The 57,671-nt window shown below is 65.0% G+C and carries 45 protein-coding genes; 22 read left to right on the top strand and 23 right to left on the bottom strand.

Features of this window, described 5'->3' with window-relative positions:
• Positions 1-35: 35 nt before the first annotated feature.
• The gene (topA, locus tag K1X74_11315) at positions 36-2,774 is read left to right on the top strand and encodes a type I DNA topoisomerase (protein MBX7166909.1); all 2,739 of its coding nucleotides are present in this window, start codon (positions 36-38) and stop codon (positions 2,772-2,774) included.
• A gap of 19 nt (positions 2,775-2,793) precedes the next feature.
• Here the strand turns inward: topA and acpS are convergent, their stop codons facing one another.
• The 13 genes from acpS to K1X74_11250 all read right to left on the bottom strand — a co-directional run bounded on the left by acpS (position 2,794) and on the right by K1X74_11250 (position 14,892).
• Positions 2,794-3,180 carry a holo-ACP synthase gene (gene acpS / locus K1X74_11310; GenBank protein ID MBX7166908.1) on the bottom strand — a complete coding sequence of 129 codons (387 nt, stop codon included), beginning with the start codon at positions 3,178-3,180 and terminating at the stop codon, positions 2,794-2,796.
• Positions 3,181-3,224: 44 nt separating this feature from the next.
• The gene (trpS, locus tag K1X74_11305; GenBank protein ID MBX7166907.1) at positions 3,225-4,193 is read right to left on the bottom strand and encodes a tryptophan--tRNA ligase; all 969 of its coding nucleotides are present in this window, start codon (positions 4,191-4,193) and stop codon (positions 3,225-3,227) included.
• Positions 4,194-4,228: 35 nt separating this feature from the next.
• Positions 4,229-5,206, bottom strand: a complete 978-nt coding sequence (locus K1X74_11300) for a dihydroorotate dehydrogenase (protein MBX7166906.1) — start codon at positions 5,204-5,206, stop codon at positions 4,229-4,231.
• Between the two features lie 221 nt (positions 5,207-5,427).
• Positions 5,428-5,646, bottom strand: a complete 219-nt coding sequence (locus K1X74_11295; protein MBX7166905.1) for a hypothetical protein — start codon at positions 5,644-5,646, stop codon at positions 5,428-5,430.
• Between the two features lie 344 nt (positions 5,647-5,990).
• Positions 5,991-6,359, bottom strand: coding sequence for an integration host factor subunit beta (locus tag K1X74_11290; protein MBX7166904.1), 369 nt, complete (start codon positions 6,357-6,359; stop codon positions 5,991-5,993).
• Positions 6,360-6,867: 508 nt separating this feature from the next.
• The gene (locus tag K1X74_11285; protein MBX7166903.1) at positions 6,868-7,338 is read right to left on the bottom strand and encodes a YkgJ family cysteine cluster protein; all 471 of its coding nucleotides are present in this window, start codon (positions 7,336-7,338) and stop codon (positions 6,868-6,870) included.
• Between the two features lie 53 nt (positions 7,339-7,391).
• Positions 7,392-8,567, bottom strand: a complete 1,176-nt coding sequence (locus K1X74_11280) for an aminotransferase class V-fold PLP-dependent enzyme (GenBank protein ID MBX7166902.1) — start codon at positions 8,565-8,567, stop codon at positions 7,392-7,394.
• 8 nt (positions 8,568-8,575) lie between these two features.
• On the bottom strand, positions 8,576-9,577 hold the full coding sequence (gene moaA, locus K1X74_11275; GenBank protein MBX7166901.1) for a GTP 3',8-cyclase MoaA: 1,002 nt from the start codon (positions 9,575-9,577) through the stop codon (positions 8,576-8,578).
• On the bottom strand, positions 9,574-10,029 hold the full coding sequence (locus K1X74_11270; protein ID MBX7166900.1) for a molybdenum cofactor biosynthesis protein MoaE: 456 nt from the start codon (positions 10,027-10,029) through the stop codon (positions 9,574-9,576). The genes moaA and K1X74_11270 overlap by 4 nt, the downstream gene beginning before the upstream one ends.
• Before the next feature lie 107 nt (positions 10,030-10,136).
• Positions 10,137-10,397, bottom strand: coding sequence for a MoaD/ThiS family protein (locus K1X74_11265; protein ID MBX7166899.1), 261 nt, complete (start codon positions 10,395-10,397; stop codon positions 10,137-10,139).
• Positions 10,394-13,360: an anaerobic glycerol-3-phosphate dehydrogenase subunit C gene (locus K1X74_11260; protein ID MBX7166898.1), complete on the bottom strand. Its 2,967-nt coding sequence runs from the start codon at positions 13,358-13,360 to the stop codon at positions 10,394-10,396. The genes K1X74_11265 and K1X74_11260 overlap by 4 nt, the downstream gene beginning before the upstream one ends.
• An 87-nt stretch (positions 13,361-13,447) precedes the next feature.
• Complete coding sequence (gene folE, locus K1X74_11255; GenBank protein ID MBX7166897.1) at positions 13,448-14,089, bottom strand: GTP cyclohydrolase I FolE; 642 nt, start codon at positions 14,087-14,089, stop codon at positions 13,448-13,450.
• 107 nt (positions 14,090-14,196) lie between these two features.
• The gene (locus K1X74_11250) at positions 14,197-14,892 is read right to left on the bottom strand and encodes an LON peptidase substrate-binding domain-containing protein (GenBank protein ID MBX7166896.1); all 696 of its coding nucleotides are present in this window, start codon (positions 14,890-14,892) and stop codon (positions 14,197-14,199) included.
• 243 nt (positions 14,893-15,135) lie between these two features.
• On the opposite strand from K1X74_11250, the gene K1X74_11245 reads away from it, so the two are divergent.
• From K1X74_11245 to dcd, 3 genes are all read left to right on the top strand, one after another.
• Positions 15,136-15,543, top strand: a complete 408-nt coding sequence (locus tag K1X74_11245) for a PaaI family thioesterase (protein ID MBX7166895.1) — start codon at positions 15,136-15,138, stop codon at positions 15,541-15,543.
• Positions 15,544-15,675: 132 nt separating this feature from the next.
• Positions 15,676-16,416: an endonuclease III gene (gene nth / locus K1X74_11240; protein MBX7166894.1), complete on the top strand. Its 741-nt coding sequence runs from the start codon at positions 15,676-15,678 to the stop codon at positions 16,414-16,416.
• Between the two features lie 46 nt (positions 16,417-16,462).
• A complete protein-coding gene (dcd, locus tag K1X74_11235; GenBank protein ID MBX7166893.1) occupies positions 16,463-17,038 on the top strand; it encodes a dCTP deaminase in 576 nt (191 codons plus the stop codon).
• Positions 17,039-17,062: 24 nt separating this feature from the next.
• Here dcd and K1X74_11230 read toward each other — a convergent pair whose 3' ends face one another.
• A complete protein-coding gene (locus K1X74_11230) occupies positions 17,063-18,292 on the bottom strand; it encodes an AAA family ATPase (protein MBX7166892.1) in 1,230 nt (409 codons plus the stop codon).
• Positions 18,293-18,965: 673 nt separating this feature from the next.
• Between K1X74_11230 and acnA the strand changes: the two genes are divergently transcribed.
• The gene (gene acnA, locus K1X74_11225) at positions 18,966-21,686 is read left to right on the top strand and encodes an aconitate hydratase AcnA (protein ID MBX7166891.1); all 2,721 of its coding nucleotides are present in this window, start codon (positions 18,966-18,968) and stop codon (positions 21,684-21,686) included.
• Positions 21,687-21,756: 70 nt separating this feature from the next.
• Here the strand turns inward: acnA and K1X74_11220 are convergent, their stop codons facing one another.
• Positions 21,757-22,266: a hypothetical protein gene (locus K1X74_11220; protein MBX7166890.1), complete on the bottom strand. Its 510-nt coding sequence runs from the start codon at positions 22,264-22,266 to the stop codon at positions 21,757-21,759.
• A gap of 271 nt (positions 22,267-22,537) precedes the next feature.
• Here K1X74_11220 and K1X74_11215 point away from each other — a divergent pair, with 271 nt between their 5' ends.
• The 5 genes from K1X74_11215 (at position 22,538) to K1X74_11195 (ending at position 27,629) form a co-directional block, all read left to right on the top strand.
• The gene (locus tag K1X74_11215) at positions 22,538-23,374 is read left to right on the top strand and encodes a deoxyribonuclease IV (GenBank protein ID MBX7166889.1); all 837 of its coding nucleotides are present in this window, start codon (positions 22,538-22,540) and stop codon (positions 23,372-23,374) included.
• Between the two features lie 273 nt (positions 23,375-23,647).
• Entirely contained in the window at positions 23,648-24,232 is a 585-nt protein-coding gene (locus K1X74_11210; protein MBX7166888.1) for a GNAT family N-acetyltransferase, read from the top strand.
• 246 nt (positions 24,233-24,478) lie between these two features.
• Entirely contained in the window at positions 24,479-25,660 is a 1,182-nt protein-coding gene (locus tag K1X74_11205) for an insulinase family protein (GenBank protein MBX7166887.1), read from the top strand.
• Positions 25,650-26,888, top strand: a complete 1,239-nt coding sequence (locus K1X74_11200; protein MBX7166886.1) for an insulinase family protein — start codon at positions 25,650-25,652, stop codon at positions 26,886-26,888. The genes K1X74_11205 and K1X74_11200 overlap by 11 nt, the downstream gene beginning before the upstream one ends.
• A gap of 81 nt (positions 26,889-26,969) precedes the next feature.
• On the top strand, positions 26,970-27,629 hold the full coding sequence (locus K1X74_11195) for a DedA family protein (protein MBX7166885.1): 660 nt from the start codon (positions 26,970-26,972) through the stop codon (positions 27,627-27,629).
• Positions 27,630-27,667: 38 nt separating this feature from the next.
• On the opposite strand, the gene K1X74_11190 is transcribed toward K1X74_11195, so the two are convergent.
• Both K1X74_11190 and K1X74_11185 read right to left on the bottom strand, forming a co-directional pair.
• Positions 27,668-29,281, bottom strand: a complete 1,614-nt coding sequence (locus tag K1X74_11190; GenBank protein ID MBX7166884.1) for an amino acid permease — start codon at positions 29,279-29,281, stop codon at positions 27,668-27,670.
• Between the two features lie 88 nt (positions 29,282-29,369).
• A complete protein-coding gene (locus tag K1X74_11185) occupies positions 29,370-30,632 on the bottom strand; it encodes an FAD-binding oxidoreductase (protein MBX7166883.1) in 1,263 nt (420 codons plus the stop codon).
• 364 nt (positions 30,633-30,996) lie between these two features.
• Here K1X74_11185 and K1X74_11180 point away from each other — a divergent pair, with 364 nt between their 5' ends.
• The 7 genes from K1X74_11180 to K1X74_11150 all read left to right on the top strand — a co-directional run bounded on the left by K1X74_11180 (position 30,997) and on the right by K1X74_11150 (position 42,773).
• The gene (locus K1X74_11180) at positions 30,997-32,772 is read left to right on the top strand and encodes a redoxin domain-containing protein (GenBank protein ID MBX7166882.1); all 1,776 of its coding nucleotides are present in this window, start codon (positions 30,997-30,999) and stop codon (positions 32,770-32,772) included.
• A 130-nt stretch (positions 32,773-32,902) separates the two neighbouring features.
• Positions 32,903-34,333: a dihydrolipoyl dehydrogenase gene (gene lpdA / locus K1X74_11175; GenBank protein ID MBX7166881.1), complete on the top strand. Its 1,431-nt coding sequence runs from the start codon at positions 32,903-32,905 to the stop codon at positions 34,331-34,333.
• Between the two features lie 161 nt (positions 34,334-34,494).
• Entirely contained in the window at positions 34,495-35,136 is a 642-nt protein-coding gene (locus K1X74_11170; protein ID MBX7166880.1) for a hypothetical protein, read from the top strand.
• A 457-nt stretch (positions 35,137-35,593) separates the two neighbouring features.
• Positions 35,594-38,290 carry a pyruvate dehydrogenase (acetyl-transferring), homodimeric type gene (gene aceE, locus K1X74_11165; protein MBX7166879.1) on the top strand — a complete coding sequence of 899 codons (2,697 nt, stop codon included), beginning with the start codon at positions 35,594-35,596 and terminating at the stop codon, positions 38,288-38,290.
• An 80-nt stretch (positions 38,291-38,370) separates the two neighbouring features.
• Positions 38,371-39,798, top strand: coding sequence for a 2-oxo acid dehydrogenase subunit E2 (locus K1X74_11160; GenBank protein ID MBX7166878.1), 1,428 nt, complete (start codon positions 38,371-38,373; stop codon positions 39,796-39,798).
• Between the two features lie 143 nt (positions 39,799-39,941).
• Positions 39,942-41,528, top strand: coding sequence for a long-chain fatty acid--CoA ligase (locus tag K1X74_11155; protein MBX7166877.1), 1,587 nt, complete (start codon positions 39,942-39,944; stop codon positions 41,526-41,528).
• 72 nt (positions 41,529-41,600) lie between these two features.
• Positions 41,601-42,773: an acyl-CoA dehydrogenase family protein gene (locus K1X74_11150; protein MBX7166876.1), complete on the top strand. Its 1,173-nt coding sequence runs from the start codon at positions 41,601-41,603 to the stop codon at positions 42,771-42,773.
• An 18-nt stretch (positions 42,774-42,791) separates the two neighbouring features.
• On the opposite strand, the gene K1X74_11145 is transcribed toward K1X74_11150, so the two are convergent.
• On the bottom strand, positions 42,792-43,652 hold the full coding sequence (locus tag K1X74_11145) for a DUF1207 domain-containing protein (GenBank protein MBX7166875.1): 861 nt from the start codon (positions 43,650-43,652) through the stop codon (positions 42,792-42,794).
• Between the two features lie 489 nt (positions 43,653-44,141).
• On the opposite strand from K1X74_11145, the gene K1X74_11140 reads away from it, so the two are divergent.
• Positions 44,142-44,549 (top strand): hypothetical protein, encoded by a 408-nt coding sequence (locus tag K1X74_11140; protein MBX7166874.1) that lies wholly within the window; start codon positions 44,142-44,144, stop codon positions 44,547-44,549.
• 124 nt (positions 44,550-44,673) lie between these two features.
• Positions 44,674-46,446 (top strand): hypothetical protein, encoded by a 1,773-nt coding sequence (locus K1X74_11135; GenBank protein ID MBX7166873.1) that lies wholly within the window; start codon positions 44,674-44,676, stop codon positions 46,444-46,446.
• Here K1X74_11135 and K1X74_11130 read toward each other — a convergent pair.
• Positions 46,422-47,609, bottom strand: coding sequence for an SGNH/GDSL hydrolase family protein (locus K1X74_11130; protein ID MBX7166872.1), 1,188 nt, complete (start codon positions 47,607-47,609; stop codon positions 46,422-46,424). The two genes, K1X74_11135 and K1X74_11130, sit on opposite strands and share 25 nt — an antisense overlap.
• Positions 47,610-47,852: 243 nt before the next feature.
• Here K1X74_11130 and ndk point away from each other — a divergent pair, with 243 nt between their 5' ends.
• Positions 47,853-48,314, top strand: coding sequence for a nucleoside-diphosphate kinase (gene ndk / locus K1X74_11125; GenBank protein ID MBX7166871.1), 462 nt, complete (start codon positions 47,853-47,855; stop codon positions 48,312-48,314).
• Between the two features lie 8 nt (positions 48,315-48,322).
• On the opposite strand, the gene pyrF is transcribed toward ndk, so the two are convergent.
• Entirely contained in the window at positions 48,323-49,243 is a 921-nt protein-coding gene (gene pyrF / locus K1X74_11120) for an orotidine-5'-phosphate decarboxylase (protein ID MBX7166870.1), read from the bottom strand.
• A 262-nt stretch (positions 49,244-49,505) separates the two neighbouring features.
• Here pyrF and K1X74_11115 point away from each other — a divergent pair, with 262 nt between their 5' ends.
• Positions 49,506-50,345 (top strand): transporter, encoded by an 840-nt coding sequence (locus K1X74_11115; protein ID MBX7166869.1) that lies wholly within the window; start codon positions 49,506-49,508, stop codon positions 50,343-50,345.
• Here K1X74_11115 and K1X74_11110 read toward each other — a convergent pair.
• From K1X74_11110 to K1X74_11100, 3 genes are all read right to left on the bottom strand, one after another.
• On the bottom strand, positions 50,342-51,694 hold the full coding sequence (locus tag K1X74_11110) for a right-handed parallel beta-helix repeat-containing protein (protein ID MBX7166868.1): 1,353 nt from the start codon (positions 51,692-51,694) through the stop codon (positions 50,342-50,344). The genes K1X74_11115 and K1X74_11110 overlap by 4 nt on opposite strands.
• A gap of 122 nt (positions 51,695-51,816) precedes the next feature.
• The gene (locus tag K1X74_11105) at positions 51,817-52,314 is read right to left on the bottom strand and encodes a DUF1854 domain-containing protein (protein MBX7166867.1); all 498 of its coding nucleotides are present in this window, start codon (positions 52,312-52,314) and stop codon (positions 51,817-51,819) included.
• Positions 52,311-54,581 carry an ABC transporter ATP-binding protein/permease gene (locus K1X74_11100; GenBank protein MBX7166866.1) on the bottom strand — a complete coding sequence of 757 codons (2,271 nt, stop codon included), beginning with the start codon at positions 54,579-54,581 and terminating at the stop codon, positions 52,311-52,313. The genes K1X74_11105 and K1X74_11100 overlap by 4 nt, the downstream gene beginning before the upstream one ends.
• Before the next feature lie 552 nt (positions 54,582-55,133).
• Here K1X74_11100 and cphA point away from each other — a divergent pair.
• Positions 55,134-57,671 (top strand): cyanophycin synthetase (gene cphA, locus K1X74_11095; GenBank protein ID MBX7166865.1); only part of this gene is annotated, 2,538 nt, incomplete at its 3' end.

The following is a 57,671-nucleotide window of genomic DNA, read 5'->3' as shown; positions in this document are numbered from 1 at the left end:
AGCACTCGCCGGCCACCGAGCCGGTTGCACCGATCATGGCGAAAGCATCGGCTGCCAAGCCTGGAAAGCCCCTGATGATCGTCGAATCGCCTGCCAAGGCGCGGACGATCAAGCGGTTTCTTGGCGACGGTTACATCATCGAGGCCAGCATCGGCCACGTCCGCGACCTGCCCGAGGGCGCCAAGCAGGTTCCCGCCAAGTACAAGGGCGAGGACTGGGCTTACCTGGGCGTCAACGTCAAGAGCGACTTCGACCCGGTGTACGTCATCCCGCCGGGCAAGACGCAACAAGTCCGCAAGCTCAAGGATTTGCTCAAAGAGGCGTCGGCCCTGTATCTGGCGACGGACGAAGACCGCGAAGGTGAGGCCATCAGTTGGCACCTGCACGAGCTGCTGCAGCCCAAGGTGCCCGTCAAACGGCTGGTGTTTCACGAAATCACCAAGGAAGCCATCGACGAGGCGGTCTCCCAGCCCCGTGGGATCGACGAAGCATTGGTCCAGGCCCAAGAGACGCGCCGCATCGTCGACCGGCTCTACGGCTACGAGGTCTCGCCGCTGCTGTGGCGCAAGATCAAGCCGCGGCTGTCGGCGGGCCGCGTGCAAAGCGTCGCCGTGCGGTTGATCGTCGATCGCGAACGCGAGCGCATGGCGTTTGTCTCGGCCACGTATTGGGACTTGCTCGGCCGGTTTGCCAAGCTGTCGGGCGAGGAGTTTCAGGCCGAGCTGGTGAGCGTCGACGGGCAGTCGGTGCCCAGCGCCCGTGATTTCGACCCTGCCACGGGCCGGCTCAAGAATCCGCAATGCGTGCTGCTCGACGAGACCCGGGCCAAGGCGCTGGCTGAGCGACTGGCAACCGCCGAATTCCGGGTGATTTCGCTCGACGACAAGCCCTACACGTCGAAGCCCTACCCCCCGTTCACGACCAGCACCCTGCAGCAAGAGGCCAACCGCAAGTTGCGGTTTACGGCGCGGCGGACAATGAAGGCCGCGCAAAGCCTGTACGAGAACGGGCACATTACTTACATGCGTACCGACTCGACGAACCTGGCCAAGGTGGCGGTCGAAGCGGCGCGCGACCTCGTGGCCTCGCAATATGGTCGCGAGTATCTGCCCGACCAGGCCCGGAGCTACCAGACCAAGGTCAAGAACGCGCAAGAGGCTCACGAAGCGATTCGTCCGGCGGGTCATCCGTTTCCGCTGCCCGAGACGCTGCGTGGCCGCCTCGACGAAGACGAATTCAAGCTCTACGACCTGATCTGGAAGCGGACCGTTGCCAGCCAGATGGCCGACTCGCGCGGCCGGCGGATTTCGATCGAGGTCGAAGGTGCCGGGGCGCTGTTTCAGGTGGGCGGTAAGACGATCGACTTCGCCGGATATCTGCGGGCCTACGTTGAGGGCGCCGACGACCCGCAAGCCGAGCTGGCCGACCGCGAGACAGTGCTCCCCAGCGTCGCAGTCGGCGAGCAGCTCCGCTGCCTGGATCTTTCCAGCAAATCGCACACGACGCAGCCCCCGGCGCGATACACCGAGGCGACGCTGACCAAATCGCTGGAAGAACTCGGGATCGGGCGGCCGAGCACCTACGCAGCCATCATCGACACGATTCTGGCGCGCGACTACGTGTTCAAGCGCGGCAACGCGCTGGTGCCAACCTGGACCGCGTTCGCCGTGGCGAATCTGCTTGAACAGCACCTGCCGAAGCTGGTCGACTACCAGTTCACGGCGCAAATGGAAGACGACCTCGACGCGATCAGCCGCGGCGAGGCCGAACGCGTCGACTATCTCCGCCGGTTCTATTACGGCAATGGCCAGCCGGGATTGAAGACCCAGCTCGAGAAGAAAGTCGACACGATCGATGCGCGGCATGTGAACCGTATACCCATCGCCCGGATTCCCGGCGTCGACGGCCCGGAGGGCGAAATCGTTGTGCGCGTGGGCCGGTTTGGGCCGTTCCTCGAGCAGGGCGAGCGCCGGGCCAGCCTGCCCGAGGGCACGGCGCCCGACGAAGTGAACCTGGACTCGGCGCTCAAGTTGTTGAGCCAGGCGGCCGCGGCCGAAGAGCCGTTGGGATTTTGTCCGGAAACCGGCAAGCCCGTGTTTCTCAAGACGGGGCGCTTCGGGCCCTATGTGCAGCGTGGGACGACGGAAGACGAAGAGAAGCCGAAGAACGCGTCGCTGTTGCGCGGCATGCAGCCCCAGGATGTGACCCTCGAAATGGCGCTGCGGCTGTTGTCGCTGCCGCGGACCTTGGGCGTGCACCCAACGACGGGCGAAGCGATCGTGGCGTCGAACGGCCGCTTCGGACCCTATGTGAAATGCGGCAACGAGACGCGCAGCTTGCCCGAATCGATCTCGATTCTGGATGTGACCGAACAGCAGGCCCTGGAATTGCTCGCGCAGCCCAAGGCGGCACGGCGCGGCTTCGGCCAGGTGCAGGTCGTCCGCATGCTCGAAGAGTCGCCGGTGACGAAGCAGCCGGTACAAGTGCTCAACGGACGATACGGACTGTACGTGAGCGACGGGACCACCAATGCCTCATTGCCCAAGGAGCAGAAGGCCGAGGACCTGACGCTGGCGGCCGCGCTGGAATTGCTCGCGGCCCGCGCGGCGATGGGTCCGCCGAAGAAAGGCGCCGCCCGTCGCAAGACCTTCACGCCCAAGGCCAAACCCGCGGCTGCGGCGTCCAACGTCGATTCGACCGCGCCGCCGGCGGCCAAGAAGAAAACCGCCAAGAAGGCCGCTGCGCGCCGCCCGGCCAAGTCGGGCAAGAAATAGTGCGGTCCGGCCGCCCCGGCTATTCGCCGAGCGCGATCACGAACGCCGTGGCGTGTGTGCGGCAATGTGAGACGCTGAGCATCCAGGTGGCGATCCCGCGCTCGGCGGCGATTTCAGCCACAGTGCCTTGCAGATGGACGCTCGGTTTGCCGCCCCTGAGGCTGCGGATCTCGACGTCGCGCCATTGAATGCCGGCACTCCAGCCGGTGCCCAGCGCCTTGAGCACGGCCTCCTTGGCGGCCCAGCGCGAGGCGAAGTGTTGCGTGGCCTGCTTGCGATTCTGGCAGTAGCGGATTTCGTCGCTCGTGTAGACGCGCGTCAGGAACACTTCGCCGTGCCGCTCGATCATCTGTGCGATGCGCAGGCATTCGGTGATGTCGGTGCCGATGCCGAGGATATGCTGCATGGACGTGTTCACTTCGGACGCGGTGCTCGCCAGGGCGGCGACGCTTAGCCGAGCTTCAAACCACAGGCCTGCTGCGCCCGGGCGAGCACTTCTCCCGCCTTGCGACGCGCCTGCGCCGCGCCGTCGCCCAGAATTTCGCGGATCCGCTGGGGGTGGGCCGCAAGTTCCTCACGCCGGGCTCGGGCAGGCGCGAAGTATTGTTCCGCGGCGTCGGCCAGGGCCTTCTTGATCTCGCCATAGCCGAACCCACCCCGGCGATAGAGTGCCGCAACCTCGGCGCATTGTTCAGCCGGGGCGACCAAGGCCAGCAACTGGTACAGATGATCGGTGTCGGGGTCTTTGCTGGCTTCCATGGCCCGCGAATCGGTGACGATCCGCATGATCTTCTTGCGCTGGGCCTTGGCGTCCTCGAACAACTCGAGCGTGTTGTTGTAGCTCTTCGACATTTTTTCGCCGTCGGTGCCCGGCACCCGGGCCGCGTTGGCCAAGACCTTGGACTTGGGCAGGCGAAACGTCTCGCCGAAATGGTGGTTGAAGCTCGTGGCCAGATCGCGGCAAACCTCGATGTGCTGCACCTGGTCTTCGCCGACTGGGACCACATCGGCGTCGTAGGCCAGGATGTCGGCGGCCATCAGCACGGGGTACGTGAACAGTCCCGCGTCGGCCTGCAGCCCCTTGGACTTCTTGTCTTTGTAGGCGTGGCAGCGTTCGAGCAGACCCATGGAGGTACCGGTCATCAGCAGCCAGCACAACTCGCTAACCTCGGGCACGTCGGATTGCACGAAGAGAATTGCATGCTCCGGATCGAGCCCCAGGGCCAGCAAATCGATCGCGGCGTCGAGCGTCAACTGGGCCAGCCGTTCGCGTTCGCGCACGGTGGTCAAGGCATGCAGATTGGCGATGAAGTAGTAGGCCTCGTTGCCATGCTGCAAATCGATGTATTGCCGGATGGCGCCAAAATAGTTGCCCCAGTGGAAACGGCCCGTCGGTTGGATGCCCGATAAAACTCGCATGATGCCCTTATCCTGGCAGGCAGGTGGCCGGGTGACTAGTGCGCCGCCGGAGCCGAACCGGCCGGCCGGCAGACTGCTTGTCCCGGCCGGGCGACCGTGCCGACGATGTCGGCGACCTTGTGCGCCCCCAGCTCGGCTAGCGCCGCCGGCAACCCGTCGAGAATCTGCATCGTCGCACGGGGTTGATAGAAATTGGCCGTGCCGATTTGTACGGCCGTGGCACCAGCCACGAGGAACTCCATCACATCGTCGAGCGTGGCGATGCCACCGATGCCGACCAAGGGGACATCGACCGCGGCCGCGACTTGGTACACGGCACGCAGCGCGATCGGCTTGATGGCCGGACCGCTGAGTCCGCCCATGCCGTTACCCAGCAAGGTCCGCCGCCGGCGCCAGTCTATGGCCACGCCGAGACAAGTGTTGATCAGCGAGATGCCGTCGGCGCCGCCGTCCGCCGCCGCTGCAGCGATCTCGACCAGGTTGGTCACATTCGGAGTCAGCTTGGCCAAGACTGGCACGCTGCAGGCGTCGCGGCAGCCCGCGACAACTTTCCGACACATGGCCGGATCGGTGCCGAAATCGACGCCGCCGCTGACGTTGGGACAGGAGATGTTCAGCTCGAGGGCCGCGACGCCCGGCTGGCCATCGAGCCGCGCGGCCAACGCCACGAATTCGTCGTAATCGTGGCCCGCGATGCTCACCACCGTGGCCGTCGGCAGCGAGGCCAGGTAGGGCAAATGGTGTTGGATGAACGCCTCAACGCCATCGTTGTCCAGGCCGATCGAATTGAGCATCCCGCCGGTAGTTTCGACGGTTCTCCACGGGGCATTGCCCGCTCGTGGCAACCGCGTGATCGTCTTGGGAAGGATGCCCCCCAAGCGGCCGAGGTCGACGATGCCGGCCATTTCGCGGGCATAGCCAAACGTGCCGCTGGCCACCAGGATCGGGTTGGCCAAGCGCAGACGTCCGACCTGGACGTGAAGATCGACGTCGTGCGCAGTTGGACCGGTCATCGAACCACGAGGGGGGCAGCAGGGCGCGAAAGAACCGTTGCGGCAATAGCAGTGCCAGGACGCACAACGGGAAACGTGGTGGGCAATGTAACGCCAGCAAGCGGTCGGCGGCAACTCACCACGGTGCTTGGGGTTGCTGCGCGCAACAAATGCTCAGCGTCGACGCGGCTGTCCGGATCGCGCGTCGACGCTGAGCGTGTACGAGTTCAGCGAGCTGCGGACTAGATGATGCCGCCGTGCGTGCGGTACGGCGTCTCATGGTCGGGCTGATCGAGGAACCAGAACCGCTCCCATTCGTCGAGGAGCAGTCGCAGATTCTCCGAGGTGAAAATCAACTGCTGCGTCCGGCGAACGGGGTCGCCTGAGTACGCCGGCAGGATGCAGCCTGTACAGGACGCCAGACTTGCGGCAACCAGAGCTGCAAAAAGCAATCCACGCATGTGACGAACCCTCCATGCAACACGTCTCGCAACCAACGCCTGCGGTCGTCGAGCGTGCCGTCGGGAATCCTAGTGTTTCCAGTTGAAAGTCGTTGTGCTGCCAGGGGTACCAGCAGGGCTCCGTCCCCAGGGGGGACTGCCAGGCCATCACCGGCAAATTCCAGGGCAAGTTGCTGCTCAGACCTCGACGAGGGAGCGGCAAATGCCTGTGTGACTTGAGGTTGGCGGCACCGCGGCGAAGATCAGTTCGCGGTGCTATCAGGTCCGCCAGATGGGGGCGAACCAGCTTGGCTCGGTGCCAGCTTGGCTCGGTGCCAGCTTGGCTCGGTGATCGCCAGTGCGGCTTAGGCGCTATTGTTGTCGTCGCCCAAGGTGCCCGTGCGGATGGCCGCTTGCTCGGCGAGTTTGGCCGCTTCGCGGGCTGCTTTTTGAGCCTCCAGCTCGCGGACGCGTTCTTCCATCTCCTTGCCCGGCTTGAAGGTTACGACGAACTTCTCCGGTACGTACACCTTGTCGCCCGTGCGGGGATTACGCGCCTTTCGGGCGGCCCGTTTCTTGACCTCGAAGACGCCAAAGTTCCGCAGCTCGATGCGTTGCTCCTCGACGAGCGTCTCGACGATGGCGTCGAACGTCTTTTGGACGATCTCCTTCGTCTTGAGCTGCGTGAGCCCGATCTCCTCGGAGATGGCTTTGACGATCTCTTTCTTGGTCACGACTCGATTCTCCCGCTGCGGTGCCCTCGTCAACAAGCCCCGGGCACATCCGGGCCGCTTGCAGCACGCCCACAGTCGCAAAACCGGGACTGGGCATCGGCCTTACTGGTTGCCCCAAGTGTAAATGCGGCAAGAACTAGAGTCAAGGTTTCCAGCATTGCGGCAGCATAAGTTGTCTTTGCAAGAACCCCTGACGGCGAAGCGTTGCGCCCCAGGGCGCAGCTTCGTCATCGTGGCATAAGTTCTGATTGTCAAAGAGCTTAGCGGTTTCTGGCTGAGTCCGGGATTGCTGCTTGCGACGTAAGTCTTTCACTATTCGTCGCTTACTGCATTTTCCGCGAAGCCCGCCAAAGCGTTTCAATCGTGGCCGGACCCATGGACCGGCTGCGCATCGGAACGCGTGGTAGCCTTATCGGCAACCGAAGCGGCAAACTTCAGCTAACCCGCAAAACCGGTACGACCCCCACCGAACGGATGGCGAAGACCCTCGGGCGTGCAGCCGGAGGGCTTAGACCCGGATCACCTCGATCCGCTCGACAATTTGCTGGAGTGCATGCAGTTTGCCCTGGCCGCTACCCGGGCAGATTTCGCAGGTTTCTTTCCAGGCCTGAGGAGACTTCAAATTGGACTCCCAAAATGGCCAAGTTCGACACTGCCGGGGCCGGTCTTCGTAGACCTTGCAGTTTCTGGCCTGGGGATCGAAGAACACGCAATCGCCGTTAGCAAACTCGATCAGGCTCCTCCGAACGCCGACCGCGCGCACGTACTTGCGCTCGAAATCGCCGACTTCCATTTTCAGCCGCGCGGCAAGGGCATCGATTTCGGCCTGATTGACCCAGACGAAGCCGGGGGCGCCGGTACAGCAATCGCCGCATTCGCTGCAGGTAAATCGAAGGCCTTCGCGGTACCAGGGTGCCGCGGCTTCGCCCGCCGTCGCGCGTCCAGGATTCTCACCGGCTGTTTTTTTCGAGGCGGACATAGATGAAACATCCGTGTTGAAGCGTTGTACCGGGAACTGCGAGGTGATCGGCGCTACAGCGCGCTGTGTGCGATCTCGGTTACCGCGTTGATCAATCGTTCGATGTGCTCGGGCTCATTGTAAGGGCCCAGGCTGGCACGTACGGTACCCCCGGCGCGGTCGGTCCCGAGCGCGCGGTGGGCCAGCGGCGCGCAATGCAGACCGGAGCGTACCTGGATGCCATAACCGCTGGCAAGCGCCGCCGCGACTTCGTCGGGCGAGTAACCGGCGACGTTGAAACTGACCACGCCTACGCGCGGCACGCCGGGGGCAGGGCCGTAGACGGTCACGCCGGCGATCGATTGCAGTCCCACCAACAGGCGCTCCAGCAGCGATGCTTCGCGTTCCCGGAATTCAGCGTGGTGCTCGTCGAGTTCTGCGAGGCCCGCGGCCAATCCGGCGAGGCCAAGTACGTTCAGATTTCCGCACTCGTATTTGTCCGGCAGGGTTTCGGGTTGCAGATCGCTTTCGCTTTGAGTACCGGTGCCGCCTTGGCGCACCGAATCGAGCGTGGATTCGAGGCCCGGCGCGACATAGAGGAGGCCCGTGCCGAGGGGGCCGAGCAACCCTTTGTGCCCCGAGGTCGCCAACAGATCGATGCCCAGGGCACGCACGTCGATCGGCACGTGTCCGGCAGATTGCGCGGCATCGACCAGCACATGGGCGCCACGGGTGCGCGTCAGGTCGGCGATCTCGCCGATCGGCAGCACCGCGCCAGTCACGTTCGACGCGTGCACGATCGCCACGAGGCGTGTTTCGTCGGTCCATGCTTGCGCGATGTCGTGCTCGTTGATGAGGCCACTGGCGTTCGGAGGCACGATCGAAACCGAGATTCTTCCGGCCGTCTCGAGCTTTCGCAGCGGCCGCAGGACCGAGTTGTGCTCGAGCGCCGTTGTGATGACATGGCCACCGCCTCGCGCCAGCAGCCCGTGCAAGGCCAGGTTCAGAGCATCGGTCCCATTGAGCCCGAAGACCACGCGGCGCGCTTCGCCTGCGCCCAACCATCGGGCGGCGCGGCGGCGGGCATCGGCGACCAAGGCACCTGCCTCGACGGCGTCGGAATACACGCCCCGCCCGGCAGCGGCCCCGTTGTCGCGGAGGTAGTGTTCGACCGCCGCATAGACGCGCTGCGGCTTGGGCCAGCTCGTCGCGGCGTTGTCGAGATAGACACGGGCCCTGTCGGACGCCATGGGAGCCGTCACCCCCCGATTTGGTACATGGCGCGTTCGGGGCGGACGAATTCGTCGGAATTGATTCCGTGGCCGGCCTTCTTTTCGGCCACGCAGTCCTGGACCAACGCGGCGATTTCGTCGTCGCTGGCCTCGCCGCGGAGCAGCGGCCGGACGTCCCATTCGACCGTCGAAAACAGGCAATTCCGCACCCGGCCCTCGGCGGTCAGACGCAGACGGTCGCATTCGGCGCAGAAGGCTTGCGTGACGGGGTTGATGAAGCCCACGCGGCCGCGGCCGTCGACATAGGCAAAGTCGGTCGCGGGCTGCGCCGGGTCGTTCCGCGCGAGCGGCACGAGCGGAGCGACTTCGCGCGCGATGATCTGTGCGACCTCGTCGCCGGATAGCACCTGCCGGTTCGCCCAATTGCCCTCGGCGTCGAGTGGCATGAACTCGATGAACCGCAATTCGAAGCCCTGTTGCCGCGCGAACCGGGCCAGGGGGACGATTTCGTCCTCGGTCAACCCACGAATCGAAACGGCGTTGAGCTTGATACCAGTGAACCCCGCGCTGTGGGCCGCGGACAGGCCGTCCAAGACCCGTTGCAGCCCGCGCCGGCGCGCGATCCGCTCGAACGTGGCTTCGCTGAGGGCGTCGAGGCTGACGTTCAACCGGTGCAGCCCCGCCTGCTTCAAGGCGGCCGCCTGCTCGGCCAGAAGCATGCCGTTGGTGGTCAGGGCCAGGTCTTCAATGCCGGGCACCGCGGCGAGCATGGCGACCAGCCGTGGCAGATTTTGCCGGACGAGCGGTTCTCCGCCCGTCAGTCGCACGCTTCGCACGCCCAGACGAGCGACGACGCGCACGAACCGCGTCATTTCCTCGAAGGTCAGGATTTCAGCGCGTGGCTTGAATCGCACGACCTCGGCCGGCATGCAGTAGAAACAGCGGATGTTGCAGCGATCGGTGACGCTCAGCCGCAGATCGGTATGGACGCGGCCAAACCCATCAACCAGCCTGGCGGAGGTGCTCATCGGGCGGCCTCCCGCGGAGCGCTGGGCTCTGGCCCCGCCGGAACACCTGGATGCACCCATTCCGTCCGACCGTCGGCCCAATTCTCCCGTTTCCAGATGGGGACCGATTGCTTGAGCGTGTCGATCAGCCATTGTCCGGCGGCGAACGCATCGCCACGGTGCGGTGTGCTCACGGCCACGGCCACGCTTGCCTCGCCGAGCTCGAGCCGCCCGAGACGATGCACGATGGCCACTTCGATCAGGGGCCACCGCTGCCGGGCCTCGGCTTCTAAGTCGGCCAGCACTTTGTCCGCCATGGCCGGATAGCCGTCGTAATCGAGGGCCAGGGTCTGTCGTCCCGCGGTCATTTCGCGCACGGTGCCCAGGAACAGCACCACCGCGCCGGCTTGCTTCGATTGCACATGCGCCAGCAGCGCCGCAGCGTCGATCGGGCTGTGGGTCAATGCGATCATGGCCGCGGTGCGGGGGCGGGCAACAGGGGGCAAAGGATGAGGCGCCGGTTGGCTCACACACCGGCTCGCAGAACTTGATCCTAGCGTGGCGATCGGCGCGCCGCGAGTTACCCGCCGCTGACCGGTGGAATGCAGGCCACGTCCGATTCGGGCGTTAGCCGCGTCGCATCGCTGGCATACTGCTCGTCCACGGCAAAGGCCAGCAGATGGCCCATCGATTCGAGCTGCGGCATTTGGGCCACCAGCGCCCGCCGGACGTCGCCCACGGTCGCTTCGCCCGGCAGCTCGATCCGCAGGCACTCTGTGCCGGCCAATTGACGCACGACGGCAAACAACCGGATCTCGAGCGAGAAATGGCCTGCGTTCACGTGACCACCAGTTCTTCGGTCCTGGCGGCGAGCAGCACCGCCGCCTCGGGCAGCAGCCCATACGACAGGGCCAACAGCTTGAGGGGGTGGATCGTCGGTTTGTTCGCGCCTTGTTCCATCTGAATCTTACAGGCCGAGCATTCGGTGGTGCCGGCCTGCAGGGCAGGGTGCCGCAAGCTGGTAATCAGCCCCCAGCCCGCACGCAGGCTGTTACGAAAGTTTTCGCGCTTGATTCCGAAGGTACCGGCCATGCCCGAACAGCCCTTATCGATCTTCTGAACGGTCAAGCCGGGAATCAGTCGCAGCAGGTTCAACGCAGGTTCGCCGACCTGGAGGGCCTTCATATGGCAGGGGGCGTGATAGCCCAGGGCGGCGTTGACCGGCTGCAGGTCGAGTTCGAGCTGGCCCTGGCGGTGCAGATTCCAAAGATAGGCGCACGCTTCGCTCGTGTTGCCGGCGACGAGCCGCGCGTCGGCGTCGTCGACCAGCAGCGGGTACTCGTAGGTCAGGCACAATGCGGCCGCCGGCTCGGTGGCCACGATGTGATACCCCTGGCGCACGGCTTCGGCCAATAGCGACACGTTGTGCTCGGCGGTGCGCCGCGCGGCCTCGAGCGCGCCCGCGGAGATCATCGACATGCCCGAGGGAGACTGACCTGGGTGCACATAGACAGCCACGCCGTTGTGCTCCAGGATCGCGACCAGCGCCTCGCCGATTTGCGGGTCGTGCACGTTGGCGTACGTATCGACAAAGTAGAGCACTTTGGGGCCGCTACGTCGGGTCGGCCGGGTCAATCGCCGCCGAACGGCGCGGCGCAAGAACGTGCGGCGCGCATAGCGCGGCAATTTGCGGCCTTGCGCCAGCCCGAACGATCGCTCCAGCAGCCAGCGCGCTTGCGCATTGGCCGCCAGCCAATTGACCAGCGGCGCCATCCGGCTGCCGATCGCGGCCAGCACGTCGAGCCGGGCCAGCAGCCAGTCGCGCACCGTCTGTCCATTGACCGCCACGTAGGCCGCTTTGGCCTCGACCATCAGCCGGGGGATATCCACGTTCGACGGGCATTCCAGGCGGCACATCTGGCAGTTGACGCACAGATCGGCCACGGCCTTGAACTCGTCGCTGGCCGCGGTCCGAGCGTCGAGCTGGCCACTCAGCACGGCCCGTACCAGATTTGCCTTCGCGCGGGGCGATGCTTCTTCGCTGGGGGCGAAGCGGAAGATCGGGCACATCCGCACGTCGCTTTCCTGGCTGCGACAAGCGCCGCAGCCGTTGCAGTCGCGAGCGGTTTGCGACAGCTCGCCCGGCTGCCAGCGCAATTGCAGAGTCGACAAGGGCAGTGCGGGGGCAGGCGTTGCAGCCGGCTCTGGCGCGGCGGCAAATTGCGACAGATCAGGCGGCCGCATCCGCTCGGTGTCCAACGCCCGTTCGTCGCTGATCACCTTGCCCGGGTTGAGCAGGTGCAGCGGGTCGAACAGGTCTTTCACCTCGCGAAAGACCTCGTAGAGCGCGCCCGATTGCCGTTGCAAATAGGGGGTGCGGCTGTAGCCCGAACCGTGCTCGCCGCTGATCGACCCGCGGACGTCGAAAACCGCCTCGTACAGGTCGCGGGCCAGCGGCTCCATGCGGGCCACGTCCTCGGGATTTGTCGGGTCGAGAAACGGCCGCAGATGCAGTTGCCCCTGCGCGGCATGCGCGAACAGCGAGCCGATGACCTGGTGCTGCTTGAGCACGTTTTGCATACGCGCGAGAAAGCTCGGCAGCACCTCGGGGGGCACGGCGATGTCTTCCACGAACGGCAGCGGCCGCGTCGGACCCTTCAGGCGGAACAGGTTGGGTGTCACGTTGCGCGACAGCTGCCAGAAGAGGTCGACGTCGTCGCGGTCGAGCGCAATGCGCGAGTCGAACGCCAGGTTGTCTTCGCCGGTGACCTGGGTGATCGACTCTTGCAGCCGCTGGCGGACTTCGCCGGGGTCGTTCCCGTCGTGCTCGACGAGCAGTAACGCCTCGGCGCGAGGCGGAATCAGCGCGTCGTATCGCGCCTCGACCTCGCGGGCCAGGCTCAGATGGCGCCGGTCCATCAGGTCGCAGGCGCTGGGACTCAATGGGACCAGCTCAAGCGCCGCGCGCGCCGCAGCTTCGAGCCGATCGAAAAACAACATCGCCAGCCCGCGATGACGGGGCAGCGGATCGGTGACGAGCGTGGCTTCGGTGATGAGCGCCAACGTGCCTTCCGAACCGCAGAGCAGTCGTGCCAGGTTCAAATGGTGCTCGGTGAGGATCCCCGCAAGATGGTAGCCCGCCCGGTTGACCCGCGATCCGGGACGCAGTGCGGCGACGAGCGACGCATTGTCGGAAAGCAGCTCGACCAGACCGTCGATGAGCAGCTGCCGACGCGTCGGGGCTTCGGCTTCGGTCGCCTGGCGTGGCTCTCGGCCCACTTCCAGGAGCGTGCCGTCGGCCAGCACGACCTGGAGGCTTTCGACGCGTGTCGAGGCCGAGCCGTAACGCGGCCAGCGGCTGCCGCCGGCGTCGATGGCAATCACGCTCCCCATGGTCGTGACGTCGCTCTTGGCCGGATCGGGGCCAAACAGGCGGCCGAACGTGCGCAGATAGTCGTTCAGCCGCGCCAGGACGACGCCCGGCTGCACGCGCACCGTCGTCGAACCGACTTCCAGCACGCGCCGCAGAAACCGCGAGAAGTCGATGACCAGGCCTGGCCCCAGCGATTCGCCGGCCAGGCCGGTCCCCGCGCCGCGGGCATGGACGGGAATGCCTTGCTCGGCGGCGTATTGCATGGTGACGACGACGTCGTCGGTGCTGCGCGGCATGACGACGCCCAGCGGGCGCACCTGGTACAGGCTCGCATCGCTGGCATAGAGCTGGACGAAGATATCGTCGCAGCGCACCTCGCCGCGCAGCAGGCCGCGCAGGTCTTCCTGGAGTCGCGCCCGTCGTTCGTCAATCACCACCGGCCTCCGAAGAGCCCCCGCCAGGTGGGGATGATACGCCAAAGCGGCCCGACGGGGGACTCCGGTCCCGGGAGCAGGGCTTTACTGGCGGCCGCCATAGATGAGCGTCATCACCTCGGTTCGGCTCGACAAGTGCGAACGGAAGATGCCGCGCATGGCACTGGTCACGCACAGGCTGCCCGGTTTCTTGATGCCGCGAATCGTCATGCACGAATGGCTGGCCTCGATCACCACGGCGACACCTTTCACGTCCAGCTCCTCGACGAGCAGATCGGCAATCTGCTCGGTCATCCGCTCTTGCACCTGCGGGCGCCGGGCTACGACGTCGACCACCCGGGCCAGCTTGCTCAGGCCGATCACGCGGCCATTGGGCACATAGCCGATGTGCGCCTGGCCGATAAACGGCAACATGTGGTGCTCGCACATGCTGTTGAAGCTGATGTCCTTGACCAGCACCACTTCGTCATATTTTTCGGTGAAGAACTTTTGCAAATGTACGCGCGGGTCCTCGTGCAGGCCGGCGAACAATTCGGCGTACATCCGCGCCACGCGGGCCGGGGTTTCGCGCAGGCCCTCGCGGTCGGGGTCTTCGCCCACGGCGGCCAGGATTTCTCGCACCGCGCGGGCAATGCGCGCTTGATCGACCGCCGCGGCGCCGGCCTGCGGCGCACCGTTGGCCTCTGCGGCCGACTCTATGGCCGGCTCACCCGAAGAACATGCCATCGAGACGTTCCCCCGTGCGTTCCAGAACACGACATCGCGTTGCCCAAGCTGATCCTAGGAGCACCCCCCGGCGGAATCAAGTTGACCGCCCGGGCAGGCCTGCCGGCTCAATTCGCGCTGAAATCCGGCGGAAACGGCGTGCGCAGGACGGCCCTGGGCTGCTCGTCCGAAGTCGCCGCCAGATACGCGATGAGCAAGCTTGCCCGCCGATCGACGTCGGGTTCCGCCAGTAGCCGCGTCTTGAGCGGCAGAGGGAGTTCGAGCGCATAGCCGAGAATGTCGGTCAGCGGACCGAGCGTCAACTCGCTGCCCATGAGTTGTTCCAGTTGTTGCGCTTCGACGACCTTCGGCAGCACCTCGCGAAAGACGTGCAACAGCTTTAGTTGCAGCGCCGGTCGCTGCGACGCGGTCGCCGGCGAGTAGACGTCGTCGAGCAACTCGGCCTTCGCCTCGCGGAATTTGCGATCGGCCGGCAATTCTTGAACGAGGCGTACTCGAGATTCGCCGTGCAGCAGAATGTTGTAGCGGCCGTCGTCGAGCTTCTGGTGACCGACGATGCGGCCGAGGCAGGCGATGGGTTCGAGCGGCGGGCGGCCCTCGTAGTCGTTTTCCCAACCCGGCTGGAGCAGCGCCATGGCGATCCGCTGATCGCCTTCGAGTGCCGACCCGATGAGGTCTCGATAGCGCGGCTCGAAGATATGCAGCGGCTGCAATACGTGCGGAAACAGTACCAGGTTCGGCAGCGGAAACAGCCGCACGCGTCCGCGAAACGGCTCGGGCGGCGGCAACAAGTCATCGTCCATGGAGAATTGATCCGGTTCCAAGCACGCCGGGCAACATCCGGGCCGGCGCGCCCTCGTGGGTCCTGCATGTAGCGTACCTTGACGCCCGTTGCCTCGCAGCCGGCGGCCCAACGGTCCAATTGCGGGGCCGACCTCGCCGCCGGTTTGCTATGATGCCGCGGCCGGCTACTCGTTGTCCGCTGCATTTTCTGAATAACCCCACCCATGACGCAGGACGATTCAACGGGTTTTCTCGCTTTCGCCATGCAGCGGAAGCATAGCGCGGGCCGGCTGCTGGAGGCCGAACGCTGGCGAATCGTGTCGCTCCGCTCGGGCCATTTGAGCGTCGAGTGTCATGTGCCCGAGGCGGTACTTAATCTGGGTGGCTTCGTATTCGGCGGGTTTACGCCAACGTATGTCGATTTTGTCGCCATCTGGACCTGTATGACCACCATGGAGGGCGATCTGGCCTGGTTGTCGACCGTCAACATGCGGATCGATTACCTCGAGCCGATCCATCCTCCGGGGTTTCGCATCGACAGCCGCGTGGTGAACGTCCGCAAGCGCGACTACCTGGTCGAAACGCAGTTTCGCGGCGCGGACGAAACGCTGTTGGCCTTTGCCTTGACCAACTTGCGCAAAATGTCGGACCGGTCGCTGCGCGAGCTGTGACGGCGCAGACCGGCACGCGCCGGCCGGCCGATTTGATCGACGCTTGACATCTTTCAGGGGCCTTCTGAGAATCCGTTAGCGTTTGATTACTCCCGGCGAGCGGAGCAAGCGGTGTCCACGAGCGGCGCGCGCATGGTGCGATCGACTTCGGCGACCAAGGGCACGCGAACCCGCGGCCAGGTCGGCGCGCAGCCGCGGTCCAAGTCGACTGCGCCGCGCCGCCGCGATCCACGGCAGCACGCCGCGACCGTTTTGGCCGGCCTCGAGCGGGCCTACCCCGATGCGCACTGCGCCTTGCGGTTCAGCAATTCGCTCGAATTGCTGATTGCCACGATCCTCTCGGCCCAATGCACCGATCAACGGGTGAACCTGGTCACTGTCGAGTTGTTTCGCAAATATCGCTCGGCGGCCGACTATGCCCGCGCACCTTTGTCCGAGCTGGAACGCGCCATCCAGAGCACGGGCTTTTTTCGCAACAAGGCCAAGAATATCCAGGCCTGTTGCCAGCGCCTGGTGAGCGAACATGGCGGTCGTGTGCCCCGACAGATGGAAGACTTGGTGCAATTGCCCGGCGTAGGCCGCAAGACGGCCAACGTCGTACTGGGCACCGCCTTCGGAATCGCCTCGGGAGTGGTCGTCGACACGCACGTCGGCCGGCTCAGCTTGCGGCTCGGGCTGACCAAGGCCAAACAGCCCCAGCGCGTCGAGCAGGATCTGATGGCCGTGCTGCCGCGCGATGCCTGGGTCGATTTCAGCCACCGTATGATCCATCACGGCCGGGCGATTTGTACGGCCCGCAAGCCGAAATGCGACGTCTGTCCCTTGGCCGAGGCGTGCCCTCGCGTCGGCGTCAAGAGTTCGGCGTCTCGATGATGCAGCGAGTTTTCTGGCGATATCTCGGTAGGGCGTAGCGACGGCAATGATTCTCTCCGGACAAGAAATCCTGGCGCGGCTGGGCGGCGACGTTCAGATCGAGCCGTTCGACCCAGCGCGGTTGAACCCGAACAGCTACAACCTATCGCTGCACAACGAGGTGCTGGTCTACGAGGAAGTCGTCCTCGACATGCGCAAGCCGAATCGCGTGCGCCGAATCGAGATCCCGCCAGAGGGTTTGGTCCTGAGCCCCGACCAGCTGTACCTGGGGCGCACGGTCGAGCGGACCGCCACGCGCAACCTGGTGCCGATGATCGAGGGACGCTCGTCGATCGGCCGGTTGGGGCTGTTCGTGCACGTGACGGCCGGGTTCGGCGACGTCGGCTTCGCCGGATTCTGGACGCTGGAGATGTTCGCCGTGCAACCGATCCGCGTGTACGCGGGCGTGCCTATCTGCCAGATCTTCTATCACGAAGTCTGCGGCGAGATCAGCGAATATCCCGGCAAGTACCAGCACAACCGCGACATTCAGCCGAGCCTGCTCTACAAGGAGTTCGGCCCGGGAGAGAGCCGTGACCCGCAGATGTGGCTCGATTTCGGCATCGAGCCGCCGGGCGATTGAGCGGCACCGGTCGTGCTGTCGTGCTTAGACGACGGCAAAGTAGTTTTCGACGGCAAAGTCGAAGTGATCTTTAGTCAGCTCCAACGGCCAGCCGTTGAACTGGCAGTAATTGCGCACCTGCAACAACAAGTCGCGCGGCTGGCAGCACCGCAGCGGCCGATTGATCGACGTGTAGTGCGTCGAAATCAGGTAATTGATGGCCGCCTCGTTGTAGGTGAACCCGAACTTGGGGCACAGGATTTCGAACAGCCGGCGGAATTCGGCTTCGCTCGGGTCGATCACTTCGACCTTGTAGGGAATGCGGCGCAAGAACGCATCGTCGCACAAGTCGCGCGGCTGTAAGTTGGTCGAAAAGACGATCAACTGGTCGAACGGGACCTGGATTTTCTTGCCGCTCGGCAGGTTGAGGAAGTCGTACCGCTTTTCCAGCGGCACGATCCACCGGTTCAGCAGTTCGGCGGTACTCATGCGCTGCCGGCCGAAGTCGTCGATCACGAGCGTGCCGCAGTTGCTCTTTAATTGCAGCGGCGCTTCGCTGATGCCCGTCGATGTGTTGCGCGTGACTTCGAGCGAATCCATGGTCAATTCGCCGCCCACGATGATCGTCGGGCGGCGAATCCGGATCCAGCGCTTGTCGATCTTGAGTTCGTCGATCAGGCCCGCGCTTCCCGGCAGGGGCACTTCGTCGTGGCACGTCGGATCGAAGAGCCGGATGATTTCGCCGTCGATACCCAGCGCGCGCGGAATCCAGATGGTCTCGCCGAAGCATTTCGTCACACGCTCGGCGATACTCGTCTTGCCATTGCCCGGCGCACCGTACAAGAACAAGCCGCGGCCCGAGTTGATCGCCGGCCCGAGCCGCGCGAACATGTGGTCGCTCAGCAGCAGATCGTTGAAGGCGTGCTTCAACTCGTCGGGGCCGGGGTGTTGCGTGGTCAGCGTTTGGGCGGCCACGCTTTCCAGGTAGTGATGCAGGTGGACCGGCGCCGAACCGAAATAGGTCGATTGATCGTTCAGCCGCCGGGCCCGTTCGCGGCCCATGTCGGAAACTTGATATTCGTAGTCGCCCATCACCGCCGTATTGCGGTAGTAGATGAGCTGGTCGTTCTTCAACTGCCGCAGGATGTTCTCGACGATTTGGAAAGGCAGCTTGATCTGGTCGACCAGTTGACGGCCGGTGCCCGAGCCTCGCGCGAACAGGCACTTGAGCAGCAGGGCCTCGACCTCGCTTTCGGTCAGCTTGGCCTCGACCAGCGTTTTCGGCTCGGTCGGCAGAAACAACTCGCCGAGCTTGGCGGCCTTCGGCGAAATCGCGGGGCCGGCAGGGCTTGCAGGCGCCGGCTTGGCTGGCGCTGGCCGCGCGGGCGCGGGTGCCGCGGCAGGCTTGAGCACGCTCCCGTCGCCGACGATGTTCGAGATCCGCGTCAGCAGCGTCTGCAGGGTCGCGTCGGCCTCTTCGCCGGCCGTCTTTTTCGGCGTCGCATCCGCAGAAGGCGATGCGCCGGCTTCGCTCCAGGGCTCGCTCCCTGATTGAACGCCCTTTCCGGTTGCAAGCTGTGCCAACAGGCTTTCGCGAGCGGTGTCGGTCATGGTACCCCTGGAGCCTCTAGCGCACCTGCTTCGAACTGCCCACGCTCGGGCGAACCAAGGTAAGCCTAGGTTGCCCCCGACCGTCGGCAAGCGCCCGGGGCTGCCAGGGCCGAAGTGAGCGGTCGCGCCGGCCGGACCGGCTGTGCTGGCAGGGACGAGCAGGTCCGGCGAACCCCCTGGGGAGGCGCAGCCGAGGCCAGGGCCCCAGACAAAACGCCGCCGGATCGCTAAAATCCGCCGGCAGATGGACCACCGGGGCCTGTTGCAGCGTTGCCGGTGCCAGGTTCGAGAAGACCCATTTTTCTGACGGCTGCTGGCCGCGAGGACCCATAAATCCATGTCTGCTGCACGCGTGACCGATCCGTTCCAAGCCCGCGGTACCTTCGAGTCCGGACAGGGGCCAATCGGGATCTATCGTCTGTCACGGTTGGAAGAACTCGGTCTGTGCAACGTATCCCAGTTGCCCTATTCAATTCGCATCCTGCTCGAATCGGCCCTGCGTAACTGCGACGGCTTTGAAGTCAGCCAGGACGACGTAAAGAAGCTGGCAGGCTGGAAGGCCCAGGGCTTGCCCGAGGTCGAAATCCCCTTCAAGCCGGCGCGGGTCGTGCTGCAAGATTTCACGGGCGTGCCGTGCGTGGTCGATCTGGCCGCGATGCGCGGCGCTATGCGGCGTCTCGGCGGTGACCCCAAGCGGATCAATCCGCTGATTCCGGTCGACCTGGTGATCGACCACTCGGTGCAGGTTGATGCGTTCGGTTCGAGTTCCGCGCTGGAACAGAACGTCGCGCTCGAGTTCGAGCGCAACGGCGAGCGGTACGAGTTTCTGCGCTGGGGACAGTTGGCGTTCGACAATTTCCGCGTCGTGCCGCCGGCCGTGGGTATCGTGCATCAGGTGAATCTCGAGTACCTGGCCAAGGGCGTGTTCGTCCGCCAGGATCATGCGGGGCCCGTGGCGCTGCCCGACTCGCTCGTCGGCACCGACAGCCATACCACGATGATCAATGGCCTGGGGGTCCTGGGCTGGGGCGTCGGCGGGATCGAGGCCGAGGCCGTCATGCTCGGCCAGCCGATCTACATGTTGCTGCCCGAGGTGGTCGGTTTCGAGCTGACGGGCAAGTTGCCACCGGGCGCCACGGCGACCGATCTCGTGCTGCGGGTGACCGAGATGCTTCGCGCCCACGGCGTCGTGGGCAAGTTCGTCGAATTCTTCGGCTCGGGCCTGCCTTCGATGCGCCTGGCAGATCGGGCCACGATCAGCAACATGGCTCCCGAATACGGGGCCACGATGGGCTTCTTCCCGATCGACGATGAGACTCTGCGTTTCTTGCGAACCACAGGCCGTAGCGACGCGGAAGTCGCGCTCGTCGAGCGCTATACGAAGGAACAGGGGTTGTTTCTGACGCCCGGCTCGCCGGTGCCCAAATTCAGCCAGACCCTGTCGCTCGACATGTCGACGGTCGAACCGAGCCTGGCGGGGCCCAAACGCCCGCACGACCGCGTCGCACTGCGCAGCGTCAAGCAAGAGTTTCAGCAGTCCCTCACCGCGCCCTTCAACAAGCGGGGCTTCGCGCTCGAAGGTTCGGCGCTGGCGCGCAAGGCGACCGTGGCGGACAACGGCGCCTCGACCGAAATCGGGCACGGCGCCGTCGTGATCGCGGCGATCACCAGCTGCACGAACACCAGCAACCCGTCGGTGATGCTCGGCGCGGGCATCCTGGCGAAGAAAGCCGTGGCGCGGGGCCTTCGCGTCCGGCCGTACGTCAAAACGAGTCTGGCACCAGGGTCGCGCGTCGTGACGGACTATCTGGAACGTGCCGGACTGACCGCGGCGCTCGATCAGCTCGGTTTCCAAACAGTCGGCTACGGCTGCACGACCTGCATCGGCAACAGCGGCCCGCTACCCGAGCACGTGGCCGCGGCCGTAACCGGCGGCGACCTCGTGGCGTCGGCCGTGCTCAGCGGCAATCGCAATTTCGAAGGGCGCGTCAATCCGCTCGTGAAGGCGAATTACCTGGCTAGCCCGCCCTTGGTCGTGGCCTATGCCTTGGCCGGGACGGTCGACATCGATCTGACTAAAGAGCCGCTCGGCACTGGATCGGACGGCAAGCCGGTCTACCTGGCCGACGTCTGGCCGACTCACGAGGAGATTGCCCAGGCGATCGACGCGAACGTGCGCCCGGAGATGTTCCGTGAGCGCTACAACAACGTGTTCGCATCGAACGACAAATGGAACCAGATCAAAGTCGCCAAGAGCGATCTGTATGCCTGGGACGCAGCGAGCACCTACATCCAAGAGCCGCCGTTCCTGGCCGAGTTGACACGCGAGCCGTCGCCCACGCAGCCCATCGCCGGCGCACGCGTACTGGCGGCCCTGGGCGACTCGGTCACGACCGATCACATTTCACCGGCTGGCTCGATCGCCAAGGACAGCCCGGCCGGAAGGTTCTTGATCGACCACGGCGTCCAGCCGCGCGATTTCAACAGCTACGGCGCGCGGCGCGGAAACGACCGCGTGATGACGCGCGGCACCTTTGCAAACATCCGCATTCGCAACTTGATCGCCCCCGGCACCGAAGGCGGTGTGACCCGGCACTTGCCCGACGGCCAGGTGCTGAGCATTTACGACGCGGCGATGAAATACCAGCAAGCGGGAGTGCCGCTGATCGTGCTGGCGGGTGCCGAGTACGGCACCGGTTCGAGCCGCGACTGGGCGGCCAAGGGAACGTATCTGCTCGGTGTCCGGGCCGTAATCGCCGTCAGCTTCGAGCGCATTCACCGCAGCAACCTGGTGGGGATGGGAGTTCTGCCGCTGGAGCTGCCCGCCGGGCAGACGTGGCAAGGACTCGGCCTGACCGGCGAAGAGCTGTTCACCGTTCACGGCCTCGATGAGACCTTGCGGCCGCGCGGAACGTTGGAGGTCGAGGCTCGCGACGCGAGTGGTGCGGTGAAGAAGTTCAAGGTCACGGCGCGCATTGACACGCCGGTCGAGCTCGATTACTACCGCAACGGCGGCATTCTGCAGACGGTGCTGCGTAAGGCGCTCGCCGGCGGCTGAGTTCCGGTCACGCTGGCATGCCGCCGCCTACCGCGCGGGGCAGGCACGCTACCGGTGCGGGGCAGGCAGGCTACCGGTGCCGGGCCAGTTCTTGACCCAACATGACAAAGTCGTCTTTGTAGCGCTGCAGGGCCTCGTCGGGGTTCAGATTGAACACCGTGCGGCCCAGCGTGTGCCAGCGCCCTTTGTCATAGTGGAAGACGGCGGTCGCTTCGCGTAATTGCGCCGTGCTGCCGTAGTCTTCTTGATAGGGGTTGTCGAGCAGTCCGCCCGCGGTGGGTTGATCGCAGGCAATCGTGACGCCGACAAACGCGCACAAACGGCCCGTGCGACGGTCGCGGGCATAGGTCACGTCGTTGCTGAACTCACAATCGTTCCAGCGCAGGTGAGGTGCGCGACCACTGTTGGCAGCTAATTGGAGAAAGCGCGCCTCAAGACGCTCGCGCTGGCGGTGAAACTCGCGCCGCTCGCGGGCAAAGCGAGCTTCGCGCAACGATTTGCGCATCGGCCGCCAAATGAACACAGCGGCCAAACACGCGAATACGATGGGCACGCCAAGAATGCCCCACAGGGTTACCATCCACAACTCCCCAAGCATGCGACGTCGCCGCAGAATCCTGCCCCGGCCCTTACTCAAATTCTAACTAGGGCTGCTTCAATCTGGCAAGCAATAATGGCCAATTCTGGACGCGCCGACTTACGTGTCGCCGCGCGGATTCCGCGCCCGGAACCGTACAGCTACGCGGGGGGGCGGGAAGGCCTCACGATCGGCATAAACTTGCCGAAGTTGTCCATTGAAGCCGGCGGCTTCGCGCCCATATTGGAGGGCCATGCCGATTCTAGGTGCGCACATGTCGATCGCCGGTGGCTACTACCGGGCCGTGGAATATGCCCGCAAAGCCGGCTGCGACTGTGTGCAGCTTTTCACGAAGAACAACAACCAGTGGCGGGCCAAACCGATCACGCCGGATGAGCAGGCGAGGTTCCGCCAAAGTCTTGCGGATAGCGGCGTCGAGCATCCGATCGCACACAACTCGTACCTGATCAACCTTGCGGCCCCCGACGCGGACTTGTGGAACAAGAGCATCGACGCGATGGTCGTCGAACTGCAGCGCGCCGGACAATTGGGCATTCCGTTCGTCGTCGCGCATCCGGGAGCCTACACGACCACCAGCGAGGCCGTCGGTTTGCGGCGCATCGTTCGGGCACTCAACACGATTCACAAACAGACGCCCGAGGTGCCTGCCCGGATCCTGCTCGAAACAACCGCCGGCCAGGGGAGCTCGCTCGGTTGCCGATTTGAACATCTGGCACGTCTGATCGAGGGCGTGAAGGATCCCGAGCGTGTGGGGGTCTGCGTCGATACGTGCCATGTGTTCGCCGCGGGCTACCCGCTGGCCGATCGCAAGGACTACCTGGCGACGTTTCGTGCGATGGATGCCACGTTTGGGTTGGAGAAGATCCGTGCCTTTCACCTCAACGACAGCGTCAAGCCGTTGGGGTCCCGGGTCGATCGACACGCGCACATCGGTGCCGGGTGCCTGGGGCTGGAGCCATTCCGGCATTTGATGAACGATCGGCGTTTTCGGCAGGTGCCCATGTACCTGGAAACGCCCAAGGGGACTCGCGACGGCGAAGATCTCGACCGGATCAATCTGCGCGTGCTGCGCGGCCTCGTGGCCAGGTGAGAAATGTCCCAAAAACGAGGGGTGAACAAGGGGGGCCGGGCCGTCGCCGGGAGCCCCATGCCGGCTATGCGGCCTGTATCGCGGAAGCGTGTTTGTTGCACCCGAGCGGGGAACATTTGCCGATCCTACGACACGCCGCCGCTTGGGGTTACGGTCTGGCGCGTTGACCGTTTCCGCGGGTACCGATAGAGTTTCCTGGGTCTGCCATCTGCAATTGCTGCAGTTTCGCGGCGGCAGGCCCGGACAGCCGACTCCACCGCGGGGGACCGCGCGATGGCCCTCAAGTATTTCAAACGCTATCGGATGGAGATCGAGCTCCCGGGGCGCGATTTGACGCTGCCTCCGCTGCCCGAGTGCTACCGCGTCGTCGCCTGGAAGCCCACGCTCGTCGACGAGCATGCCCGGACCAAGTACCTGAGTTTTCGGACCGAGATCGACGCGAATGTGTTTCCGTGTCTCGGGGAGCACGATGGCTGCCAGCGGCTGATGCGCGAAATCGTACGCAAGACGGGTTTCCTCCCCGGGGCGACGTGGCTGATGGCCTACGAACCGGACGGGCCCGGTGATCCGGAATACTGCGGCACGATTCAGGGCATTTGCGATCATACCGGCCTGGGAGCCGTGCAGAACTTGGGCGTGGTGCCCGAGCATCGCGGCCGAAATCTGGGCACCGCCTTGTTGATGGCGGCTCTGAACGGTTTTCGAGCAGCGGGCTTGCGCCGCGCTTTTCTCGAGGTCACGGCCCAGAACGACGGCGCAATCCGGCTTTATCGCCGGCTCGGCTTTGCGAAAGTGCGGACCGTCTACAAAGCGGCCGAAATCGACTACAGCGAAACGCTCGCGCGCGGAACCGCTTGATTCTCGCGCGCCGCGCGTGGCGGCACGGCGCCGATATGCCGGTTCTGCCTGCCCTGCCGATCGCAGCGGCTTTGCGGGCCACAGCCGCCACTTGCCCACCTGGGAGTAGGGCCGCATACTTGCGCCGCCTTCTGTGCGGCGCAATTGGCGGGCATCAGGCCGAGCAGGCACGAGCGATTCCGAGTGAACTCCCAGCAAATCTTTTCCGAGACCTTGCCCAACGGCCTGGTGCTGGTGGCCGAGCCGATGGACTGGCTCGATTCGGCCGCTTTTTCCCTGCTGGTTCCCGCCGGGAGCGCATACGATCCCGACGACAAGCCCGGCCTGGCGAGTTTGACTTGCGAACTGGCCCTGCGTGGCGCCGGGCCGCGCGATTCGCGGCAGTTCGTCTGCGACTTGGACAACCTGGGCGTCGAACGGGCTGAAAGCGTCTCGGACGCCCATACCAGCTTCAGCGTCGCCACGCTGGCGGCGAGCCTGCCCAAGGCCCTGGCCATCTATGCCGACGTGCTCCGCGAGGCGCACTTGCCTGGCGATCAGCTCGAGGCCAGCCGCCAAGGTGTATTGCAGGAGTTACGCGCCGTCGAAGACGAGCCGGCCCACAAGGTGATGCTGGAGCTGCGGCGGAATCTCTACCAGTCCCCGTGGGGGCGGCCGAGCCTGGGCGAGGTCGCGGCACTCGAATCGGCCACGCTGGCCGACGTGCAAACCCAATATCGCCGGCTGTTCCGGCCCAATGGCGCAATCCTGGGCGTTGCCGGGAGATTCGATTGGGACGTGTTGCGCGCACAGGTTGCCGAACTGTTTGGCGACTGGCAACCGCAGAGCGTCGAATTAGGTCCCGAGTCGCAAAGGCCGCCGAGGGTGGTCCATATCGATCACGAGACGAATCAAACACAGATCGGTGTGGCCTACCCGAGCGTGCCGTACCGGCATCCCGACTATTTCGAGGCCTGGGGGGCCGTCGGCGTCTTGAGCGGCGGCATGAGCGCGCGGCTGTTTACCGAGGTGCGCGAGAAGCGCGGCCTGTGCTACAGCGTGTCGGCGTCGTACCACACCTATCGCAACCGCGGCGCGGTGCTGTGCTATGCGGGCACCAGCGCCGAACGCGCACAAGAAACGCTCGACGTGCTCGTGGGCGAGTTGGTCCGGCTCAAGGCCGGGGTCCTGGCCCACGAACTCGACCGGCTCAAGGCCCGGATCAAGAGCGGCCTGGTGATGCAGCAGGAATCGAGCTCGGCGCGAAGCGGCGCGGTGGCCCGCGACTGGTACCACTTGGGCCGGGTGCGATCGATGGACGAGGTCGCGACCCGCGTCGATCAGTTGTCGTGCGAATCGATCAGCGCCTACCTGGCGGCCAATCCGCCGCAGGCATTCACGATCGTCACGCTGGGGCCCAAGGCGTTGGAGGTGCCCTGTGGAATTTAAGCGCGCCCAGCTCGACAACGGCCTGGAAGTGATCGCCGAGTGCAATCCGAACGCCTACACGTCGGCCGTGGGATTTTTTGTGCAGACGGGTGCCCGCGACGAGTCGGACCAGGTGGCGGGGGTGAGCCACTTCCTCGAGCACATGGTGTTCAAGGGCAGCGAGCGACGCACGCCCGACGACGTCAATCGACAGTTCGATGAGCTGGGCGCGTCGTACAACGCCTTTACGAGCGAAGAGAGCACGGTCTATTACGCGTCGTTCCTGCCGGAATACCTCGAGCGGGTGGTCGATATCTGGAGCGATATCCTCCGGCCCGCCTTGCGCGACGCGGACTTTGACACCGAAAAGCAGGTGATCATCGAAGAAATCCGGATGTACGAAGACCAGCCGCCCTTCGGCGCCGACGAAAAATGCAAAGCGGCGTTCTTCGGTGAGCATCCGCTCGGCCGCAGCGTGTTGGGTACCATCGATTCGATCGGCCAACTCCACGCCGACCAGATGCGCGAGTACTTCCGGTGCCGCTACAGCCCGCGGAATATCGTGCTGGTCGCCGCGGGTCGCATCGAATTCGACCGGCTCGTCGATCTGGCGGCTCGCCATTGCGGTCATTGGCTTGCCGCCCCTGCTCCGCGCGAAGTCGTACGGGCCAAGCCGTTGGTGGGCTTTCACGCGATCTGCAAAGCGTCGGCGACGCAGCAATATGTCTTGCAGCTCTCCGACGCGCCCGCGGCCACCGACGCCGACCGATTCGCCGCGAAGCTACTGGCGACGGTGCTGGGAGACGATTCGGGCAGCCGGATGTACTGGGAACTGGTCGATCCGGGGCGGGCCGACCAGGCGAGCCTGGGCCATTATGAGTATGAAGGCTCCGGCGCGTTCATGACCTACTTGAGCTGCGAGCCGGACCTGATCGCCGACAATCTGCAGCGCGTGCTCGATTTGTTTCGCGAGGCCGAGTCCGACGGCATCACGGCCGCAGAACTCGACCAGGCGAAGAACAAGATCAACGCGCGCGTGGTGCTCGCCAGCGAGCGGCCGCGCGGGCGGCTGTTCAACTTGGGCTCGAACTGGACGCATCGTCGCGAGTATCGCCGGGTGCAGGACGACCTCGCGGCGGTCGACGCCGTGACGCTCGACGACCTGCGGGCGGTGCTGGCCAAATATCCGCTCAGCCGCAACACCACCGTAACGATCGGCCCGCTCACCACCGTGGCCGCACCCCGTTAGGCGCAATGCTCCCGACTGGCGCGTGCCGGGCCGGGGTCCGCTCGCCAACCGCTGCGAGAAGGCAGTCCATCGATGGAATCCCTGAAGAAACTGCTCGACTTCTTCCTGAAGCTCGACGATCACCTGGCCCGCGTTGTCGCCGACTATGGCACGTGGACCTATGCGATCCTGTTCGCGATCATCTTCTGCGAGACGGGCCTGGTCGTGACGCCGATCTTGCCGGGCGATTCGCTGCTGTTCGCCGCCGGGGCGTTTGCAGCCAAGGGGGCGCTCGATCTGACCACGCTGTTGGTGCTGCTGTCGATTGCCGCCGTGGGCGGCGACGCCGTGAACTATTCGATCGGCAAGTACCTGGGCCCCAAGGTGCTCACCGGCAACTCGCGCTTCCTGAAAAAGGAATACCTCGACAAGACGCACGCGTTCTTCGAGCGCTATGGCCAGATGACGATCATCATGGCGCGGTTCGTGCCCATCGTGCGAACGTTTGCTCCATTCATGGCCGGCGTGGGCACGATGAGCTACCTGAGATTCGCCAGCTACAACGTCGTCGGTGGCATCTTGTGGGTGCTCAGCATGACGCTGGCCGGCTACTTCTTCGGCGCGATTCCCTGGGTGCACGAGCACTTCGAGGCCGTCGTTTTGGGTATCGTGTTCGTCTCGTTGCTCCCCGCCGTGATCGAGGCCATTCGTCTGCGCTGGCAATCGCGCAAGGCAGAGCCGGCCAACGAAGCGGCGCGTTAAGCCTTCGGGCAAGCGCCGGTCGGTGCGCCCTGTGGAAGCTAATCGCGCGGCAGCGGAGCGTCGGTCGGCGACAGCCCCTGGGTGCTGAACTCGCGCCACAGCCGCTGGCCGAGCGTGCTGTGATGTCGGCCGTACAGGAAATAGATCACCAGGCCGATCACCAGCCACACGACGAGTCGAATCCAGGTGTCGAGCGGCAGAAACAACATCATGATCACGTTGACCACGATGCCCGTCGGCGCCACCAGCCAGATCACGGGGCAGCGAAACGGGCGTACGGCGTCGGGACGTTGACGCCGCAGCAAAAGCACCGAAAAGCAGACGATGACAAACGCCAGCAGCGTGCCGATATTGACCATTTCGCCCAGCTTTTCGATCGGCGTCGTGGCCGCGATCACGCTGATCAGAATGCCGGTGACGATCGTCGTCAGGTGCGGCGTCTGATATTTCGGATGCACCTCGGCAACCGCGGGCGGGAGCAATCCGTCGCGGGCCATGGCCAGAAAGATCCGCACCTGGCTTTGAAAGGTGATCAGCAACACGCTGGTCATCCCCGCCAGAGCACCGGTGGCGATAAGCGCCGTCGCTCCGCGCAGCAGGGCGCTGTTCTCTGCGGCGGCGCGTTGGCTGAAGGCGGCGGCGATCGGCGCGCCGATGTCGATCTTGTGATAAGGCACCATGCCCGTAATCACGGCGGCCACGCCGACATAGAGCAACGTGCAGAGACCCAGCGAGACGAGAATGCCGATCGGCATGTCGCGTTGGGGATTGTGCGCCTCTTCGGCATGGGTCGAAATGGCGTCGAAACCGATGTAGGCGAAAAACACGATCGAGGCCCCGAGCATCAGGCCCGAGAGGCCATAGGGCGCAAACGGCGAACGAATCATCTCATCGAGCGGCTGCAGCCAGCGATCGATTCCAAGCACGCCCAGGAGTCCCCAACGGTTTGCGTCGTGGCTAGCCTGGCCCGCGGCGTCGACCGGGATCGACGTCCAGTTCGCCGGGTCGATGTACGACACACCGATAGCGATTACGAACAGCACCACGACCAGCTTGACCAGCACGAGGATCGCGTTGGCTGTCGCGCTTTCGCGAATGCCGATCACCAGGATCGTGGTCACGAGGACCATGATGCCGAGTGCCGGAAAATTGAGCGCCAGGTAGCTGCCAAACTTGTCGGAGTGCGTGAACGGATCGAGCGACAAGCCCGGCCCCACGAGCGGCAGTCCCAGCGCTAATAGTAACTCGTTGAGGTAATGACTCCACGCCGCGGCCACGGTCGCGCAGCTCATGCCGTACTCGAGGATCAGGTCCCAGCCGATGATCCAGGCGAGGATTTCGCCCAACGTGGCATAGGCATAGGTGTAGGCACTGCCGGCCACGGGGGCCATGGCGGCGAATTCGGCATAGCACAAGGCCGCCAGCCCGCAGCCGAACGCCGCGACCATGTACGACGCGACCACGGCGGGGCCGGCGTCCTGCGCCGCGGCGCGGCCGGTCATGACGAAGATGCCCGCCCCGATGATCGCGCCGACGCCGATCGCCGTGAGCGAGAAGGGGCCCAGCACGCGACGCAGCCGATGCTCGCCGGCCATCTCAGCCAGCAGCGTCTCGATGCTCTTGCGGGACAGCAATTGTTTCCAAAGCGTCATGCTCGTCGGTCCTTACGCTGCGCGGAAAAGTTGTCGGCGACAGTATGGGCCGCGTTCAGGTGACAGGTCAATGCGGCGCGGGTGCCGCTCAGCTCTGGCGATCAGTCCGCGCCACGGCGCCGTAATAGCTGCCGTAGGCCGCGTGGCAGCGCGCCTTGACCGCGGCGCGGTCGGCCAGTTCCGGAAAGTCGGCATAGCGGTCGGCCTCGATCTCCGAGACGTCGTAGCGGCTCGTGCCATCGAGCACGAGCTGCGCCATGATCTGGCCGATCGCCGGACTCTGTACGATGCCATGCCCGCAGAACGCCGCGCAGTGAAACAAACCGGCAATCTCGGCGTCGGGCCCGCAGAAAGGCTTGCCGTCGGGCGTGAAGGTCATGATGCCATGCGTAATGTGCATGGGGGTCCGCTCGTTGATCCAGGGGAAACGCCGTCCGGCGGCATCGAGCAACAGCGCCACGCGCAGCTCGGTCCGCGCGGCGCGCAATTCCGACATCTCAAAGTCGTCGCCCAAGGTTTCCATGTCGTAGCCCTGCGGCTCCGACTCGTAGATGCCCACGATCAGGCCACCCACTTCGGGCCGGGTATAGATGCGATTGGCGCGATCGCGCACCGCCGGGCTGTAGCGATCGACCGGGATCTCGGCCTGCGGTTGCGTGGTCAGGTAGTAATGCCCGATGGCGGCCGACGCGAGGCGCGTTTGGGCCTTGGCGGCGGTCAAGTACGACCAGGGGCCCGTCGCGTTGATGACGATCGGCGCGAAGTAATCTTGGCCCGCGGCGCGGACGCCTTGGACGCGGCCGGCGGTGACGTAAACTTCGTCGACGGGCGACCGCGTGCGGAACTCGACGCCGTGCTCGCGCGCGACGCGCACATAGGCTGCCAGTAATTCGGCCGGCTGCAGGTGGCCGTCCGTCGGACAATAACAGGCATCGAGCAGATCGTCGGTGCGCATGTAGGGGAGCAATTGCGCGACGCGTTCGCGCGTGAGATGCTCGATGGCCAGGCCCGCTTCGCGCCCCATGTGCACGTGGTCGGCAATCTCGGCAGCGCGGTCGGCATCGGCCGCGATCCGCAGCGAACCGGTCTGCACGAAGATCTGTGTGCCGGTGCGCCCTTCCAGATCTCGCACGACTTCCAGTCCCTCGACGAGCATCCGCGTCGCGGCCCGCGTGGAACGTAGCTGACCGAGCAGTCCGGCGGCGCGGCCGGTCGATCCGGAACCGAGCAACGAACGTTCCAGCACAACGACGCGTTGGCCGCGCAGGGCCAGTTGCATGGCCGTGCTCGCGCCGGCGACGCCGCCGCCGATCACGAGCACATCGGCCCCAGGGGCTTGAGTGGAAGACATAGGCTCGCAGGCGCTCGCAATCTACGGGGTTCGCCACCGACCGTGCTGGCAGCGCGACGGGCCGGCGCCATTTGGCGGGCCGCGCGGCGGGTGCTGGCAGCGATGTAACTTAGGCGTTTGTAACCGGTTGTGTTAGGGTAAAAACCAGAGCCCTTTTCGGCAGGTAGAAAAGGCAGAGCCGGCGGGTGGCCGTGTTCCCGGTTGCGTTGAGCGACATGGTCCCTTCCCGGGGTCCGGCGGGCAATAACTTTCGATCCGTCAGCTCCGGCCGCGGCAGCACAGGCGTGACACAGCGGCATCCTGGAATTGAAGGACCAGGGAACAGGCTCAGCGAAGCGCAGGCACAGAGAAAGGATGGTTGGCCATGCCCGGAAAGTTTCGGCCGTACTCGGCAGTGATAACCGCGACCTTTGTTCTGTCGGTCGTCGTGGCTTGGCCGGCGCCCGGGGCGCGGGCGGGTGATGCGAAGTTGATCGTCGGCACCACAGTGGCCGATTTTCAACTGCCGACATCCAGCGGCGAAACCTGGTCGTTGGCCGACGCGAGCGAGGCTTCCCTGCTGGTCATCGCGTTCATGGGTACGGAGTGCCCGCTTGCACAGCTTTACGCGCCGCGGCTCGAGGCCTTGGCGCGACAATACGAATCGCGCGGCGTGCGGTTGGTGGCAGTCGATGCGAACGCCCAGGATTCGCTCGAAGAGATCAAGGCGTTCGCCGAACAATTCAACCTGACCTTTCCGGTACTCAAAGACGAAGGTGCCCGCGTGGCCGACGCGCTGGGGGCCACGCGTACGCCGGAGGTCTTTCTGCTCGATGCCTCGCGCACGGTGCGGTATCACGGTCGCGTCGATGATCAGGGGCGCGTCGGTTTTGTGCGACTCGAAGTCGGCCGCAACGACCTGGCCGTGGCCATGGATGAACTCCTGGCGGGTAAGCCGGTCAGCCAGCCCGAGCTGCCGGCGATCGGCTGCCTGATCGGGCGGCGTCGCGAGAGCACGACCTCGGCGCCGGTGACCTATGCCAAGGAAGTCTCGAGGATTTTCCAGCGCCGTTGCATCGAGTGTCACCGCGCCGGCGAGATCGGACCGTTTTCGATGGAGAACTTCGACGACGTGGCCGGTTGGGCCGACATGATCCGCGAAGTGGTCGAGCAGGAACGCATGCCGCCGTGGTTTGCGAACCCGGCCTACGGCAAGTTCTTGAACGATGCCCGACTGACGCCCGAGGAGAAGCAGACGATTTTCGCCTGGATTGACGCCGGCGCGCCGTTGGGCGACGCGAGCGACCTGCCCGCGCCGCGCCAGTTCGTCGAGGGCTGGAACATCGGCGAGCCGGACCAGGTGGTGAAGACGTCGGAAACGCCGTTCGAAGTGCCGGCCGAAGGCGTGCTCGACTACGAGCATTTCGTGGTCGACCCCGGCTGGACCGAGGACAAATGGATCGTGGCCGCGGAAGTGCGTCCGGGCGCTCGTTCGGTCGTGCATCACGTGTTCGTGATGTGCATCCCGCCGAACGAAAAATTCCAGATGTTCAAGATTGCCTTCGACGGCGGCCTGATCGGCGGCTATGCCCCCGGGATGCCTCCCTTCCTGGCCAATCCGGGCGTGGCCCGCAAGGTGAAGGCGGGCTCGAAGATCGTGTTCCAACTGCACTACACGCCCAATGGCCGGCCGCAGCAGGACATCACCAGCGTCGGCTTCAAGTTCTGTGATGCCAGCCAGGTCCAGCAAGAAGTCGAGGTGCGGGGTGCGAGCTATTGGATGTTCATGATCCCGCCGGGTGCGGCCAACCACGAATTGCACGCCAGCTACAAGTTTCGCAAGGACGAATACGTGGCCAACCTGCTGCCGCACATGCACCTGCGCGGCAAGGCGTTTCGCTATGTTGCCAAGTATCCCGACGGCACGAGCGAAATCCTGCTCGACGTGCCCAAGTACGACTTCAACTGGCAGATTCAATACGAGTTCGACAAGCCGAAGCTGATGCCCAAGGGGACCACGCTCGAGTGCACGGGTGTGTACGACAATTCGGCCGACAACCCGGCCAACCCGGACCCGACGGAATGGGTCCGTCCCGGCGAGCAGACGTGGCACGAGATGATGATCGGCTGGTACTCGACGCTGACGGTGCCGAAGGACTAGCAGACGGTTGAGCCCGTCAACGGGCCGCCTGCCTGTGCCGCCGTGGTGGACCTTTCCGCCCGACCGCGGCACGCGTTAAGATGGCCGCTCATCGAGCAGGCGGTTGTCCATCTTGACGAGTACGGATGCCATGCATGTTTCGCTGGTGGTTTTCGGTGGAGGTCCCGGGGGGTACGCGGCTGCGTTTCTGGCGGCCGATTTGGGCCTGGAGGTGGCGATCGTCGATCGCGAGCCGCGGCTGGGGGGCACCTGCCTGCTGAAGGGGTGTATCCCGTCGAAGGCCCTACTGCACGTGGCCAAGGTGCTGTCCGAGGCCCGCGAGGCCTCGCATTGGGGCGTCACCTTTGCCCAGCCGCAGATCGACATCGACGTCATGCGCTCGCGCAAAGAAAAGGTCATCGACACGCTCTCGGGCGGTCTCAAGCAGTTGGCCAAGAAGCGCAACGTGCGGATCATCCACGCCGAGGCCGAATTCCTCGATTCGCAGACCTTGAAGCTCTCCGGCGGCGACCCCGCGACGCGCGACGACGACAAGCTCACCTTCGACCACTGCATCCTCGCGGTCGGGTCGAGCCCGACGCGGATTCCGGCATTTGACCTGAAAACCAACCGGGTCATGGACTCGACCGGGGCGCTTGAACTGCGGGATGTGCCCGAATCGCTGTTGGTGATTGGCGGCGGCTATATCGGGCTCGAAATGGGCACGGTCTACGCTGAGCTAGGGGCCAAAGTGAGCGTTGTCGAGCTGACCGACGGACTACTTCCCGGGGCAGACCGCGATCTGGTCAAGCCACTGGCAGCGCGGCTCGAAAAGCAGTTTGCCGGGATTCACCTGCAGACCAAGGTCGAGGGTCTCAAAGACGGCGGCGACCACATCGAAGCGACGCTCAGCGCGTCCTCGGGAACTCGGCAAGAGAAGTTCAGCCGGGTGCTCGTATCGGTTGGCCGCCGGCCGAACAGCCGCGGGATTGGCCTGGAAAACACTCAGGTCGAGCTCGACCAGCGCGGGTTCGTCGTCGTCGATCGCCAACAGCGCACGGCCGATCCGCACATCCTGGCCATCGGCGATGTGGCCGGTGAACCCATGCTCGCCCACAAGGCCGCGCACGAGGGCAAGGTCGCGGTCGAAGCCCTGCACGGCGGGCCGGCCGAGTTCGACAAGGTGGCCATTCCGGCCGTGGTCTTTACCGATCCCGAACTGGCCTGGGCCGGGCTGACCGAAGAGCAGGCGCGCCAGCAAGGCCGCGATGTCGAGGTGGCCCGATACCCTTGGGCGGCCAGCGGCCGGGCCCAATCGCTGTTGCGCACCGAAGGGTTGACGAAGCTGATTGTTGACCCGGAGAACGAACGGGTGCTGGGTGTGGGGATCGTCGGCGCGGGCGCGGGCGAATTGATCGCCGAGGCTGTCCTGGCGATGGAAATGGGCTGCACGGCCCGCGACCTGGCCGAGTCGATTCATCCGCACCCGACGCTCAGCGAGACCGTGGGTTTCAGCGCCGAGGCGTTCCTGGGCACGGCGACGGAGATCTACCGGCCCCGCAAGGCGGGCGTGGCCGACTGAAGGTCCCTTGGCCGATTCGGCCCCGTGGCTAATTCGGCGGCGCAGCGAGATATTCTGGCCGCGGCCGCTGGTCAACGCGCGCCCGCGTGTCGAGAATACGAGCGCCGCTGCGCGCCTGCATCTCGGTTCGCGCGCGAGGTGCCATGCAGGAGACGATAGCCATGGTCGAAGTCAGCCCCTTGATTGAGCGGATTCGCGGCGAGTTCTCGGCAAGCGAAGCGAAGCTCAAACAATTTCGGTCGCGCCTGGTCGACAATCTGCACGCTCGAAAAGAGCGCGAAGCGCGCCTGGAACGAATCTTCGAGGATCTGCGCGAAGTCTGGCGCTCGCGGCTCGAGACGCTGGCGCAAGAGTTCGGCGATCGGCTCGAATTGACGCCGAAAGTAGAGCCGGGCCATCGCCTGGTGTCGATGCACGTGCAATCGGCGCTGGCGACGATCAAGTTGCAACTCTCCGCGGCGGCCAACAGCGATGTGACGCAAATGGTGCTGGCCTACGACTTGGACATTCTGCCCATCTTGATGGAATTCGAGCGGCACGCCGAGTTGGCGTTACCGCTCGATGAAGTCCGTCCGGAGGTCGTCGGCCAGTGGCTTGACGATCGTATCGTCGAGTTCGTCCACACGTATCTCTCCTTGTATGAAAACGAGCACTATCTGAAAGATCAGATGGTCGACGACCCGATTGCCAGGGTGAGCTTTCCCAAGTTCGCGGCGGGGGCCAAGCGCGAACGCGGTGGGCAGACGATCTACTTCATCAGCGAGGAGACGGCGGCGGAATTCGATCGGCAGTCGCCCCCCTAGCTCGATGCAGCCATCCGCAGCCTGCGGGGCTGACCGTCAAACCACCCAAACCACCCCTCCGAGCGTTGCGGGCCAGCGGCGCAGAAACCGGCCCGCACCTTTCCTTCGCTCTGACCTTTACGGTTGTGCCAGCACGGGGAATAATACGCCTGGCTCCCGGGCGACGAAAACCGTGCGGCCGCTTCGAGTTCGGCTCAAACTCGCGACGGTGGTTCGGCGTATGGCGCAAGCGCCGGGGGAGCGACGGATTGCAGGCGGAACGTCGGCACCACTGCCGACTTAGGTGAATGCGAAGACCTGTCGCGCGATGCCTGGCCAGGGGCCTCACTCCTGGCAGCACCAGGGCTGCGCGGTTCTGTCCAAGCGTCCTCCTAAAATGCCCTCAGGGCGCGCCGAGATGCCTCGGCCGTTGCACCTCGCGGGGCGAACCGCCCCAGGTCGAAGGAGACGATTGACCATGGCAGTCAGCGAGTTCGAATCGGCCGTACCCGGCGACTACGATCCGGCCGAAACGGCCGAATGGCTCGAGTCGCTCGAATACGTGTTGGAGAGCAAGGGGCGCGAGCGGGTCAGCTTCCTGCTCCAGCAACTCAGCGAGGCCGCCCATCGGCGCGGCGTTGAGTTGCCGTTCACGGCCAACACGCCTTACATCAATACCATTCCCGCCGACAAGCAGCCGATCTATCCCGGCAACCGCGAACTCGAGCGGCGCATCAAGAGCATCATTCGTTGGAACGCGATGGCCATGGTCGTGCGCGCCAACCGGATGAGCCCCGGCATCGGCGGGCATATCTCGACCTATGCGTCGGCCGCCACGTTGTTGGAAGTCGGCTTCAATCATTTCTTCCGCGGCAAGAGCGACGACTACTCGGGCGATCAGATCTTCTTCCAAGGGCACGCCTCGCCGGGTATCTATGCCCGGGCGTTTCTCGAAGGGCGGTTGACCGAAAAGCAGCTCGAGAATTTCCGCCGCGAGATGGCCGAAGGCGGCGGGTTATCGTCGTACCCGCATCCTTGGTTGATGCCGCACTTTTGGGAGTTTCCGACGGTCTCGATGGGCCTGGGGCCGATCATGGCCATCTACCAGGCACGGTTCAACAAGTATCTGACCGACCGCGGCATCAAGGATTGCAGCCGCTCGCACGTTTGGGCATTCATGGGCGACGGCGAATGCGACGAGCCGGAAGCTCTCGGCGCCATCACGCTGGCCAGCCGCGAAAACCTCGACAACCTGATCTTCGTGATCAACTGCAACCTGCAGCGGCTCGACGGCCCCGTGCGCGGCAACGGCAAAATCATCCAGGAGCTCGAGGCCATTTTCCGCGGAGCGGGCTGGAACGTGGTCAAGGTGATCTGGGGTGACGACTGGGACCCCATGCTCGCGCGCGACAAGTCCGGCGCCCTGGTCCGCCGTATGGGCGAGATTGTTGACGGCGAGTACCAGAAGTACATCGTCAGCTCGGGTGAATACATTCGCGAGCACTTCTTCGGCAATGATCCGGAACTGCAGGCACTCGCGGCGCCGCTGTCGGACGAGAAGATCAAGCGAATGCGCCGCGGCGGCCACGATCCGGAGAAAGTCTACGCCGCCTACAAAGCAGCGGTCGATTGTCAGGGCCGTCCGACGGTCGTGCTGGCCAAGACGATCAAGGGCTACGGCCTCGGCGAAGCCGGCGAAGGCCGCAACGTTACGCATCAACAGAAGAAGCTCAACGAAGAGGAGCTGCGCGAGTTCCGTACCCGGTTCGCGATTCCAATCTCGGACGAAGAGGTGGCCAAGGCGCCGTTTTATCGTCCGGCCGACGACAGTGCCGAGATCAAGTATCTGCATGCCCGCCGGCAAGAGTTGGGCGGTTACGTGCCCGGTCGACCGATGCAGGCGATGCCGCTCAAGACGCCAACGGCGACCGACTACAAGGAGTTTCTCGAAGGCAGCGGCGAGCGCGAGGTGTCGACCACGATGGCCTTCGTGCGGTTCTTCGGCAAGCTGCTCCGCGACAAGCACATCGGCCGCAACGTCGTGCCGATCGTGCCGGACGAATCGCGCACGTTTGGCATGGAGGCGCTATTCCGGCAGTGCGGGATCTATGCCCATAAAGGCCAGCTTTACGAACCGGTCGATTCGGACAACGTGCTCTACTATCGCGAGGCGAAGGACGGTCAGATCCTCGAGGAAGGCATCACCGAAGCCGGGTCGATGGCCTCGTTCGTGGCGGCCGGAACGTCGTACACGACGCACGGCATCCCGATGATTCCGTTCTTCATCTTCTATTCGATGTTCGGCTTCCAGCGGATCGGCGACTTGATCTGGGCCGCCGGCGATTCTCGCTGCAAGGGTTTTCTGCTGGGGGCCACCGCCGGGCGCACGACGCTCGCCGGCGAAGGACTGCAGCACCAGGACGGCCACAGCCACCTGATCGCGCTGGCGTTTCCACACGTGCGCGCGTACGACCCGGCCTATGCCTACGAGTGCACGACGATCATCCTCGACGGCATGCGGCGGATGTACAAGGAAGGCGACGATGCCATCTACTACATCACCGTCATGAACGAGAACTACGTGCAGCCGCCGCTGCCCCCCGGCACCGAGGAAGGCATCGTCCGCGGCATCTACCCGGTGTCGACCGCCGACGCCGGCCACGGCCGCCCGCATGTGCAATTGTTCGGCTCGGGGGCCATCTTCCGCGAGACGCTCGCGGCGCAGCGCATCTTGGCCGAAAAGTTCGGCGTCTCCAGCAAGGTCTGGAGTGTGACGAGCTATCGCGAGCTGTGGCGCGACGCGCAGGCCGTCGATCGCTGGAACATGCTCCACCCGCTCGAGCCCAAGCGGCAGTCGTTCCTCGAACAGTCGCTGGCCGGTGAGGCCGGCCCGTTTGTCGCCGCCAGCGACTATGTGTGCGCCTTGCCGCAGATCATCGACCCCTGGGTCCCCGGCGGCCTGACCGTCTTGGGCACCGACGGCTTCGGTCGGAGCGAATCGCGCGAGGTCTTGCGGCGGTTCTTCGAGGTCGATGCCGCTGCCATCGTCGTGGCGGCGCTCGATCGCCTCGCTCGGGCGGGCAGCGTGCCCGCGGACGACGTCGCGCGGGCGATCCGCGAATTTGGCATCGATCCGGAACAGCCCGATCCGTTTACGCAGACCTACGTTTCGTAGCAACACGCGGCGGTGCGCCGCGCACAGCAACAGTGGGCTGCGGTTGCCACCGGGCGACTGCGCCCGACAAGGGAAGGGACATGGCGATTGAATTCCGTTTGCCCGATCTGGGTGAAAACATCGAGTCGGGCGACGTGGTCAACGTGCTCGTCAACGTCGGCGACGAGATTACAGCCAACCAGGCGATCGTCGAATTAGAGACCGACAAGGCGGTCGTCGAGGTGCCGTGCTCGCATGCCGGCAAGATCACGGCGATCCACGTGGCGAAGGGCCAATCCGTGCCGGTCGGCGGGTTGCTCGTGACCCTCGAAGCGGTAGGTAGCGCCGGCGCGGCGGCGGCACCATCCAAGCCGGCGAAGGCACAGAAAGAAAAACAGCCCGCCAAGGCCCAAGAACAGCCCGAACCGGCCAAGGCCGCTAAGGCGGCGCCGAAGGCCGAGCGCAACGGCCCCGAGTCACGCCCCAGCCGCGCACCCGCGAAGCCGCCCGCGCCGGAACCCGTTGCGAGTTCCCCGGCGACGGACGAGGCCGAAGGGGACGACGGGCTGGCCGCACCGGCGGGCCCCGCCACGCGCCGCCTCGCGAGGGAACTGGGCGTCGATCTCGCGCGGGTATCGGGAAGCGGCCCGGGCGGGCGAATCACTCGCGAAGACGTCATCGCCGCCGTTCGCCAGTTCAGCTCGGGAGCCAATGCAGCGCCCGTCAGCACGGCGACATCCGGCGGCGGCACGGCGACCGCCCCGGCGAAATCGGCCAAGTCGGCCTCGCGCCCGGCGCCTGCGGGCACGCCGGGCACCGACTCGTATGGAGCGGTCCGGCGCGAGCGGATGAGCAAGATCCGCAAGACGATCGCGGTGAACATGGCCCGGTCGTCGAGCACGATTCCGCACGTCACGAACTTTGACGATGCCGATATCACCGAGCTGGAACAGATCCGCAAGACGAGCGCGACCGATCACGACGGCCGTCCGGTGAAATTGACGATGCTGGCCTTCGTGCTGAAGGCGGTGGCGCAGTCGCTGCGTCAGCACCCGACGCTCAATGCCTCGCTCGACCTGGAGGCCGAGGAAATCGTTTACAAGGACTACGTCAACGTCGGCGTGGCCGTCGATACCGAGCGGGGCCTGGTCGTGCCCGTGATGCGCAATGCCGATCGGATGAGCATCCCGCAGATCGGCCAGGGTCTGACCGGCATGGCCGCGCAAGCCCGCAGCGCCCAGTTCGCCATCGAGGACCTGCGCGGCGGCACCTTCACGATCAGCAACCTGGGGGCGGTCGGCGGGACCTATTCGACGCCGATCATCAACCATCCAGAGGTGGCCGTGCTGCTGGTGGGCCGCTCGCGGATGTTGCCCAAGTGGATCGGCGACAAGTTCGAGCCGCGGCTGATGATGCCGCTGAGCCTGTCATACGATCATCGCCTGGTCGACGGGGCCGCCGCGGCACGGTTCCTCAACGAAGTGATCGAGTATCTGCAAACTCCCGGCCGGCTGTTGCTGGCGACCTGACCGGGGTCGGCGTCGGCGATCCTCTGCGGCTGCCTGGCCATTGCGCGGTTTTCTTGACCCCGGCGCAGCGTCTGGGAGAATCGCTGCCCGGGAGAAGTGGCGAGAGGGGGCAATCGCATCCACACCAACCTGGAGTTGGCGGCATGGGCGACGCTACGCGCTCGTTGCGGGTCACGCATACGCTGAACCGCGCAGTCTTGGTCTATCCCGAGCGGCTGGCCGTGATCGACGGGGCGACGCGCAAGACCTGGCGCGAGCTGGGCGACCGCGTGCCGCGGCTGGCCGGTGCGCTGCGCGAGCGCGGGATCGGCTGCGACGACAAGGTCGCGATTCTCGCGCTGAACAGCTACCGCTATTTCGAGCTGTACTTTGCCACGATGTGGGCCGGTGGGGTCGTCGTGCCGCTCAATTTTCGCCTGGCCCCGCCCGAGTTGATCCACCAGATCAACGAATCCGAGGCCAAGGTGCTGTGCGTCGACGAGACGTTCGCCGCGATGCTGCCAGCCTTCGCGGGAAACATGCCGGCGATCAAGCACATCGTGTTGATGAAATCGGGCGACGACGCGCCGGCCGGTTGCGTACCCTACGAGGCGGCGCTCCAGGCGGGCGAGCCCTGTGCCGACGCGCTGCGCGGCGACGACGACGTGGCGGGCATTTTCTACACCGGCGGCACAACGGGCCGCGCCAAGGGCGTCATGCTGAGCCACGGCAACCTGATGGCCAATGCCCAGAACGGGCTGCTCGCCAACCACGGCAGTTTTCGCGATATCTACCTGCATTGCGCGCCGATGTTTCACCTGGCCGACATTTCCTCGACATTCGGCCTGACGATGATCGGTGCGACCCACTCGTTTCTGCCGTTCTACGAGCCGGTGGCGCTGATGCAGGCGATCCAGGAATATCGCGTGTCGCTCGTCGTGATGATTCCGACCATGCTCAACATGGTGATCAACCATCCGCGGTTCAGTGAGTTCGATCTGTCGAGCCTGCGTTGCGTGTTGTACGGCGCGTCGCCGATGCCCTTAGCCGTGCTGCAAAAGGCGCTGCAGGTGCTGCCGTGCGACTACATCCAAGGCTACGGCATGACCGAATTGTCGCCGCTGGTGACCATGCTGCCGCCGGCCGATCACGTCGATCTCGACACGCCCGAACGGCAGCGCCATCTGAAGAGCGCGGGATTTCCCCTGTTCACCGCCGAGGTCAAGGTGCTCGACGACGAAGACCGCGAGGTACCCTACGGCACGGTCGGCGAGATCTGCGCGCGCGGACCGATGGTCATGCAGGGCTACTGGAAGCAACCCGATGCGACCGCGCAGGCCTTGCGCAATGGCTGGATGCACACGGGCGATGCCGGCTATATGGAGCCCGACGGCTACCTGTACCTGGTCGATCGGACCAAGGACATGATCGTCAGCGGCGGCGAGAACGTGTATTCGACCGAGGTCGAGGCGGCGTTGTACGACCATCCGGCGGTGCTCGAGGCCGCCGTGATCGGCATTCCCCACGAGGTCTGGGGTGAGGCCGTGCATGCCATCGTCGTATGCCGCACGGGGCACGTGGTGACCGCCGAGGAGCTGTTCGAGCATTGCCACGCGCGGATTGCCAACTACAAATGCCCGAAGTCAGTCGATTTTCACGCGTCCGAGCTCCCCAAGAGCGGGGCCGGCAAGATCCTCAAACGCGAGCTGCGCAAGCCGTTCTGGGAGTCGCACGAGCGGATGATAAACTAAGGCCGTTCGTGGGACCGCGTCGTCCGTGCTGTTTCCTGCCTCGTTTCCTGCTGCAAGTCGTCAACGGTGTCTATGGCCACGATTGCTTCGCCGAGTGTCGGATCGCATTTCCTGTTCACCGAAGAGCATGAGCTGCTGCGCAAGACGGTACGGCAGTTTCTCGAGCGCGAGGTCAATCCGCACGCCGACGCCTGGGAAGAGGCCGGCATCATTCCCAAGTCGCTGTACCTGCGGGGCGGCGAGCTGGGTTTCTTCGGGCACCACACGCCGGAAGAGTACGGCGGCTACGGCGCCGACGCCCGCATGGCGGTCGTGCTGGCCGAGGAGTTCTCGTTTGCGCACACCAGCGGCCTGGGCATGGCTTTCGGCGCGCATTCCGAGATCGCGATGCCGCACATCGTCCGGTTCGGCACCCATGAGCAGAAGCAACGCTGGTTGCCCGACCTCGTCGCGGGGCGCAAAGTGGCGGCGCTGGGCATTACCGAGCCGGGCGCCGGCAGCAACGTGGCGGGCCTGGCGACGACGGCCCGCCGCGAGGGAGATCATTTCCGTCTGACCGGGTCGAAGATCTTCATCACCAACTCGGTCAATGCCGACGTGTTCTGCATCGCGGCCAAGACCGACCCCAACGCCGGGCACAAGGGGATCAGCATGCTGCTGGTTCCTCGCGAAACGCCGGGCTTTACGGTCGAGCACATGAAGAACAAGCTCGGCCGCCGCGCCAGCGACACGGGGTTGCTGACGTTCGACGAATGCGTGGTGCCCGCCGAAAACGTACTCGGCGAGTTGAATCGCGGCTTTTACCAGATCATGCAGTGCTTCGAGAACGAGCGGCTGGTGATCGCGGCCGGATGTGTCGGCGCGGCACAGTCCACGCTCGAGCGGACGATCAAGTACTGCCAGGAACGCCCGATGGGTTTCGGCCATCTGTCCGACATGCAGGTCACTCGTCAGCGGCTGGCCCGGTCGTACATGGAGCTCGAGGCGATGCGCCAGATGGTCTATTCCACGACCTGGCGGGTGATCAACGGGCAGCCGAGCTTGAAAGAGGTTTGCGCGGCCAAGGCGTTCGCCTCGGAGGCGGCCTGCCGCATTATCGACGACTGCTTCCAGCTCCACGGCGGCTACGCATATTTCACCGACTATCTGGTCGAGCGTGCCTACCGCGACATCCGGCTCGACCGCATCGGCGGCGGTGCGACCGAAGTGATGCTCGAGATCATCGCCAAGCAGCTGCGGATTTGAGCTCGCGGCCGGCGAGGTCTAGAAGTCGAACCACAGCCCGGCGCCGATCTGCTCTTCGTTCTGGCCGAGCAGTTCGTATTGAGGGCTCATGCCGTTGAGATAGTGCAGGCCGAGCCGGAGCAGGTGGCCCGGCCCGTCGCCGCGCCACTGCCAGCCGGCCTGAAAGGTGAAGCGGCCGCTGTAGTTGATCTCTTCGTGCAAGTGCACGTTCGTCGCCATGAACGGGGCACCGCGCAGGCCGCTGGGCTGGCCGGGGCTGTATTCGGCCCCGAACTGGAACTCCCACTGCTCGGCCACGTCCTCGTAAAACGACCAGCCGGCCTCGCCGTAGAACCGCCAGTTGTTGTTGGGGCGAAAGGCCGTGCCATAGACGACGACATCGCGGCTGTAGTTGATCCGCGTATAGCCGGGGTTCTTGAGCAGGAATTCGTCGCCCAGGTGCGCGCTGAGATGATAGTAGGCCAATTTGAACTGCCAAGGGCCGCGGCCATAAGTCAGCGGAAAGCCGCCACGAAAGTCGGCCGCGACGAGGTCGCGTTCTTCGTCCAGATCGAGCCGCGGAAACGCGGCCCCCTCGATATCGAGCTGCACTCCCTCGGGATGCGCCGGATCGGTCGTTCCATACCGCCACAAGCCCGCCCGGCCGCCCAGCGTAACGTCCCAGTAGGGTCCGTAATCTTTTTCATGGAACCATTGCACGGCCAGGCGCGGCTCTTTCGTGCCGGCCAGATACGAGCGGTAGATCAGCCCCACGGGAAGCACCTGCGAGGTCCACGGTTCTTCCGCGGCCGCCGGCTCGAAATAGTGCGTCGCCGGCGCGAGCTGTGGCTCGGGAGGAGAAGCAGGCTGCAGCACCGGAGCGTCGAAGCGATCGGTCACGACGGCATAGCCGCTACCGAACGGACCCTGAGCTCGCAGCGGAGCACTACACGCCAGGAGCAACAGCAAGGCCCACGCAACGGCTCGCGCGCCAGGTGGCCGTGTAGGAACTCGTAGGGACATGCAGTGGCTGGCCAAGGTGATGGAGTGCAAGGGTCCTACGACCCCGACGACTCGGGTATTAGGAACTATCGGCACAAGTGGAGCGTGTCCGCTCACCTCTGAGCGTGCTTCGAGGTGCCAAATTCGAGCTGCATGAGCCGACCCTGCCGGCCAGTGAAGATCTGCGGCCCCACGGGGTGCTGTCGTGTCGCTGCTGGCGCGGGGCGCGGCGCCGCCGGCCACTGATTGTGCTGCGTAATCTTTAACGCCCGCGCGCACGGCCATTCATTCACGCATGCACCCTTGCACGATGATGGGGATGGCGGCACGGACGACGCCGCGCTTAGGGTGTTGATTTACGCCACCCGTTCTCGAAGGACCGCACGGATGAAGAGCCGAATACTGGCCTGCACTGTTCTGGCCGTGTTGTTGTCGTGCAGCGCCGCGCTGGCGGGCCCTATCGAGCAGAACATCCTGCGGAACCTGGGTTGGTGGTACGGCCCGGGCTACCACGCCTATAACGGGTGTCCCTGCTATCCCAAGCGGCCCTGGACTTTTTGCCCGACGACGTTTCCGGCACCAGTGCCCTATGGCGTAGCGATCCCGCAGAGGTCGAGCGTGCTGTCGGCGACGATCCCTGGCTATGGGTTCGGCCAAGGCTGCATCAATTGCATGCCGGAGATCCACCACTACCCGGCGACGCCTTATTCGCAAGAGCCGACGCCGGTCGAGGGTGTGGAGATTATCGAAGAGCCGATGGCCGAGCCGGGGTCGGACGCGCCGGAGATGGAATAATCTCGGCGCTGACGCCCCGCGGGGGCTGAGTTCGGCGCCGGCGCCCGCTGCCGTTCGCGCCCTTGCGCCAAACCTCTCGCTGCGCTACCATAACGGCGGCGTGTGGCCCTGGGTGAGGCGGTTCATGAGCAAGCGGGCGCCCGAGACGTCGCGGCTTCCAACTCGGCCGTTGCCCCGCGCGTTGACGTCGCTGCCGCCCTGGCTGGGACTGCTCTTGCTCGGCGCGGGCGTGTTGGCCGTGTTCGGCCGGGCCACGACGTTCGGCTTTCTTTCCTGGGACGATGGTTTACACGTCACCCAGAATCCTGGGCTGCGGCCCGTGTCGTGGGCAACCTGGGCGGCGTATTGGCGTGCGCCGTATGCAGGCCTTTACATTCCGGCGACGTACACGGCCTATGCGGGGCTTGCCTGGCTGTGCCAAGGGCCTTGGTCGACCGTGCCCGGCGGCACGCAGCTCTCGCCCGCCGTGTTCCACGCTGCGAACCTGCTCGTTCACCTGCTGAATGTGGGCGTCGTGTTCCTGCTGGCCCGGCGGTTGCTCGCCCAAAATGCCGTGGCGGCGCTGTTTGCTGCGGGCATCTTTGCCTGGCACCCGCTCGCGGTGGAAAGCGTCGTTTGGGTCTCGGAACTCAAGGGACTGCTCTGTGGGTTCTTCGCCCTCGCTGCGCTGGCCGCGCTCGTGCGTTCGACCCCGAGTGAACCCGGTCTGGAGAGCGATCCAGGGCAGTCTTGGACGTCTGGCTGGCTGGTGGTGGCCTCGCTCTGTTTCTTGTTCGCGATGCTGGCCAAGCCGATTGCCGCTTCGTGGCCGATCAGCGCGGCGCTGTTGACGTGGAGCTTTGGCCGCCGGCTCGGCCGCCCGCAGCTCCTCGCCTTGGCCGGCTGGCTGGCGGTCGTCGTCGCGCTCACCTGGCTCACCAAGTCGCAGCAGGCCAATGCAGATATCGAGTATGTCGCGCCGCTCGTCGATCGGTTGCCGCTGGCGGCACATGCCTTGAGCCATTACGTGGTCAAGCTCTTCCTCCCCGTGGGCCTCGTGGCGGACTACGGTTACTCGCCCATCTGGGTGGCCGGGCAAAACTGGTTGCCGGCGTTCTGGTTGATCGGCGCGGCGTTTGTAGCGCTGTTCGGCTTAGGTCTGTGGCGTTTCGGCAAGCGCCCTGGCACGAATGGTTGGCGCATCGCCTGGGGCGCGAGCATGGCGATGTTGTTCACGCTGTTGCCCGTGTCCGGTCTCGTGCCGTTCGACTTTCAAGACATCTCCACGGTTGCCGATCGCTATGCATATCTCGCGCTGGTTGGTCCGGCGCTGGCCGCAGGCTGGTGCGTCGCGCGGTGGCCGCGTCCGGCGGTGCGCGGCAGCGCCGCCGCAATACTCGTGGTGCTCGCCGTGTTGAGTGCACAACAAGTGGGGCATTGGCGCGACGACCGAACGCTCTGGACGCACAACCTGGCGATCAGGCCGCAGAGCTATGTCGCGTTGCGCGGCCTGGGCGCCTGGCATGCGGCGCACGGCGAGATCGGAGCCGCGCTTAGCTACTACGATCAGAGCTTCGCGGGTAAACCCGATGCGAACGTCGCCAACAACGTCGCCTGGATCCGGGCCACGCATCCCGACGCGAGATGGCGCAACGGGCAGTTGGCGTTGCAACTCGCCAGGGCGATCACCGTCCCGCCGCGCGATCAGGATCCGGCCCTGCTCGACACGCTAGCTGCCGCACTGGCAGAATGTGGTCAGTACGCGGAAGCAGCCGCCGTCGCCGAGCGGGCTGCCGGGCTGGCGCGCAAACAAGGGCAGGAAGAGCTCGCGCGCACGCTCGACGGACGGGCCGCGGTATTCCGCCAGTCCAGGCCCTGGCGCGATGCGCCAACCTACAGCTTGCCCGGCACGTCCTGAGGCGTTGCCTCACGGCGAGCCACGGCCGGTCGCCCGAGCGTCTCGAGAATCGCTTCGGCGGTTACCTGGTGCCCCAACGGGTTGAAATGGCCATCATGGGCGAAGGCCAAGGGCACGCTGCCGCGCCGCTCGAAGAACGAGCGGAACGAATCGGTCAGATCGAGCACGGGCAAGTGCAGGGCATCGGCGACCTGCAAGGCCTGATCGTGTTCGCGCCGCTGCCGCTCGGCGAGTTGCGAAGGTTGCGTGGCGTCGACCTCGGCCAGGCCGGGAATGTAGATCAAACGCATTTGTACGCCGTGGCGACGACAGAGCTCCTGAATCATGCCATAGCCTTGGGCCAGAGCCTGCCATTGTTCGGCCGGCGGATCGGGCGGCACGACCAACTCGCCCGTCTCGCGCAGATTCTTGAGCGACTTGCGGGCGCTGGTCAGATAGAAGTGCAGGAAGTTGTAGGCCAACGAGTTGCGTTTCAGCCACGGCTTGAAGCGCCAGCCCGAGGTCGGCGGAACGGGACGGTTCTGAACCGCGAAGCCGGATTCGGCCGAGACGAAATAAGGCCGCGGCGGGTCCTGGTCCTGGGTGTCGAGGTTTTCGTAGAGATCGTTCGAGCTGTAGATCAACCACACCTCGCGCGGCAGGCGGTCGCGGGCCAAGAGCTGTTCGAGCAAGACGAATTCCTGGACGGTCGCAAAACCGGAGATGCCCAGGTTGCGATACACGTGGCGCGACGGCGTCGATGCCTGCGCTGCCGCCGCGTTGAGCAGGTCGACAAACGTGTGACCATCGTCGATGCCCCACCCCCAGACGAACGAATCGCCGACGCACCAGATTGGTTCCGCGTCGTCGCGGAGGTCCGTGTGGTTCGCGGCGCAGCTCCGGAAGCCGTCGCGACCGTGCGTGATGTGTGCGTCGAAGCTCGTCGTGGCAAATCGGCAGTCGGCGCCGGGGCGGCCGATCCAACCCGTTTGATCGCTGTACTGAAAGAACGAGGTCAGGGCCGTGGCCGTCATCGGCTGATAGCCCAGCACGCGCAGGGCCACCTCGAAGCCACCCAGGGTCAAGGCGACGGAGCCGCACAATAGGGTCAGCTTGGCAACCCATACAGGCGGCCGGCGACGGCCCTGGCTGCGAACTCTAGACAGGTCCTGCGTGCCATCCATGGCTCGATCCCCTCGCGGCGAATATGGCTCGATGCGCCGAGGCATGATGGCGACTATCGGCTCGACGGTCCATGCCGGTTCGATCGCGCTGCGGGACGTGCTAGCGGGCCGCTTGAGGGCCCGGGGCGGCTTGGGCTACACTCCCGCTTTCGCCAAGTTGCCGAAACATTCGTCGATCTCAACGCGCCGGGCCGGTTTCCCGAGGAAACCGGCCCGGCACAGCTGAAGGAGTCTTGCAAGGCCATGGAACGCACCCTGATCATTTTCAAGCCCGATTGCGTGCAGCGTCGCCTGGTGGGCCGCATTCTGGCCCGCTTCGAGGACAAGGGGCTCAACCCGATCGCCATGAAGATGATGCGCGTCAGCACGGACCTGGCGCGGCAGCATTATGCCGAGCATGTGAGCAAGCCGTTTTACCCGGCGCTGGAGAGCTTTATCACGGCCTCGCCGGTGGTGGTCGCCGTACTCGAAGGGCTCGAAGCGATTCGCGTGGTCCGCGACATGCTGGGTGCCACCAGCGGCCTGAAGGCCGCGGCCGGTACCATCCGCGGCGACTTCAGCAGCAGCCGACAGATGAACCTGGTGCACGCCTCCGACGGCCCCGAAGCGGCCGCGCGTGAGATTGCCCTGTATTTCAAGAGCGACGAAATCTGTGGCTACTCGCCCGCGATTACCAGTTGGCTGCGGGCCCCGGACGAAAGCTGATCGCCGGTTCAGCCGAATTGGGCGTGAGCACGCAGCTCGTCGGCCATGTCGCGCGTCGCGGCGGCAACCGCGTCCTGCCAGCGGGCCGCGCCAAAACGCGAGCGGTACGGCTCGCGGCTGGCCGCAAAGATCAGCCCTCGCGAGTTGTTGACGATCGCCCCCAGGCCGCGAGCGCCGAACGCGACGGCGACGTCGGCGGCCGTACCGCCCTGCGCACCATAGCCGGGAACCAACAGCCAGGTATGCGGCATTGCCGCGCGCAGTTCGGCGAGCTGCTCGGGATAAGTCGCCCCGGCAACCGCGCCGACAATTCCATAGCCGCATTGGGCCGGCTCGGCCGCCGCCAGCGATTCGATGTACGCGGCGACGTGGCGGTAGAGCGGCTGACCTTGCGCTTCCAGGTCTTGAAACTGGGCGCCGCCGGGATTCGAAGTCTTGGCCAGCACGAACAACCCGCAGCCTTGCGCCCGTGCGACCTCGACAAACGGCAACAAGCTGTCGTGGCCCAGGTAGGGACTGACCGTCAGCGCGTCGGCCGCCAGGTCGCTCGAGCTGCCGTCGCCGAGCAAACCTTGCGCATAGGCCTCGGCGGTTGTACCGATGTCGTTGCGCTTGGCGTCGAGGACCACCAGCAGGTTGCGCCCTCGGGCATGCGCGATGGTTTGGGCCAACGCTTGCAGGCCGACGCTGCCGAGCTGCTCGAAAAACGCCGACTGGGGTTTGACCACCGGCACCTGCCCGGCAACGGCGTCGATGACTTCGCGGCAGAATGCTGCGTATGCCTCGGCCTTCTCGGCGGGTGACGCTTGCGAAGGAGGCCGACGAAGCAGCCCCGCTGGGAGCTGCTCGGCTCGGGGATCGAGACCCACGCACACGGGGCTGGCCGTGCGGTGGATGGCTGCGGCGAGCCGGTCGCTGAAGTTTTCCATGGAGACCTCGTCTGTTTCGTCCGGCAAAGCTCGCTACTCGCCACGAGACCATGGCGCGACTGCTAGCGCGCGGCTTTGTATGGGATTACCTTCGAGTTTTTGGTCTATCAAAACCGAAGCTACAAACATGAGATTAGTGGTTTCCCTGACAATGGCGCGGAAGTGCGGCACAATTCGCCGATCTTGGCTGATCGCGTTGCTAGGCGCCTGTTTTATCGGGACACCACGGGTCGTCCAAGCCATCGAGCCGGCGGGGGAGCCATTGTCGATTCGCTGGTGCCGTTGGCGCGAAGGCACGATCTGGGACCGCAAGACGCTCTTGCATTGGCCCGGCGGCGACGGCACCGAGGGAGGACCGCCCGGCGCGGACGAGCCACTGGCATCGGACCGGCCGGACTTCGTGGAAGCGAGCACCACAGTTGGGCGCGGCTGCTGGCAGCTCGAGTCGGGCTACACCTATGTCCACGACGATGAGCCCGGGAGCAATCTCAATGCCCATAGCTGGCCGGAACTCTTGCTCCGCGTAGGCGTGCTGGCCGACTGGCTGGAGTTGCGCGTCGGGCAAAACTTTGGCAGCGACGCGGTCGTGGAAAGCGCGGCGCGGCAGACGCTCGACGGGGCCGACGATCTCTACGTAGGCGTCAAGCTGGGGCTGACGCCTCAGGACGGCTGGTTGCCCGAGTTTGCCCTGGTGCCGCAGATGTTGTTGCCGACCGGGGCCGACGATCGCTCGAACCACGAGGCGCTGCCGGGCGTCAATGCGCTATACGGCTGGGAGATCAACGACCTGCTGGGCGTCGGCGCGAGCACGCAGGCAAACCGCGTGATCGACTCGGACACGGGCAACGACTATGTCGAGTTCTCGCAGGCCGTCACGATCAACTATACCTTGGGCGAACGCTTGGGGGCCTATACCGAGTGGTTCGCGTTCATGCCGCATGCTGCCGACACGGCCTTGCCGGAACAGTATGCCGACGGCGGTTTCGTGTTCCGCGCGACCCACAACCTGCAGTTCGACCTGCGCGTGGGTCTGGGCCTCAATCACGCTGCCGACGATTTCTTTGCGGGCACCGGCTGCGTGATCCGATTTGGCGCGCGTTAGCCGGCCGCGACGGGGCGCAGGTCCTGGACATCGTGGGCAAAGCCCTGGATCGTGTTGCCCGAGAGTTCGATATCTTTGGCCTCTGCGCCGATGCGGATGCCCACGCGCGACATCGCGGCACGGGTTTCCGACAGCGTGTTCTCGACAAGCTGAATCGACTCGACTTGCCCCTGGACGTCGACGGCCACGGCGGTGTCGGCGCCGGTGTTGACGACGCGGTTGCGCTCGAAGCGATTGCGGTGCGGGGCAAAATCGTGGCCGCGCTCGGGACGGAACAAGATGCCCGTCTCGCGGCTGTCGGCAATCAGGTTGTCGACGACGAGATTGTCCGTGTCGCGATGGCCGATCGATACGCCGACGCGATTGCCGCGCAGCTCGTTGGCCCGGGCCACCCCGAACTTCACACCCCAGCAGAAGAACAGCCCGATGTCGTTGCGCTCCAGGCGATTGTTTTCCATGACGGGGCGCTGCGAGCCGCTGCCGGGATGCAGGCCCAGCCCCGCATGATCGTGGCTGTAACAGTCCTTGACGGTCACATCGTGGCAGACTTGCCAGCTCAGCCCGTCGCCGTGGTAGCTGCGCGCCTCGACGGCGTGGATCGTGGCGCGGCTGCAATCCTGCAAGAAGACGCAGCCGGCGTAGTTGCCATCGAGCAACAGGTTGTTCGCCTTGTTGCCGTCGAGCACGAGACTCTCGATGGCGAAGTCCGTGATTTCCTCGCCGCTGAACAAGGGATACAAAGTGGCGGCGGTCGTGTCGCCTTGCTGCCAGAAGTTCTGCCGCAAGGCGCGATCGAGCTTGAAGCGATTGCCGCTGCGAGCCACGAGCGTGCGCTTGACGACATCGACGCCGCCGTTGTGGGGATTGCGAGTTTTCAGGCACACGCCGTCACCCAACCGAAACCCGGCAGCATCGGCCAAGGTGATCTCCTGATCGTACCAGTCGGAGTCGGCCGACAGGCGCGTCTCGACCGATGGGGCCTTGGTGAGGATCGACTCGGCGCCGCTCCCCACCACGCGAACGCGCGACCGCAGGTAGACCGCGTTGCGCAGCTCGTAGGTGCCGGGCAGAATGCGCACGGTACCGCCGCCCAGGCCGGCGACATAGTCGACCGCCGCCTGGAGCGCGCGGTGATCGCTGCCGATGATGTCGGCCCCTTCTCGGCCGACGGTGACGGAAACTCGTTCGTCCCATTGCGGCTCGACCACGTCCCCCGAGGTGGCCCGCGGTCCGTTGACCGAAAGCGGATCGTCGGCACGCGATCGAGTCGATCTCCACGCCAGCGCTGCTGCGGCACCGGTGAGTAAGAACGAGCGCCGCCCCAGGGCGCCAGCATCAAGTCTTGCCATCGGTCAGATTCCTCGAGCGCCCAAGCGTCAGCCGGCGGTCGTGCGCAGCCGGGTGCGCAGAGGCGACCGCACGCAGGCAGGGTACGCTGCGCGCCGCGCGGAGTAAAGCTCCGGCGCGCAGCCTAGAGGTATTGCTCGATCCAGTGGCGGCTGTCGGCATCGAGCTGCCGGGTATCGACGATGTGATACCGGTTGCCGTGGGCGTCGACGATCAGCAGCCCTTGCTGTCCCTGGCGCCGCACGTCGTCGTCCTGCTTGACGGTGAAGCTCACTGGCCCATGATCGGTCTCGACTTCCCATTGGGCTGGGCAAGTGATCGTCGAAATGCGGGCGACGCGAGTGATCTTCGGCGAGAACTCGCGGCGCGCGAGCGCGGCCAGCAGACGCGTGCGCGTCTCCGGAACCAGGCGATCGGGCTCCGCGACACAGGCCAGCTCCTTGCCCGCGGCGCTGCGGATGACGATCCAGCGCTGCGGATCGGTCATGGGGAACGCCCGCAGCACTTCGACGTCGACTTCCTCGCGACCATCGGCGGCGGTCCACACGAGCCGGCCCCAGGGGTCGTCGTGCAAGCGGAAATCGGTGCCATGCGGCGTGGCGTTCATGTTGGTCCGAATCAAGGCAGGGCCTCGGCAGCCATTTCGAGTTGGGCCTTGTGCAGACGGGCGTAGACGCCGGGGGTCTGCAGCAGCTCCTGGTGTTGGCCGGTCTCGACGATCTGCCCGCGATCGAGAACGATCAACCGGTCGGCGCGGCGCAGCGTGCTCAAGCGGTGGGCGATGGCGATCGTCGTGCGGCCCTGAATGAGATTGTCGAGTGCTTCCTGGATCTCGCGCTCGGTTTCGGTATCGACCGACGAAGTGGCCTCGTCGAGGATCAGGATGCGCGGATCGATCAGCAGCGCGCGGGCAATCGAAATGCGTTGCCGCTCGCCGCCCGACAGCGCCTGGCCGCGCTCGCCGACGAGCGAATCGTAGCCGTCGGGCAAGCGGAGGATGAAGTCGTGAGCCCGGGCGGCGCGGGCCGCGGCGACGATCTCGTCGCGCGTGGCATCGGGCTTGCCATAGGCGATGTTCTCGGCCACGGTGCCATAGAACAGGAACGGGTCCTGAAGCACGATGCCGATGTGCCGGCGATAGTCGGCTAGCTCGAAGTTGCGGATGTCGACGCCGTCGACCAGGATCGACCCCTCGGCGACGTCATAGAAGCGGCACACCAGGTTCACCAGCGTGCTCTTGCCCGCGCCGCTGGGGCCGACGAGGCCGATCATCTCGCCGGGCGCGATGTGTAGATCGACGCCTTGCAAGATCGATCGCGCGCCGTAGCGGAATCCCACGTTGCGCAGCTCGATCTCGCCGCGCAGGCGGCCCGTAGGCACGGGGTTCGCCGGGTCGGGCACATTCGGCACGCGATCGAGGATCTCGAAGATGCGCTGCGTGCAGGCGCCGGCCCGTTGCGTGGCAGAAAACATCCGGCTCATCGATTCGAGCCTGGTGTAGAAGCGTCCGATGTAGGCGAGAAACGCCGTCAGCACGCCGACGGTGATCTGGTGATCGAAGACGCGTGCGGCGCCAAACGCCCACACGACGAGCAGTCCCAGCTGGTTGAGCATCACCACCAACGGCCAGAAAAACGTCCAGACGGTGTTGACGCGATCGTTGGCCTCGATCACGGCCAGGTTGGCCCGGCGAAAGCGCTCGATCTCGCGGCGCTCCTGGGCAAAGGCCTTCACCACGCGAATGCCGGGAATCGTGTCGGCCAGCACGCTGGTCATTTCGGCGAAGGCACGCCCGCCGCGCCGGAAGCCGCTCTGCAGGCGACCTCGCACGCGGTAGATCAGCCAGCCGATGAGCGGAAACGGGACGAGCGTGGCCACGGCCAGTACGGGATCGATCGCTAGCAGGATGGCTGACGTGCCGACAATCATCAGGCAGTCGGTGGCGAAGTCGACGAGATTGTCCGAGAGAAACGTGCAGATGCGATCGGTGTCGCTCGAGATTCGGGAGATCAAGTCGCCGGTGCGCTTGCGGCCGAAGAAATCGAGCGAGAGCTTTTGCAGGTGTTCGTAGGTGCGATTGCGGAGGTCCATGCCGATCCGTTCGCTGACCCGCGCCATGACGACGCCCTGGGCCCAGCTCAGCAGCCAGGCAGCCGTGGCGGCGCCGCCGAGACCGGCCAGGTAGAGCGCGACCAGCCGCATCCGCGGCGACTCGCGGCGTTGCAGTTCGGTCAGCGCTTGGGCGACCTGGTGCGCGTCGAGGTCCGAGCTGCGACGGAGTTGCTCGGCCTCGTTCTGATAGGGAATCAGCACCTCGTCGAGCAGCGGCATCGTGAGGTATGGCGGAATCAGACCGGCCGCCGTCGTCGCCAGGGTCAGCACGAAGCCCAGCAGCACCAGCTTGAACCGGCTCCGTGCGAAGCGGCCCAGCCGTAACAGGGCCAAACCGGCATGCGGCGTCTCTGCGGTCGCTTCGATCAATTCGGGTTCGTCGTCGACCTGCGGCTCGACGGGCAGCCCCTGGGTGTAGGCGTTGAAGCGATCGGCGAAGGCCCGGGCGTCGGCCGGAGGGACGAAGTGAACGATCTCCAGCCTTGCCGCCTGGCCAAAGATCGACAGCGAACCGAGCCCCCCCACTTCGTCCGCGCGCACCGATGCGACTTCGGCCAGAGGCCACGATTGCCAGCGGGCCGAAAGGCTGCCTGGATTGCCGCGTCCGACGAGCAAGCGTTCGCTGGTCAGCACGACCAGCCCGCGCCCGAATCGCAATTCTGCGTCGAGGTTCAGCTCGAACCAGGCGACGGCGCGCTCACCTGCCTGAAGGGCGGCAGCCAGAGCATGGGCCCAGCTAGGGGGCACAGCGGAAAGAGCTTGCGTTCGGTCGTTCAACGGCGTCGGCTTTGCGTGCGGAGCGAGAACAGGCGGACAACCAGGTGCAGAGTTTCCCTACGTCCCCGCCGGGACTCGGGTTTGGGAGATTGCGGGAACAATCGTCCTGTTTATCGGGCAAGTCGGTCAGGTTTCCGCAGTTTAGCTATTCGTGGCACTTGGATTAAGGCAACTTCAGCGGTCCATCCTTGCCGTTGCCTCCGAATGTGCCAGCTTTCCCGCTGTTGAGGCTGCGGTAGTTCATCCTCGCGCGACCTGGATGAAGCCGGGCCGGGTCGCGTGACGATCTGCATTGTCTATGAAATGTCTTTCATTGAGCGCACTTAATTTTTCCCGCAGGAATTGGTGGGCAGTGCAATATTTGACTTAGCTTCGAACCCGGTTGACGTGCAGTTCGTACGTGACGATGTGTTCGCACGGAGAACCGGGGTGGCACGAGGCTAACGCCCGCCGAAAACGCTGCTCGCTGAACGCTCACTCAATACCTCTAAGGTATTCAATCGCGCCGGCAATCATGCGAGTAGGCACAACTTCTCGAGGAGCAGTCAGGATATGGAGTTTCGTCGCGTTCGGGCTCTGCGTGGGCCGAATGTGTGGGCCAATTTTCCGGTGCTCGAGGCCCTCGTCGATTTGGGCCCTTGGAAAGATTCGCCCTCGGATGAGCTGCCCGGCTTCAACGAGCGGTTGATGCGCTGGTTGCCGTCGATGATCGAGCATCGCTGCAGCGTCGGCGAGCGTGGAGGCTTTTTCGAACGGCTTCGCCGCGGCACCTATCAGGCCCATATCCTTGAGCATGTCACGCTCGAGTTGCAGACCCTGGCCGGCACCGAAGTGGGGTTTGGGCGTGCTCGCGAAACCGACGAAGAGGGCGTCTACCGGGTCGCGATCGAGTATGAAGAAGAGGATTTGGCGCGCGCTGCGCTCGAAACCGGACGGCGGTTGTGCCTGGCGGCGATCGAAGATCGCCCCTTCGACGTGCAGGACGAGATCGCCAAGCTACGGATCGTGGCTCAGCGCGTGTGTCTTGGCCCCAGCACGCGCAGCATTGTCCGCGCGGCGCAGGCCCGCGGCGTGCCGTTTTTCCGGCTGAACGACGGCAGCCTGGTGCAACTCGGTTATGGTGCACGTCAGCGCAGGATCCTGGCGGCCGAAACCGATCGGACCGGTGCGATTGCCGAATCGATCGCTCAGGACAAGGAATTGACCAAATCGCTGCTGCGCGCCGGCGGCATTCCCGTGCCGGATGGGCGTCAGGTGACCAGCGCGGCCGACGCCTGGACCGCGGCCTGCGACATCGGCTTGCCGGTCGTAGTGAAACCGAAAGACGGCAGCCAAGGGCGCGGGGTGGCCACGAACCTCCGCACGCTTGAACAAGTGCAAAAGGCCTACCAGGCCGCCAGCGAGAACTGGTCGCGGATCGTCGTCGAGCGGCATGCACCGGGCGACGATTATCGCATGCTGGTCGTGGGCGATCGGCTGATCGCCGCCGCGCGGCGCGAACCCGCCAAAGTGATCGGCGACGGCGTGCACACCGTGGCCCAGTTGGTCGAGATCGTCAACTGCGACCCGCGCCGTGGCGACGACCATGCGACCTCGCTGAGCAAGATCTATCTCGACGAACTGGCCCGCGACGTGCTCGATGCGCAAGGCTTGCACGCCGACAGCGTGCCGGAAACCGGGCGGACCGTGTTGATCCGTCGGAATGCCAACCTGTCCACTGGCGGTACGGCCGTCGATGTGACCGATTGGGTGCATCCCGAGGTTGCCGCTCGAGCGATCGAGGCGGCCCGCATCGTTGGTTTGGACATTGCCGGCGTCGATATCGTGGCGACCGACGTGAGCCGCCCGCTGGAAGAGCAGGGGGGCGTGATCGTCGAGGTGAACGCCGCGCCGGGATTGCGGATGCATCTCGATCCTTCGCAAGGACAACCCCGGCCCGTCGGCGAGGCCATCGTGCGCCTACTGTTTGCGCCCGGCGACGAAGGACGTATTCCGCTCGTGGCCGTAACCGGCACCAACGGCAAGACGACCACTGCGCGATTGATCGCCCATTGCTTCCGGCAGGTCCATCCGACCGTCGGGTTGACGTGCACCGATGGGATCTTCCTCAACGACCGACGCATCGACACGGGCGATTGCGCCGGACCGCTCAGCGCGCGCAACGTGCTGACCAACCCGCTGGTCGATGCGGCCGTGTTCGAAACGGCGCGCGGAGGAATTCTGCGTGCGGGCCTCGGCTTCGATCGTTGCGATGTGGCCGTGGTGACGAATATCGGGGAAGGCGACCACCTGGGGATCGATGGGGTCGATTCGCTCGAAAAGCTTGCCAAGGTCAAGCGGACGATTGTCGACGTCGTAGCGCCTAAGGGTTATGCGGTCCTGAACGCGGCTGACCCGCATGTCGCGCCGATGAGCGAGAAGTGCCCCGGCGGAACGATCTTCTTCTGCCGCGACGAGCAGCAAGCGGCGCTGGCCGCGCATCGCGAACGAGGCGGCCGCGCGACGTTCGTGCGTGAAGGCGAGATCGTGCTGGCCCAGGGCGCGCAGATCTGGCCGCTATGCCGCGTGGCCGACGTACCCATCACGCGCGGCGGCGGCGTGGCCTTCATGGTCGACAACGCCCTGGCGGCCGCGGGCGCGGCCTGGGGTTCCGGTCTGTCGCTCGATCTGATTCGCCGGGGCCTGACGACCTTCGGCAACGATTTCTCCCAGCTGCCCGGCCGGTTCAACATGCTGCGCGTGGGCGACGCGACGATCATCGTCGATTACGGCCACAACTATTCTGCGCTCGAGGCGCTCGTGGAGACGATCGCGCATCTACCGAATCAGCGGCGGACCGTCGTCTACTCGGCTGCCGGCGATCGACGCGATGAAGACATGATCCGCCAGGGACGACTGCTGGGTGACGAATTCGACCGGGTGATCCTCTACGAGGACCACTACCTGCGCGGCCGCGCCAGCGGCGAGATCATCGCGCTGTTCCGCCAGGGATTGAGAGACGGTCGCCGCGTGGCCGAGACCTACGAGCTGCGCGGGTCGCTGCTGGCCGTCGAAAGCGCGTTGGAAATGGCCCAACCGGGCGAGTTGCTG

Source organism: Pirellulales bacterium, from assembly GCA_019694435.1.
GTDB lineage: Bacteria > Planctomycetota > Planctomycetia > Pirellulales > JAEUIK01 > JAIBBZ01.
The sequence above is the reverse complement of the archived record's forward strand: the minus strand, read 5'-3'. Positions and strand labels throughout refer to the sequence as shown.

Coding starts and splice junctions, on each gene's coding strand:
- K1X74_11160 (MBX7166878.1), top strand. CDS start 38,371: ATGGCGATTGAATTCCGTTTGCCCGATCTGGGTGAAAACATCGAGTCG.
- K1X74_11130 (MBX7166872.1), bottom strand. CDS start 47,609: ATGGATGGCACGCAGGACCTGTCTAGAGTTCGCAGCCAGGGCCGTCGC.
- trpS (MBX7166907.1), bottom strand. CDS start 4,193: ATGCGAGTTTTATCGGGCATCCAACCGACGGGCCGTTTCCACTGGGGC.
- K1X74_11270 (MBX7166900.1), bottom strand. CDS start 10,029: ATGATCGCATTGACCCACAGCCCGATCGACGCTGCGGCGCTGCTGGCG.
- K1X74_11295 (MBX7166905.1), bottom strand. CDS start 5,646: ATGCGTGGATTGCTTTTTGCAGCTCTGGTTGCCGCAAGTCTGGCGTCC.
- ndk (MBX7166871.1), top strand. CDS start 47,853: ATGGAACGCACCCTGATCATTTTCAAGCCCGATTGCGTGCAGCGTCGC.
- K1X74_11205 (MBX7166887.1), top strand. CDS start 24,479: ATGGACTGGCTCGATTCGGCCGCTTTTTCCCTGCTGGTTCCCGCCGGG.
- K1X74_11220 (MBX7166890.1), bottom strand. CDS start 22,266: ATGGTAACCCTGTGGGGCATTCTTGGCGTGCCCATCGTATTCGCGTGT.
- topA (MBX7166909.1), top strand. CDS start 36: ATGGCGAAAGCATCGGCTGCCAAGCCTGGAAAGCCCCTGATGATCGTC.
- K1X74_11250 (MBX7166896.1), bottom strand. CDS start 14,892: ATGGACGATGACTTGTTGCCGCCGCCCGAGCCGTTTCGCGGACGCGTG.
- K1X74_11140 (MBX7166874.1), top strand. CDS start 44,142: ATGAAGAGCCGAATACTGGCCTGCACTGTTCTGGCCGTGTTGTTGTCG.
- acpS (MBX7166908.1), bottom strand. CDS start 3,180: ATGCAGCATATCCTCGGCATCGGCACCGACATCACCGAATGCCTGCGC.
- acnA (MBX7166891.1), top strand. CDS start 18,966: ATGTCTGCTGCACGCGTGACCGATCCGTTCCAAGCCCGCGGTACCTTC.
- K1X74_11135 (MBX7166873.1), top strand. CDS start 44,674: ATGAGCAAGCGGGCGCCCGAGACGTCGCGGCTTCCAACTCGGCCGTTG.
- K1X74_11285 (MBX7166903.1), bottom strand. CDS start 7,338: ATGTCCGCCTCGAAAAAAACAGCCGGTGAGAATCCTGGACGCGCGACG.
- K1X74_11190 (MBX7166884.1), bottom strand. CDS start 29,281: ATGACGCTTTGGAAACAATTGCTGTCCCGCAAGAGCATCGAGACGCTG.
- K1X74_11215 (MBX7166889.1), top strand. CDS start 22,538: ATGTCGATCGCCGGTGGCTACTACCGGGCCGTGGAATATGCCCGCAAA.
- K1X74_11185 (MBX7166883.1), bottom strand. CDS start 30,632: ATGTCTTCCACTCAAGCCCCTGGGGCCGATGTGCTCGTGATCGGCGGC.
- folE (MBX7166897.1), bottom strand. CDS start 14,089: ATGGCATGTTCTTCGGGTGAGCCGGCCATAGAGTCGGCCGCAGAGGCC.
- K1X74_11150 (MBX7166876.1), top strand. CDS start 41,601: ATGGCCACGATTGCTTCGCCGAGTGTCGGATCGCATTTCCTGTTCACC.
- moaA (MBX7166901.1), bottom strand. CDS start 9,577: ATGAGCACCTCCGCCAGGCTGGTTGATGGGTTTGGCCGCGTCCATACC.
- dcd (MBX7166893.1), top strand. CDS start 16,463: ATGATTCTCTCCGGACAAGAAATCCTGGCGCGGCTGGGCGGCGACGTT.
- K1X74_11210 (MBX7166888.1), top strand. CDS start 23,648: ATGGCCCTCAAGTATTTCAAACGCTATCGGATGGAGATCGAGCTCCCG.
- K1X74_11180 (MBX7166882.1), top strand. CDS start 30,997: ATGCCCGGAAAGTTTCGGCCGTACTCGGCAGTGATAACCGCGACCTTT.
- K1X74_11245 (MBX7166895.1), top strand. CDS start 15,136: ATGCAGCGGAAGCATAGCGCGGGCCGGCTGCTGGAGGCCGAACGCTGG.
- K1X74_11155 (MBX7166877.1), top strand. CDS start 39,942: ATGGGCGACGCTACGCGCTCGTTGCGGGTCACGCATACGCTGAACCGC.
- K1X74_11170 (MBX7166880.1), top strand. CDS start 34,495: ATGGTCGAAGTCAGCCCCTTGATTGAGCGGATTCGCGGCGAGTTCTCG.
- K1X74_11280 (MBX7166902.1), bottom strand. CDS start 8,567: ATGGCGTCCGACAGGGCCCGTGTCTATCTCGACAACGCCGCGACGAGC.
- aceE (MBX7166879.1), top strand. CDS start 35,594: ATGGCAGTCAGCGAGTTCGAATCGGCCGTACCCGGCGACTACGATCCG.
- nth (MBX7166894.1), top strand. CDS start 15,676: ATGGTGCGATCGACTTCGGCGACCAAGGGCACGCGAACCCGCGGCCAG.
- K1X74_11300 (MBX7166906.1), bottom strand. CDS start 5,206: ATGACCGGTCCAACTGCGCACGACGTCGATCTTCACGTCCAGGTCGGA.
- lpdA (MBX7166881.1), top strand. CDS start 32,903: ATGCATGTTTCGCTGGTGGTTTTCGGTGGAGGTCCCGGGGGGTACGCG.
- pyrF (MBX7166870.1), bottom strand. CDS start 49,243: ATGGAAAACTTCAGCGACCGGCTCGCCGCAGCCATCCACCGCACGGCC.
- K1X74_11110 (MBX7166868.1), bottom strand. CDS start 51,694: ATGGCAAGACTTGATGCTGGCGCCCTGGGGCGGCGCTCGTTCTTACTC.